Raw genomic sequence first — 56,002 nt, 5'->3', positions numbered from 1 at the left:
GCGGGCGGACCTGCGCGGCGCGAGCCTCCGCGGTGCGCTCCTCATCGGTGCCGACCTCACCGGCGCGGACCTGCGCCGGTGCGAGTGCATCGGTGCGGACCTCCGTGACACCGACCTCTCCGGAGCCGACCTCCGCGGAGCCGTGTACCTGACGCAGATGCAGGTGAACGCCGCCCGCGGCGACGCGCGCACCCGCCTGGACGACGGGTTCCAGCGACCGTCCCACTGGGCGGGCTGACCGCCCTGACCGACGCCCTGACGGACGGGAGGCCCGTGGCGGTGTCGCCACGGGCCTCCCGTCCGTCAACCGGTCACGTCAGGACCGGCCGGTCTCGTCAGTACCAGCCGGTCACGTCAGGACCGACCGGTCTCGTCAGCACCAGCCGGTCACGTCAGTAGTCGACGCGCCCGTGCCGGTTGTGGAACTCCCCCGTCGGCCCGTCCGGACCGAGGAGCGCGAGCATGACCGTGGCGTCGGTCCCCTCGGTCACCGTCTGGTGGCCGGAGTGCCCGTTGAAGTCCGTCGCGGTGTAGCCCGGGTCGCTGACGTTCACACGGAACCCGGGCAGGTTCTTCGCGTACTGCACCGTGAGGGTGATGACCGCGGCCTTCGACGCCGCGTACGGGATGCTCGGCACGTGGAACTCGTCGTGGCCCGGGGTGCTGAGGAACCGCGGCCAGCCGACCCCGGACGCGACGTTGACGATGACGGGGTTCTCCGAGGCGCGCAGCAGCGGCAGTGCCGCCTGCGTCACCCGGACGATGCCGGTGACGTTGGCGTCGAGGACGGACGCCATCGCCTCCGCCGTCAGGTCGTCCACGCCGAACGAGGTCCCCAGGACGCCGGCGTTGTTGACGAGCACGTCGAGCGCGGGGATCGAGGCGAGGGCCTCGTCGATGCTGGACTGGTCGGTGACGTCGAGGCGGACGACGGTGGCGCCGAGGGCACGCACGGCGTCGGCGTCCTCCGGGTTCCGGACGCCGGCGTAGACGGTGTGGCCGGCCTCGATGAGGCGGCGGGCGGTCTCGAGTCCGAGGCTGCGGTTCGCCCCGGTGATGAGTGTGGTGGTCATGGGGACCATCGTGCTCGCTCCGCCCGCACTCCCCCAGGCCCCGCTCGACGTGCTGTCCCCCGGACCCTGGGACTGGCAGTACCACGGTCCGCTGGCCGAAACGCGCGAGGATGTGTGCATGAGCGAGTTCGCCGACGTCCTCCGGTCCTGGCGCGACCGGGTCACCCCAGCCGAGGTCGGCCTGCCCGCCGGCGCCGGACGACGCACCGCGGGCCTCCGACGTGAGGAACTGGCCGCCCTCGCCGGGGTCAGCGTCGACTACGTCGTGCGACTCGAACAGGGCCGTGCGACGAACCCGTCACCGCAGCTGCTCGCCGCTCTGGCCACCGCACTCCGCCTGACCGAGCAGGAGCGCGACCACCTGTTCCGCGTCGCCGGTGCCGCTCCCCCGACACATGGGCTCGTCCCCCGGCACATCACACCTGGCGTGCAGCGGATCGTCGACCGGTTGACGGACGTGCCGCTCGCCGTCTTCACGGCCAGCCACGACCTGCTGCACCGCAACGAGCTGTGGGCTGCCGCGACGGGGGACGTCGACCGGTGGCAGGGTCGTTCCGCGAACCTCGTCTGGCAGTTCTTCACCGACGGGCACGCCGGCGTGGAGTTCGACGACGAGCACGCCGAGGCGTTCGCGTCCGACCTCGCCGCCGACCTCCGCACCGCCCTCGGCCGCTACCCGGACGACCGGCGCCTCGCCGAGCTGGTGCGGGACCTGCGGGCGACGAGCCCGGAGTTCGAACGGCGCTGGGGCGAGGCGCGGATCGCCGAGCACCGGACCAGCCGGAAGACCCTGCAGACCCCGGTCGGTCCGATCGAGGTCGACTGCGACACCCTCTCGGTGCCGGGCAGCGACCTGCGGATCGTCGTCTACACGGTGGTGCCCGGCAGTGACGACGCTTCGCGACTGGACCTGTTGCGGGTCACGGGCCTCCAGCGCGTCTGACCGCCCGCGGAACGCAACGTCGGCGTCGCCGCGCAACGGAGTGATGCTGCGAGGAACCGCCCACGTTGCGGTCCGCGGGAGGGACTACTCGCCGAAGCCGGATCGGACCAGGTCCGCCAGCGCATCGACCGCGGCCCGGGCGTCCGGGCCGGACGCCACGATCGTCACCGTCGCACCCTTCGGCAGCGCGAGCGCCATGATCGCCAGGAGGCTCTTCGCGTCGACCCCGTTCACCCGGACCGAGGCGTCGTGCTTCGCCGCCGTCTTCACGAACTCCGCAGCGGGACGGGCGTGCAGGCCCGACGCGTTGACGAGCTCGACGGTGGCGGTCGCGTTGGTCCCGTCGGCCGCACCGGCGTCGGAGACCGTCGGCGTGCCTCCCGGGAGGCCCGTGGCCGCGTCGTCCGCGCCGGCGCCGGTCCCGGCCGTGGTCCCGGATGCGCTCGCAGCAGCCGCGAGGACCGCGTCGACGTCGCCCCCGGTCTGGGCGGCGACGGCCGCCGCGACGGTCCCCTCGACGACCGGGGCGTCCGAGACGTGCACGCGGGCACGCAGCTCGTCGTCCAGGAAGTCGAGCGCCGTGTCCGTCGTCAGGTAGGCCGATCCGAGGTCGCACAGCACGACCACGCCGTCGGTCCCGGCGAGTTGTTCGATGCCGGCGGTGATCGCCTCGAACGAGGTGCCGATGCCGCCTTCGTCGGTCCCACCGGCCGCGACGAGCTGCACGTCGCCGGCCATCTGTCGTGCGATGTCCACCGTGCCCTGCGCGACGGCGGCGCTGTGCGAGACGACCAGGATGCCGACGCTCATGCCGCGTCCACGGCGGCACGGAGGACGTAGGCGCTCGACTGGGCACCGGGGTCACGGTGCCCGACCGCGCGGTCGCCGAGGTAGCTCGCGCGTCCCTTCCGGGCGACCAGCTCGTCGGTCGATGCGGCACCGGTCGCTGCTGCGTCGGCCGCGGCCGCGAGCACCCGTTGCGGGGTCTCCCCCGCGGCGGCGGCTGCGGCTGCGGCGTCGACGGCCGGCGTCCACGCGTCGATCATCGTCTTGTCGCCGACCTCGGCCTTGCCGCGGGAGACGACGCCGTCGCGGGCTGCGGTCAGGACGGCGACCAGCGTGTCGGCGTCGAGTTCGGTGGCATCACCTGCCGCCTGGGCCGCCTTGAGGTACGCCGTGCCGAACAGCGGACCGGCCGCGCCGCCCACGGTGGAGATGAGCTTCGTCGCGACGAGCTTGAACACCGCACCCGGCGTCTCGGGATCCGCGTCGTCGAGCGCGACGACCACCGCGCGGAACCCCCGGTCGAGGTTCTCACCGTGGTCGCCGTCGCCGATCTCGCGGTCGAGCGTGATCAGCTCCGCCCGGTGCTCGTCGATGGTGGCGGCGGTGCGGCGGACCCAGTCGATGGCCCAGGCGGTGTCGAGCGACAAGGTGTGTCCCTTCGTGCGGCCGACCGGCTGGTCGGCGTCGTGAGCGGAGTCGTGGTGCGGTGTCAGCGTCCCCAGTGGAGCGACGGCGTCTCCACCGGCGCGTCCCAGAGTGCCGTGAGGTCCTCGTCGAGCACCGTGACGGTGAGCGAGAACCCCTGCATCTCGAGGGAGGTGACGTAGTTGCCGACCAGGCTACGCGCGACGGTGTAGCCACGATCCGAGAGGACCTCGGCGGCGCGTCGGTAGGCGATGTAGAGCTCGGACTGCGGGGTCCCGCCCATGCCGTTGACGAGCAGGAGCAGCTGCGCCCCGGCCGGTGCGTGCAGGTCGGTCAGGATCGGCTCGAGCACCCGGTCGACCAGTTCGTCCGCCGGCGCCATCGGGATCCGCTCCCGGCCGGGCTCGCCGTGGATGCCGATGCCGAGCTCGGCTTCGTCATCGGCCAGCGTGAAGGACGGCTCGCCGGCGTGCGGGACGGTCCCGGAGGCCAGCGCGAGCCCCATGGACCGCGTCACCTCGTTGACGCGGCGGGCCACGGCCGCGACGGCGTCCAGATCGTCGCCACGTTCGGCGGCGGCGCCCGCGCACTTCTCCACCACGACGGTGCCCGCGACCCCGCGGCGACCGGCGGTGAACAGCGAGTCCTGCACGGCGACGTCGTCGTCCACCACGACGCTCTCGACCCGGACGTCGTCCATCGCGGCGAGCTCGGCGGCGGTCTCGAAGTTCAGGACGTCCCCGGTGTAGTTCTTCACGATGTGCAGGACGCCCGCTCCCCCGTCGACGGCCTTGGTGGCGGCGACGATCGGGTCGGGCGTCGGGCTGGTGAACACGGGGCCCGGGACGGCGGCGTCGAGCATGCCGTACCCGACGAAGCCGGCGTGCAGGGGCTCGTGTCCGCTGCCGCCACCGCTGACGATGCCGACCTTGCCCGCCAACGGGGCATCACGGCGGTACAGGTGGACCGGGTCCTCGACGAGCACGACATGTTCGGCGTGGGCGAGGGCGAACCCCCGGACGGTCTCGATGACGACGTCCTGCGGGTCGTTGATGAGCTTCTTCATGCTGCGCCTCCGGGAGTGTGACGAGGGTGTGCCACGAGTACGACACGGATGTCCGGCACCGGTCCATCGCCTGCACACCGCCGACGTCGTCCGGAGTCGGGCTCACTGTACCGCCGTGAGGTGTCCTCGCCAGGGGCAGTCGCGGGCACGTGTGCCGCCGTTCTGCACGTTCGTGCACCGGCCCCACCCTCCGACCCGGTCGCCGCGTCTCCCGGCATCCATGACCCGTGCACGTCCGTTCACTTTGACGGGATTGCGGTTCGAGTCCATCGCCCTCCGGAAATTCCCAGCACTAAGCTCGGGCTCAATCACTCGACGGGGAGTGCCGGTGCTCAGCCGGGGTCCCCGACCACAGCAAATCGGAGGTACCGGTGGACGACATCGGCGTCAAATTCCTGTCTGAGCTCGTCGGCACGGCGATGCTCATCATCCTGGGTGGCGGCGTGGTCGCCGCGGTCTCGCTCACGAAGTCCAAGGGCTTCGGCGCAGGCTTCCTCATGGTCACGATCGGTTGGGGCTTCGCGGTCTTCGCCGGCGTCACCGTGTCGTACAAGTCCGGTGGACAGCTGAACCCGGCGGTCAGCCTCGCGCAGGCCATCATCGGCAACATCTCGGTCGGCGAGATGTTCCTCTTCTGGCTCGCGCAGCTCATCGGCGCGATCATCGGTGCCGTCATCGTCTGGCTCGCCTACAAGCAGCACTTCGACGAGGAGCCCGACGCCGCGGCGAAGCTCGGCGTCTTCTCCACCGGTCCCGCGATCCGCAACTACGCGTGGAACCTGGTGACCGAGATCATCGGCACCTTCGTCCTCGTGTTCGTGGTCCTCGCCTTCACGAACGGCAAGACCCCGTCCGAACTCGGCGCCATCCCGGTCGCGTTCCTCGTGATCGCGATCGGTGTCTCGCTCGGTGGCCCCACCGGCTACGCGATCAACCCGGCACGTGACCTCGGCCCGCGCATCGCGCACGCCCTCCTGCCGATCAAGGGCAAGGGCACCAGCGACTGGTCCTACGCCTGGGTCCCGGTCGTCGGCCCGCTCGTCGGTGGTGCACTCGCCGCGATCCTCTCCGGCGCGCTGCTCCCGATGGCGTAGTCACCGGGCCACCAGCACCACCAGCACCACCGACGCGGCCGCCACGCTGCACCTCCCTCGTGGCGGCCGCGTCCCGCCACCCGCGCGGCCGCCCCGCGCTGCACCACCCGAACACCCGCGGCCGGGTCGACCCGTCCCGTCCGCAGCACCGAACACCGTCGTAAGGAGCACCAATGGCCGACTACATCGTCGCCATCGACCAGGGAACCACCAGCACGCGAGCGATCGTCTTCGACCACTCCGGTTCGATCGTCTCCGTCGGTCAGAAGGAACACGAGCAGATCTTCCCGCGCGCCGGATGGGTCGAGCACGACCCGGCGGAGATCTGGGACAACACCCGTGAGGTCATCGGCCAGGCCCTCTCCCGTGCCGACATCACCCGTCACGACGTCGCAGCGGTCGGCATCACGAACCAGCGCGAGACCGCGGTCGTCTGGGACAAGACCACCGGCAAGGCCGTCTACAACGCCATCGTCTGGCAGGACACCCGCACGCAGTCGATCGTCGACAAGCTCGCCGACGGCGACACCGACCGCTACAAGGCCATCGTCGGCCTGCCCCTGGCGACCTACTTCTCCGGCACGAAGATCGCCTGGATCCTCGAGAACGTCGAGGGTGCACGCGAGAAGGCCGAGGCCGGCGACCTGCTCTTCGGCACCACCGACACCTGGGTCCTCTGGAACCTGACCGGTGGCACCGACGGCGGCGTCCACAAGACCGACGTCACGAACGCCTCGCGCACCCTGTTCATGGACCTCGAGACGCTGCAGTGGCGCGACGACATCCTCGCCGACTTCGGCGTCCCGAAGTCGATGCTCCCGGAGATCGTCAGCTCCTCCGAGGTCTACGGCCACGTCGAGTCCTCGAGCCTCCTCCGCGAGGTCCCGATCGCCGGCATCCTCGGCGACCAGCAGGCCGCCACCTTCGGGCAGGCCGCGTTCGACCAGGGCGAGTCGAAGAACACCTACGGCACCGGTAACTTCCTCATCTTCAACACCGGCACCGACATCGTCCGCTCCGAGAACGGGCTGCTCACCACCGTCGGCTACAAGCTCGGCGACCAGGAGACGCACTACGCCCTCGAGGGGTCGATCGCCGTCACGGGCTCGCTCATCCAGTGGCTCCGCGACAACCTGGGCATCATCGGCAGCGCGCCCGAGGTCGAGACCCTCGCCACGACGGTCGAGGACAACGGCGGCGTCTACTTCGTCCCGGCCTTCTCGGGTCTCTTCGCGCCGTACTGGCGTCCGGACGCCCGCGGCGCGCTCGTCGGCCTCACCCGGTACGTCAACAAGGGGCACATCGCCCGGGCGGCCCTCGAGGCGACGGCACTCCAGACCCGCGAGGTCCTGGACGCCGTCAACGCCGACTCCGGCGTCGAGCTCACGGAGCTCAAGGTCGACGGCGGCATGACCGCCAACGACGCGCTCATGCAGTTCCAGGCCGACATCCTCGACGTCCCCGTGGTCCGCCCGGTGGTCGCCGAGACCACGGCGCTCGGTGCCGCCTACGCCGCCGGCCTGGCCGTCGGGTTCTGGGCGAACCTCGACGAGCTCCGTGCCAACTGGCAGGAGGACAAGCGCTGGGAGCCCCAGCTCGACGCCGCCGAGCGCGAGCGCACCCTCCGCCTCTGGAAGAAGGCCGTCACGAAGACCTTCGACTGGGTCGACGAGGACGTCCGCTGACGCGGGTCGCCTGACCGCTCCAGACGGGAGGCCCGTACCGGTTCCGCAGAACCGGTACGGGCCTCCCGTCTGTTGCGTGTGCCTGCCTGTGTGCCTTCCGCCGAGACGCCTCGGTGTCCGTGAGACGCCGCCGCAACCGGCGGTGTCCGGGTACTCGGCGGCGTCCCGCGTCGCCGCCGACGTCTCAGGCCGGGTCGGAGGCGGGGGCCACGCCGACCCACTCGTCCAGTTTGCGCATGGCGGCGCCGGAGTCGATCGATCCCGACGCGACGACCAGCTGCTCGCGGAAGCGCTGCAGGATCGGACGGTCGGCCTCGGTCGGGTCCTGCGCGAGACGGAAGGACACCAGTCCGGCCGCCGCGTTCAGCAGGACGATGTCGCGCACCGGTCCGGTCTCGCCGGCCAGCACCGTCCGGACGATCGCCGCGTTCTCCGCCGGCTCGCCGCCGAGCAGGTCCTCGATCCGGGCGCGGGCGATGCCCAGGTCGCGCGGGTCCAGGTCGTGCTCCGTGATGCGCCCGCCGGACACCTCCCAAATGTGGCTGTGGCCGGTGGTGGTGAGTTCGTCGAGGCCGTCGTCGCCGCGGAACACGAGCGCGGTCGCACCCCGGGTCTGGAACACGCCGGTGATGATCGGCACGAGTTCGAGCTGCGCCACGCCCACGGCGTTCGCCTCGCAGCGCGCCGGGTTGACCAGCGGGCCGAGGAAGTTGAACACCGTCGGCACGCCGATCTCGCGGCGGGCCGGGCCTGCGTGGGCGAATCCGGGGTGGAACGCGCTGGCGAACGCGAAGGTCAGACCGACACGCCGGAAGGTCTCCGCGACACGCGCGGCGTCCATCGTGAGGTCGAGGCCGAGGGCGGCGAGCACGTCACTCGACCCGGACTTGGACGAGCTCGCCCGGTTGCCGTGCTTCACGACGGGCACACCCGCCGCGGCGATGACGATCGCGGCCATGGTCGAGATGTTGACGGTGCCGACGACGTCCCCGCCCGTGCCGACGATGTCGAGGGCCATCGGGTCGACGTCGAGCGGCACGGCGGCGTCGAGGATCGCGTCGCGGAAACCGACGACCTCGTCGACCGTTTCGCCCTTCGCGCGGAGGGCCACGGCGAAGGCGGCGATCTGGGCGGAGGTCGCCTCGCCCTGCACGATCTGCTCCATGGCCCATGTGGACTGCCTGATCGAGAGGTCCTCGCGCGCCATGAGCGCGCTGATCACCGAGGGCCAGGAGAGTGCGTCAGACATGGCTCGATCGTACTGATTCTGGAGGACCCGCCAGTTGCCTGCGAAAACACTGTCGGGGGTTTCCGCCATAATGGAAGACGTGACAAGCACCCCTCTCTCCAGATCCGTCAGCGGTCCGGTCCTGAACAGGCCGAACCCCGTTGCCGTGGGGACGATCGTGTGGCTGGGCAGCGAGGTCATGTTCTTCGCCGGCCTGTTCGCGATCTACTTCACGCTGCGAAGCACCTCCCCCGAGCTCTGGGCAACCGAGAGCGCCAAGCTCGAGGTGCCGTTCGCATCGGTGAACACCATCGTCCTGGTGCTGTCGAGCTTCGCCTGCCAGTTCGCGGTCTTCGCCGCCGAGCGGTTCCAGGTGCACCGCACCAGCTGGAACCCCAAGGACTGGGGCATGACGGAGTGGTTCTTCGTCACCTACTGCATGGGCGCGATCTTCGTCTGTGGGCAGATCTTCGAGTACGCCAACCTCTGGCATGAGGGCATGACGCTCTCCTCGAGCGCCTACGGCTCCGCCTTCTACATGACCACCGGCTTCCACGGTCTGCACGTGACCGGCGGTCTCATCGCCTTCCTCCTCACGCTCGGGCGTGGGTTCGCCGCGAAGAACTTCGGGCACAAGGAAGCCACCACCGCGATCGTGGTGTCGTACTACTGGCACTTCGTCGACGTCGTGTGGATCGGTCTCTTCGCCGTCATCTACCTCCTCAAGTGAGAATCAGGCAGCCCCACAGCATGTTCAACACATCGAAGAAGAACAAGAAGGGCCGTCGCTCCCCCCTGGCGACCGTGTCCCTGCTCGCCGTCGCCCTCATGACGACCGGTGGTGCGTACGCACTGTTCAGCACGTCGGCCAACGCCGACGACAGCACCAGCACCACGCTGGCCGCATCCAGCCAGTCCCAGGTCAACGAGGGTCAGAAGCTCTTCGCGTCGAACTGCGCCACGTGCCACGGGCTGTCGGCACAGGGCACCAGCGAAGGCCCGTCCCTCATCGGTGTCGGCTCGGCAGCGGTCGACTTCCAGGTCGGGACCGGCCGCATGCCGCTCGCCGCCCAGGGCCCGCAGGGTGAAGAGAAGCCCGAGCAGTTCACGGACCAGCAGGTCGACGCCATGGCGGCCTACGTCGCCTCCCTCGGCCCCGGCCCGTCGGTCCCGTCGTCGAAGCTCACCGACGGCGCAGAGGGTGACGCTGCCGAAGGTGCCGAGCTCTTCCGCATCAACTGCGCGATGTGCCACAACGTCGCCGGCGCCGGTGGCGCGCTGACCGAGGGCAAGTACGCACCGAACCTGCGCGACGTGTCCGGCAAGCACATCTACGAGGCGATGCTCACCGGCCCGCAGAACATGCCGGTGTTCAACGACCTGAACCTGACCCCGGACCAGAAGGCCGACGTCATCACGTACCTGAAGTACGTGCAGGACAACAGGTCGCCCGGTGGCTTCGGCCTGGGTGACCTCGGCCCGGTCGCCGAGGGTCTGTTCATCTGGATCTTCGGTCTCGGAGCGGTCGTCGCGATGACCGTCTGGCTGACCGCGAAGACCAACTGATCGTCCGTGTCGCACGACACTGAAGGGAACACCATGGCAGAGCACGACGACGAGGCACTGAACTCGTCCTCGGCTGTCGAGAGGCACGACGCGAACCAGCCGGTCGGGACCGCGGTCCTGCCCCACGATCCGTTCGAGAACCCGGGCGAGCCGCCGCACCGCGCGCGCCGCACGGACGTCGACTCGAAGAAGCAGCGTCTGGCCGAGCGCCAGGTCGCCACGTTCTTCTACGTGTCGATCGTCGCGAGCGTGCTCTCGATCGCCGCGTACATCGCCTTCCCGATCGACCCGGACGAGTTCGGAACGGTCCGTACCGCGAACCTGTTCCTCGGTCTCTCCATCACGCTCGCCCTGCTCGCCCTGGGCATCGGTGCCGTCTACTGGTCGAAGACGCTCGTCTCCGACCGCGAGATCACCGAGATGCGCCACACCACGCGTGGCACGGACGCGACCCGCGCCAAGGCCGTCGAAGCCTTCCAGCTCGCCGACAAGGAGTCCGGCTTCAGCCGTCGCAAGCTGATCCGCAACTCGCTCATCGGTGCCCTGGTCGCCTTCCCGCTGCCCGGCATCGTCCTGGTGCGCGACCTCGCGCCGAAGGAAGACCCGAACGAGCTGCTCCGTCACACCTTCTGGAAGTCGGGCCTCCGCCTGACCAAGGACCCGACGGGTCTGCCGATCAAGGCGTCCGACGTCACCATCGGATCGGTGTTCCACGTCATCCCCGAGGGCATGCTCGACTCCGAGCACATGCTCGAGGAGAAGGCCAAGGCCGCCGTCCTCCTGATGCGCCTGGACCCGAAGGACCTCAACCCCGCCAAGGGCCACGAGAACTGGGGCTACGACGGCATCGTCGCCTACTCCAAGATCTGCACCCACGTCGGATGCCCGGTCGCGCTCTACGAGCAGCAGACGCACCACCTGCTGTGCCCGTGCCACCAGTCCACCTTCGATGTCTCGAACAACTGCGAGGTCATCTTCGGACCGGCGGCCCGCCCCCTTCCCCAACTTCCGATCTCGGTCGATGACGACGGCTACCTGGTCGCACAGAGCGACTTCCACGAGCCGGTCGGCCCGTCCTTCTGGGAGCGTGCCCGCTCATGAGCAGCACAACGACCACCACCCCCACCACCGAGTCGGCGAACAAGCCGGCTCCTGACCGTGGCTCGCGTCTGATCAACTACACCGCGAACTACATCGACGAGCGCACGAGCATCTCCGGCCTGGTGAAGGAGGTCGGTCGCAAGATCTTCCCCGACCACTGGAGCTTCATGCTCGGTGAGGTCGCGCTCTACAGCTTCGTCGTCGTCCTGCTCTCGGGGACCTTCCTGACGTTCTTCTACCAGGCGTCCATGGCCGAGGTCGTCTACAACGGCACCTACGTCCCGCTCAAGGGCGTCGAGATGTCGGTGGCGCTGCAGTCGACGCTCAACATCTCCTTCGAGATCCGCGGCGGTCTGTTCGTCCGGCAGATCCACCACTGGGCGGCCCTGCTGTTCGTGGCCTCGGTCATGCTGCACATGGCCCGCGTCTTCTTCACCGGCGCGTTCCGCAAGCCGCGTGAGCTCAACTGGGTCTTCGGCTTCGTGCTCTGGGTCCTCGCCATGGCCGAGGGCTTCACCGGGTACTCGCTCCCCGACGACCTGCTGTCCGGCAACGGTCTGCGCATCATCGTCGGCATGATCGAGGGTGTGCCGGTCATCGGTGTCTGGATCGCCTACCTGCTCTTCGGCGGCGAGTTCCCCGGGACCGACATCGTCGGCCGTCTCTACACGCTGCACATCCTGCTGCTGCCGGCGATCCTCGTCGCAGTGCTCGGTGTCCACCTCGTGCTCGTCGTGATCAACAAGCACACCCAGTACGCGGGTCCGGGCAAGACCAACGACAACGTCGTGGGCGTCCCGATCCTGCCGGCGTTCGCCGCGAAGGCCGGTGGCTTCTTCTTCATCGTCGCCGGCATCCTCGCCGCCATCGCGTCGTTCTTCACGATCAACCCGATCTGGAACTACGGCCCGTACGACCCCTCCCCCGTGTCCGCCGGTACCCAGCCTGACTGGTACATCGGCTTCGCGGACGGTGCGCTCCGTCTGGTGCCGCCGCACTGGGAGGTCAACTGGTTCAGCTACACGATCTCGTTCAACATCCTCGTTCCGATCGCGGTCCTCATGGGTCTGATCATCGCGATCTTCGTGTACCCGTTCATCGAGGCCTGGGTCACGGGAGACGAGCGGGAGCACCACATCGCCGACCGCCCGCGCAATGCCCCGACCCGGACCGCTCTCGGCGTCGCCGGCATCACGCTCTACGGTGCGCTGTTCACCGCGGCGTCGTCCGACCTCATCGCGACCCACTTCATGGTGTCGATCAACCACGTGATCCACGTGCTCCAGGCAACGACGGTCCTCGGTCCGTTCGTGGCCTTCTGGATCACCAAGCGTGTCTGCCTCGCACTGCAGAAGAAGGACCGCGAGATCGTCCTGCACGGGTACGAGTCGGGCCGCATCGTCCGACTGCCGCACGGTGAGTACATCGAGGTGCACGAGCAGCTCGACGAGTACGAGCGCTGGCGTCTGCTGGAGTTCAACGACTACAAGCCGCTGATGATCCGCCCGGACTCCCGTGGTCGCATCACCTCGCTGCAGAAGGCTCGTGCACGCGCCTCCCGCTTCTTCTTCGAAGACCGCATCGAGCCGGTGTCGAAGAACGAGCTCGAAGCCGCGCACGCCGCGCACCACGGTCCCGACCTGGAGGGGACCCACCAGGCCCCACAGGTCGGTGCCGGGACGCACTAGTCTCCTCGGTAACACTCCTCGGCAAGAACGCGAACACCCCTCGTCCACTTCGTGGTCGGGGGGTGTTCGCGTTCGCCTCACCCCGCGGACATCGGACACGCCGCCCCAGTTCACGGGGCGTTCAGACGTGGGTGCTGGAATCGTCGAGGACGGTGTGGCACTGTGTTGCACCACGCACCCGCTGCCAACGGAAGAAGAGACCGATGGACGCCCGGACGGCCGAACACCCCAGGCCGAACCACTTCCTGCTCCACCTCAGCGACACCCACCTCATCGCCGGCGACGGCGCGCTCTACGGGGCCGTCGACTCCGCCGCACGACTCGGCCAGATCATCGCCGAGATCGAAGCCTCCGGATCACGCCCGGAAGCGATCATCATCACGGGCGACGTCGCCGACAAGGGTGAACCGGGTGCCTACGTCAAGGTCCGCGACATCATCGAACCCGCCGCCGAACGTCTCGGCGCGCAGGTCATCTGGGCCATGGGCAACCACGACGAACGCGGCGCCTTCCGACAGGGGCTCTTCGGCCTGCAGCCCACCGACCGCCCCGTCGACTTCGTGTACGACGTGAACGGCCTCCGTGTCATCACACTCGACACGAGCGTGCCCGGACACCACCACGGTGAGGTCTCCCCGGAACAGCTCGACTGGCTCGCCGAGGTCCTCTCCGAAGCGGCACCGCACGGCACGATCCTCGCGATGCACCACCCGCCCGTCCCGAGCGTCCAGGACCTCACCGTCCTCGTGGAGCTCCGCGACCAGCCGGCCCTCGCCGAAGTGGTCGAGGGCAGCGACATCCTCACCATCATCGCCGGCCACCTGCACTACTCGACGAGTGCCGTGTTCGCGGGCATCCCCGTCTCCGTCGCCAGCGCCACCTGCTACACGCAGGACCTCAACGAGTTCCAGGGCGGCACCCGCGGACGGGACGGTGCCCAGTCGTTCAACCTCATGCACGTCTACGGACACCAGGTCGTGCACTCGGTCGTCCCGATCGGCACCTACGCGACCGTCGGCGAACCCGTGTCCTCCATGGAGACCGAAGCGCGGCTCGCTGCTGCCGGGGTCGTCATCCCGACGGCCGTCGAGCCCGCGCCCGTCACGGCCTCGATGCCGGTGTTCACCCTCGACTCGGTGCCGGTGTCCCCGATCCACCGCTGACGGCGTGTACGGGGGCTGGCGGCCGTGCACGTGCCGCCCTGGAGCGGCCTGGGCTCCAAGGCCGTGCTCGCGGGCTCGTCCGGAGCGACCTCGGGAAGTGGCTGGGCTCCGGCGCCGTGCTCGCCCGGAGCGACCTCGGGAGATGGCTGGGCTTCGGCGCCGGGCTCGCAGGCTCGCCCGGAGCGCCCCGGCAGGGCGCTCCGCGCCCTAGGCGCCGGGGCGCTCCCACGGCGCCGGGAAGGGGAAGTAGCGCTCGAGGAAGTCGGTGACCCGCTCCGTACGCTCCTCGTCACTGACCTCTGGGAAGCTGCCGTCGTTCAGGCAGAACATGTCGACGTTCCGCTTCTTCAGCAGCTCGTCGAGCTCCCGGAGCCCCGCTTCCATCGTCGTGTCGATGTACCCGACGGTCGCGTTCTCCTGGATGATCGCCCGACCCGTGAGCAGCGCGTAGTAGTGGTAGAGCGAGTTCGTCACGGAGATGTTGTCCGCCGCACGGAACCGGGAGCCGGCGGTCGCAGCGAACTCCGCCGCGAACTCGTGCTCCATCTCGGTCATGATGCTCTTCCGCAGCGGCGTGGCAGCGTGCTCCAGGTGCCGCGTGGTGACCGCGCCGAACCGCTGCTGCAGGAGCTTCCGGTTCACCCGTGCCGAGTTCTCGAAGCCGCTGCGTGCCGGGTTGTTCGTCCCGAGCCCGATGCGGGTGGTCGCGAGGATGAACTTCGTCACCGAACCCGGGCTGAAGAACACCGACGGGTCGACCTGGCGCCCGAAGAACATGTCGTCGTTCGAGTAGATGAAGTGCTCGCTGAGCCCCGGGATGTGGTGCAGCTGCGCCTCGACGGCCTGGGAGTTGTGGGTCGGCAGGACCGAGGGGTCGGCGAAGAACTCCTCGCTGCGGACGATGCGCACCTTCGGGTGGTCCGCCAGCCACTCGGGCGCCGGTGAGTCGGTCGCGATGTAGATGCGGCGGATCCAGGGCGCGAAGATGTGGACCGACCGGAGCGCGTACTTCAGCTCGTTGATCTGCCGGAAGCGGGCGGGGGCGTCGTCGCCCTCCCCCAGGACGGCGTTCGCCTGCGCGGCCTGACGGGCCCGCTGGTACTCGATCGCGTTGCCGTCCACCCACGAGAAGACGATGTCGATCGGGAACCGGATGTCGGAGACGTGGTCGTCGAACATGTGCTCGACGGTCGACCAGCCGCGACCGTAGCGCTCGATGTCGACGAGGACGAACTCCTCGATCGGCAGGCTGCGTCGCATCAGGGCGTTCTCGACGGGCGCCAGGACCTCGGTCTCGGTCACACGCCAGAACTCGAGCTGCACACTCGTCTCGGCGCCGTACCGCAGACGGCCCATCGGCTCGAGGCGCGGACGGAACAGGCGCAGGACGGGCTCGTCGGCCGAACCGAAGCCGTCGTCGACGACGAGCAGGGCGGCCTTGCCCGGCGGCTTCGCGTAGAACGGCTCCCCGGCGGCGGCGTCCATCACGGCGCTCTCGGCCCGCTGGCGGTCACGCTCGTCGACGGCGATGACCGGACGCTGGTCGTTGCCGCGGATGAGCAGGTGGTCGACGTCGCCGGCGGTGAGGGCGTCGTCGAGGAACAGCAGGTCCTCGATCATCGACTGCTGGGGCGTGAGGTGCCCGTTGATGAGGGTGAGCCGTCCCTTGCGGAGGACGACGTCAGGACGGTCGAGACCGCCGGAGGACGGTCGAGGGGTCAGCAGAGGACTCTCGGTCACCGGCTCGGTCTCGTTGCTCATCCATGCCTTCCAGGTCACGCCGCCGTACTCGATGCACAGCACCTGCGATCTTACCGGGAGGCGCGGCGTCAGTCCGCCGCGCGCGGCACCTTGACCGCGATCCCGACGACGATGAAGAGCGCCGCCGCCACGAGCTGCAGCGCCGCCCACAGCTGCCCCGGGATCGGCAGCACCACGACCGGGTTCCAGCAAACGGCGACGGCCGCGGTGAGGACCGCCGCCCACCAGGCGCGTCCACGGATCGCGAAGACCAGGACGATGAGCGCCAACACCGTGACGCCCCAGCGCGCGAACACGAACGCCGAGGAGTCGAGGAACGCCACGCAGGCCAGGAGCACCACGGCTGCGAGGAGCGACGGGGCCAGGGCCGGACGGGTGAAGTCCGGCAGGGTCCGTCCGTCGCGGCCCGACCCGCTCCCGTGGGTGGCGCTGCGCGAGCCCTGCCGCGACGAGTCCTGCCGCGACGAGCCCTGCCGCGATGAGCTCTGCGGAGACGAGGCCGCCTGCTGCGAAGACCCGATCGCCGGCCGTCCCTTCCGTGCCGTCATCGGTCCTGGGCGTCGCGCAGGTCCGCCAGCGAGATCGGCCGTGACATCGGCGGCAGCTCACGGACACGCTCGAGCGCCGGCACGAGTTCGGCGACGTAGGCGCGGTACCCGTCCTCGTCGAGGTGCAACCCGTCGTCGGTGAACCGCTCGTCGAGGTGGTCCCCGTCGGCCAGGGCCGGCCAGAGGTCGAGGTACTGCGCGTGGCAGGTGGCGACGAACTGACGGAGGTGCCGGTTTGCCTGCTCGATCTTCTGCGTGTACTCGGCCTGCCGCGGCAGGATCGACACCAGCAGCAGTCGGACGCCCGGCAGCGCGCGACGGAGGCTCACCAGGGCCGACTCGACGTTCCGCACGACGTGCTCGGCGCTGGCACGGTGGTGGCCGAAGTCGTTCGTCCCGATCAGGAGGACGATGACCTCGGGTGCGGCCTGCACGACCTCGTCCAGGCGTGCCAGGACTCCGTCGGTGGTGTCGCCGTCGACGCCGAGGGTGATCGTCCGCTCGTCGGGCAGCCACTGTCCCCAGTCGCCGCCCGCGGTGATGCTGTCACCGAGGAACAGGACACCGCCTCCGGCCGGGCGTTCGCCGCCCGTGCTGCCGCCGTCCGTACCGTCGTCGCTCATGCCGCCTCCTCGTGCGCTGGCTGCGCGTCGTCATTCTGGTACGTGGAGTTGCGCTGCGTCGAGTCGGTACGGTGCGCCTCCCGTTCGGCCCGGGCGGTGATCCGCTCGACCATGCCGGGGAAGATCACTCCGTGGAACGGCAGGATGCCGTACCAGTAGAGCCGTCCGGCCAGGCCCTGCGGGAAGTAGATCGCCCGCTGGTGGTAGTCGCTGCCGCCGTCGTCCGACGGGGTGACGGTCATCTCGAGCCAGGCGCGCCCCGGCGACTTGAACTCGGCCCGGAGGCGCAGGTACCGACCGCGCACCAACCGTTCGACGCGCCACCAGTCCAGCGCGTCGCCCTGCTCGAGACGCTTCGGGTCGCGACGGCCGCGGTTCAGGCCGACACCGCCGGCGATCTTGTCGAGCCAACCGCGAGCGACCCAGGCGAGCGGGAACGAGTACCACCCGTTCTCGCCCCCGATCGACTCGACGACGCTCCACACGGCCTCCGGTGGCGCGGACGAGTGCCGCTTGCGGTCGTCGACGTAGACGGTGTGGCCGGCCCATTCCGGGTCGCTCGGCAGCGGATCGGCCGACCCGCTCGAGAGCGTCGCGTTCCGCCAGCTCGTCTCGACGTCGCCCTTGCGCATCTTCGCCAGTGCGAGCCGGACCGCTCGGCGGTACGAGGTGAGTCCGCCCTCCGGCTGCGGGATGACGTCGTCGATGTCGTGTTCACGCTGGACGCACTCGAACTGCAGCGACTCGATGATCGGGGTCGCGAGCTTCCGCGGGATCGGCGTGACGACGTTGAACCAGTGCGCCGCCAGTCGTGGGGTGAGGACCGGGAGGACCGTGATCGGTCGCTGCGGCAGCTTCGCCTCCACCGCGTAGCCGTTGAGCATCTGCCCGTACCGGAGCACGTCCGGCCCGCCGATGTCGAACGTGCGGTTGACGTCGGCGGGGATCGTGAGTGCTTCGACCAGGTAGTAGAGGACGTCGCGGACGGCGATGGGCTGGATGTGGTTCCGCACCCAGCGCGGCGCGGGCATCCACGGCAGGACGTCCGTCAGGTGCCGGATCATCTCGAACGACGTGCTGCCTGAGCCGATGACGACGCCCGCCTGCAGCGCGACGGTCGGCACCCCGGAGCCGAGGAGGATCTCCCCCACCTCTTTCCGGCTGCGCAGGTGCTTGCTGAGGTCGCCGTCCGGGTGCAGACCGCCGAGGTACACGAACCGTTGCACGCCGGCCTCGTGACCGACACGGGCCATGGTCTGGGCGGCGTCGCGTTCGGCCTGCTCGAAGTCGCCGTCCGCTCCCATGGCGTGGGCGAGGTAGTAGACCGCCTCGATCCCGTCGACCGCGGCGGCGACGGCGTCGGCGTCCTGCAGGTCACCCTCGGCGACGGTCACCCGGTCCGCCCAGGGGACGTCCTGGAGCTTCCGGGGGTTGCGGACGAGGAGCCGGACGTCGTGCCCGGCATCGAGGAGTCTGGGGACCAGTCGACCACCGATGTAGCCGGTGGCCCCGGTGACGAGGACGCGCATGCTCCGCACGGTACGCCTCACGCCTGCTTGTAGGCTTGTCGGGTGGACAACGCAGCGCTCCCCGACAACACCGAAGCCGTCACTGCTGATGCCGTGCGTCGACTCATCGACCACGCCGTCCTCAAGCCCGAGCTGAGCCGCTCCGAGGTCGATGCGCAGCTCGACGAGGCCGCCGCGCACCGCGTGTTCAGCGTCTGCGTCCGTCCGGGCGACGTCCTGCACGCCGTCGAGCGCCTGCAGGGCACCGGGGTGGGCGTCGGCACCGTGATCGGCTTCCCGCACGGCACCACCTCGACCGCGGCCAAGGTCGCCGAGTCGCTGCAGGCCCTCGCCGACGGGGCCTTCGAGCTCGACATGGTGCAGGACATCGGCGCCGCGAAGTCCGGTGACTGGCAGCGTGTCGAGCGTGACGTCCGCGCCGTCGTCGATGCCGCCGGGGACACCGTCGTCAAGGTCATCCTCGAGACCGCGTACCTCACCGACGACGAGATCGTCGCCGCCAGTCGTGCCGCCGTCGCCGGTGGTGCCGCGTTCGTCAAGACCTCGACCGGCTTCGCCGGCGGTGGCGCGACCGCCGAGCACATCCGTCTGATGCGTGAGACCGTCGGCCCCGACACCGGTGTGAAGGCCTCCGGCGGCGTCCGCGGCCTGGACACCCTGCTCGAGATGGTCCGGGCCGGCGCGAGCCGCATCGGCACCAGCGCCTCCGCCCGCATCCTCGACGAGGTCGCGCACCGCGTCGCCACCGGTGCGGCCTCGGACCGCGGCGACGACACCTCGTCCTACTGAGCCCCTCTCCCCCGACCGACCTCACCTGGCCGGCCGCGTCCGGACGTGACGACACGTCCCGGACCGCTGCCGGGCCTCCCGACCGCCACACCGGAGTGCGCATGTCCAGCACCACGACCTCGTCCGAGTCCTCGAACCTGGCCCTCGCCGTCGACCTCGGCGGCACGAAGGTCGAGGCCGCGCTGGTCACCGACCAGGGCGTCGTCCTGCCCGCCACCCGGCACCGCAGCCCGACCGGCCCCGGCCGCACGTCCGAGGAGTTGCAGGCCGCGGTCGACGAGGTGGTCGTCGCGACCCTCGCCAGCCTGCCGGAGGACGCGACGCTGGTCGGCGTCGGGATCGGTTCGGCGGGTCCCGTGGACGAGGAGAACGGCCTGGTGTCCCCGCTGAACATGCCGGTCTGGCGCGGCTACCCGCTCCGTGACCGTGTCGCCGCCCACGTGCCTGCCGGGGTCCCGGTGACGCTGCGCATGGACGGGCTCGCGATCACGCTCGCCGAGCACTGGGTCGGTGCCGCGCAGGGCTCTGACCACGTGATGGGCATGATCGTCTCGACCGGCGTCGGTGGCGGGCTGATCCTGCACGGTCGGACCGTGAGCGGGCCGACCGGCAACGCCGGCCACATCGGACACGTCGAGTGCGGTGGGTACGACGACCCCTGCGCTTGCGGTGGCACCGGCTGCCTGGAGGCTGTGGCCAGCGGCCCGAAGACCGTCGCCTGGGCGCGTCGTCAGGGGTTCACCGGCAGCACCGGCGAAGAGCTCGCGGCCGCCTACGCGGCCGGGGACGAGGTCGCCGTGGCCGCGGTCAAGCGGAGCGGTCGCGCGCTCGGTCAGGCCATCGCGGCCGCGACGAGCCTGGTCGACCTGGAGGTCGTGGCGATCGGTGGCGGGTTCTCGCACGTCTCCCCTGACCTGTTCGAGTACGCCCGACAGGCCGTGGCGGAGCGGGTCGAGTTCCCGTTCGTGACGAAGGTGCGGATCGTGCCGACCGGGCTGTCGCAGGACGGCCCGCTCATCGGCGCCGCGGCGCTCGTGCACCGGGCCGACGTCCTCCGCTGACGCCGGTCCACCGCTTGTCCACACCCGCGCCCCCGGTGACGCCGGCTACGCCATCATGTGCTCGTGCCCTCCTCCCGCCTCGTCACCACGGACGACTGGCCGGCGGCGGAACTGCACGCCGCCGTCCTCGCCGGTGACCTCGTCGCGGTCGGTGCCTGCTGGGCGTCGGTCGCCGAACCGCAGGACGCCGCCCTCCGGGCCGCATCGTACGGATGGAGCGTCGGCGATCCGCGGGTCGTCGCCGGTGGCCTGAGCGCCGTGTGGATCTGGGGCGGGTGCTCACGCCCGCCCGTCCCCCACGACGGCTGCGTCCCCGCCGACGAACGGTTCCGCCGACGTGGCGCGTGGACGACCGTGCGCGAGATCGCCCTCGACGACGACGACGTCACCATGTGCGCCGGGGTGCGGGTGCTCACGCCCGAGGCGACCGCCCTCGACCTGCTCCGCGTCCGACGCCGGTTCGGCATGCGGGAAGCCGAGGCCCTCCGCGGACTGGTGGTCGCCGCGGACCTCGACCCGTCGTCCCTCGGACGCTGCCTCGAGCAGGCGGAACGGGCGCCGATGGGACGGCAGGCGCAGCGGCGGTTCCGCGACACCGGGTTCGACCGGACCGATCGGAGCCCGGCCTGACCGGCACTGCGCGGCCTGCCCGGCACTGCCCGGCCTGACCGGCACTGCCCGGGTCAGCCCGCGCTGACCCGGTACACGTCGTACACCGCGTCGATGCGGCGGACGGCGTTCAGCACGCGGTCGAGGTGCGTGGTGTCGCCCATCTCGAACACGAACCGTGACAATGCCAGGCGGTCGGACGACGTCGAGACGGTGGCCGACAGGATGTTCACGTGGTGGTCGGTGAGCACCCGGGTGACGTCGCTGAGCAGGCCGGACCGGTCGAGCGCCTCGATCTGGATCTGCACGAGGAACACCGACTTCGACGACGGGGCCCACTCGACCTCGATCATCCGGTCCGGCTCGTTCATCAGTGACTTGACGTTCGTGCACGACGCCTGGTGCACCGAGACGCCCTGGCCGCGGGTGATGAAGCCCACGATCTGGTCGCCCGGCACCGGAGTGCAGCACTTCGCGAGCTTCACGAGGATGTCCGGCGCACCGCGGACGAGCACGCCGCTGTCGCTGTTGCGCAGCTGTCGGCTCGTGACGTGACGCGGGAACGAGAGTTCCGGCTCGTCGGTCTCGGTCTCCGTCTGGATGCTGCCGAGTGCCTTCTCGATGACCGACTGGCTGGAGACGTGGCCCTCGCCGACTGCCGCGTAGAGCGCAGCGACGTCGTCGTACCGCATGGCCGACGCCACCTCGGAGATGGTGTCCTGGCTCATGATGCGCTGGAGCGGCAGGTTCTGCTTCCGCATCGCCCGCGCGATCGCGTCACGGCCCTGCTCGATCGCCTCTTCGCGACGTTCCTTCGTGAACCACTGCTTGATCTTGTTCCGCGCTCGCGGGCTGCGGACGAACGTCAGCCAGTCCTGGCTCGGCCCGGAGTCGGGGTTCTTCGACGTGAAGATCTCGACGACGTCACCGCTCGACAGCGCGCTCTCGAGGGGCACCAACCGCCCGTTGACCTTGGCGCCCATCGTGCGGTGCCCGATCTCGGTGTGCACGGCGTAGGCGAAGTCGACCGGCGTGGCACCGGCGGGCAGGCCGATGACCTTGCCCTGCGGGGTGAAGACGTAGGTCTCCTTCGCACCGATCTCGTACCGCAGCGAGTCGAGGAACTCGGCCGGGTCGCTGGTCTCCGCCTGCCAGTCGGTGATGTGCGCGAGCCACGCCATGTCCTGGTCGGACTGGCTCGAGCTCTCGGCGTCACGCCCGGTGACGCGCTGCTTGTACTTCCAGTGCGCGGCGACACCGAACTCGGCACGCTGGTGCATCTCGTGCGTGCGGATCTGGATCTCGACCGCGCGCCCCTGCGGCCCGAGGACCGTCGTGTGCAGCGACTGGTACAGGTTGAACTTCGGCGTCGCGATGTAGTCCTTGAAGCGACCGGGCAGTGGCGTCCACCGCGCGTGCACCGCACCGAGCATCGCGTAGCAGTCGCGGACCGTGGGGACGAGGACGCGGATGCCGACCAGGTCGTAGATCTCGTCGAACTCGCGCCCGCGCACGATCATCTTCTGGTAGATCGAGTAGTACTGCTTCGGGCGGCCCATGACGTCGCCCCGGATCTTGGCGGCCTTCAGGTCCTTCTTCAGGGTCCCGGTGACGCTCTGCACGAACTGCTCGCGCTTGGGCTGCCGCTCCTTGACCAGGCTGTCGATCTCGACGTAGAGCTTCGGGTGGAGCACCGCGAAGGACAGGTCCTCGAGCTCCAGCTTGATCATCTGGATGCCGAGGCGGTGCGCGAGCGGCGCGTAGATCTCGAGCGTCTCCTTCGCCTTGCGCGATGCGGAGGCGGACTCCACGAAACCCCAGGTGCGGGCGTTGTGCAGGCGGTCGGCGAGCTTGATGACGAGTACCCGGATGTCCTTCGACATCGCGATCACCATCTTGCGGACGGTCTCGGCCTGGGCGCTGTCGCCGTACTTGACCTTGTCGAGCTTCGTGACGCCGTCGACGAGCATCGCGATCTCGTCGCCGAAGTCCTCGCGCAACTGGTCGAGCTGGTAGTCGGTGTCCTCCACCGTGTCGTGCAGCAGCGCGGCCGCGATCGTGATCGTGCCGATGCCGAGGTCGGCGAGGATCTGCGCCACGGCCACGGGGTGGGTGATGTACGGCTCGCCCGACTTCCGCTTCTGCCCGTCGTGCGCACGCTCGGCGACGGAGTACGCGCGCTCGATCAGCGTCGTGTCCGCCTTGGGGTGGTGCGACCGGACCGTGCGGATCAGGGTGTCGACGGCGCCCGCGGGCTGCGCGCGAGAGAACAGCCGCGGCAACAGGGAGCGGAGCGAACCGAGGTTCCCCGTCGTGTTCGCACCGAGCGGCGGACTGGACGGCCGCGGTGCCGAACCGGGCCGCGAGCCGTCGCCGGGACGGGACGCACCGCCGGACCCAGGAGCACCGCCGGACCGGGAGGCTGCGCCGGCATCCGGCTGCGAGGACTCACGCGTGTCGGTCATGCTGCGCCTCCCGGGACTCGATCCGACAACACTACGCGTGTCGTGTCAGTGCTCGTGACCACGTTCGCCGTCAGCGGCGGCGTCCGAACCGGGCCGGACGACAGGGGTGCCGGACTGCTCCCAGGCGACCATGCCGCCGGAGAGGCTGACGGCGGGGACGCCGGCGCGCTCGAGCGCCGCGACCACCTGCGCCGAGCGGTACCCGCTGTGGCACACGACCACGGCGGGGTGCTCGTCGTCGACGGGGACCTCGGCCCAGCGGGCCTGCAGCTCCGACATCGGCAACAGCGTCGCCTGCGGTGCGTGCACCTCGTCCCACTCGGACTGCTCGCGCACGTCGATCAGCGGTGCGCCGGCCTCCAGGCGCGCGAGCGCCTCGGTGAGGTCGACCTCGGCGGCGGCCATCAGACCTCCGCCCCGGCCTCGACCGGACGCTTCTTCGCGGCCGCCTGCTGCTTCTTCGCGTCGGCCGCGACGATCTTCGGCTCCTTCTCACGGAGGTGCGCGTACATCGGCGAGGCCAGGAAGATCGTGGAGTACGTCCCGACGATGATGCCGATGAACAGCGCGAGCGAGATGTCCCGGAGCGTTCCGGCACCGAGCACGTACGACCCGATGAACAGGATCGCCGCCACGGGCAGGAGCGCGACGATCGAGGTGTTGATCGACCGGACCAGCGTCTGGTTCACGGCAAGGTTGACCGACTGCTTGAACGTGCGGATCGACTCGATGCTCGTGTTCTCGCGCACCTTGTCGAACACCACCACGGTGTCGTACAGCGAGTACCCGAGGATGGTGAGGAAGCCGATCACCGCAGCCGGCGTGACCTCGAGTCCGACGATGCCGTAGACCCCCGCTGTGATGAGGAGGTCGTGGATCAGTGCGGTCATCGCCGCGAGCGACATCTTCCAGGTGCGGAAGTACAGCGCCATGAACACGGCTGCCAGGGCCAGGAAGATCACGAGACCGCGGATCGCCTGCGCCAGGACGTCGGCACCCCACGTCGCACCGATGAAGGTCGCCGCGACCTTGTCGTCCGGCACCTTGTACGCCGAAGCGAGTTCGGAGGCGATCTCGTCGGTCTGGGCGGTCGTCAGCTGACCGGTCTGCACGCGGATGCCGTGCTGGCCGAGCTGCGAGACGCGCGGGATGACGTCCGGGACGACGCGTTCGACCGTCTCGGTCGCGAGGCCCTGGTCCGTCGACTTCGCGTCGGAGATGGTGAACTCGGAGCCGCCGGTGAACTCGATGCCGAGCTGGTACCCGCCGCGCAGCCACGGGATCGCGAGCGAGAGCACGATGCACACGACCGCGATGACGTACCAGGTCTTCCGGCGCCCGACGATGTCGTAGGACCGCTTGCCCGTGTAGAGGTCGCTGCCGAACTGGCTGAAGCTCGCCATCAGCTGTCCTTCCCGTTGCCCGTGCCGGTGCCGTTGCCCGTGCCGTTGTCGGTGCCGGCGGCCTTGCGCTCGGCGATGGTCTGGCGGCGGGCGGCTTCACGCGCACTGCGCTGCCGCTTGCCGTCCACGATCGGGGCCCGGAACTGCGCTCGGCCGCGGTACACCGCACCGAGTGCTGCCGGGTCGAGCCCGCTGAAGCGGTGCCCTTCGCCGAAGAAGCGCGTCCGGGCGATGAGCTGCATCATCGGGTGCGTGAAGAGCGCGACCACGACGACGTCGATCAGGGTGGTGAGGAGCAGCGTGAACGCGAAGCCCTTCACGTCGCTGACCGCGAGCACGTAGAGGGTCACGGCGGCGAGGAAGTTCACCGAGTCGGAGGCCAGGATCGTGCGGAGTGCACGCTTCCAGCCGGACTCGACCGCGCTCTCGAGGGCGCGGCCGTCACGGAGTTCGTCTCGGATGCGTTCGAAGTAGACGATGAACGAGTCGGCCGTGATGCCGATCGCCACGATCAGACCCGCGACTCCCGCCAAGGACAGTCGGTAGTCGACGCGCCACGACATGATCGCGATCACCAGGTAGGTGAGCGCTGCGGCGACACCGAGCGACAGGACCGTGACGAACGCCAGGGACCGGTACTGGATGACCGAGTAGATGACGACGAGGATCAGACCGATGAGACCGGCGACGAGGCCGCCGACCAGCTGCGCGGTACCGAGCGTCGAGGAGATGACCTCGTTCGACTGCACCTGGAAGTTGATCGGCAGCGCGCCGTACTTCAGCTGGTCAGCGAGGGTCTTCGACGAGTCGGCGGTGAAGTTGCCGGTGATCTGCGCCTTGCCGTTGGTGATCGCGGAGTTCGTCGTCGGTGCCGTGATCACGGTGCCGTCGAGGACGATCGCGAACTGGTTCTGCGGCTGGGCGAGCTTGACCAGGCGGTTCGTGACCGAGCCGAAGTCCTTCGTGCCGGCCCCGTTGAAGGACAGGTTGACGGCCCATTCACCGGTCGTCGTGCCCTGCGAGTTCGACGCGAGGCCCGAGGTGGCGTTGCTGATGTCGGCACCCGACACCTCGACCGGGCCGAGGATGTACTTCGCCGCACCGTCGTTGTCACACGTGACCAGGGGCTCGTCGTCCGGAGCCGACGTGACGTCGTCCGGAGCCGTGCACTTGTAGTTCGTGTAGAGGTCCTGCAGCTTGGGCGTCACCCAGGCCAGGTCGCTGCCGTTCGTCGGCTTCGCGCTCGGCGTCGCCTGCAGCGATGCGGGCGGCGAGTACGGCGTCGGCGAGGCGGACGACCCCGAGCCGGAGTCCCCCACGGCGCTGTCTGACGCTGCCTCGGTGTAGAGCACCGGCCGGAAGGTCAGTTTCGCCGCGGCCTCGATGCGCTGGATCGTCTGCTGGTCCGGCTTGCCCGGGATCGAGACGACGATGTTGTTCGCGCCCTGGGTGTTGATCTCGGACTCCGAGACACCGGTGGCGTCGATGCGCTGGCGGATGATGTTCACCGCCTGCTGCAGCTGCTGCGAGGTGACTGCCGAGCCCTCGGTGCTCTGCGCTGCGAGGGTGATCTGCGTACCACCTTGCAGGTCGAGTGCCAGCTCGGGGAGCCAGCTCGCGCCGGCGTACCACTTGTCGGAGGCGTTCTTGGTGGTGCTCGCGAGGACCGATGCGGCGGTGTTCAACCCCGCGAGGACCGCGATGAGGATCACCAACCAGGTGAGCGAGCGGAGCGCCTTCTTGACGGGTGTCGATCGTGCCACCGGTCGTCTCGTCTTTCTGTCGTGAGCCCCGCACGTCGCAACGCACGGGGCTCATGGTGTCGCACCGCCGGTCAGCCGGCGGCGTCGGAGGTCAGTCTTCGGTCTTGCGCTTCGTGGTGTCGACGTCCTCGACACGCTCGCCGTAGATCGGCTCGCCGTTGAGTTCGGTGACGTGGGAGTCCGACTCGGTCTCGGTCGTGACGGTCGTGTCCACGGCCTCCGGGGTCTCTTCCGGGACGACGCGGGACAGCGTCTGGCGGTGCACCGTGATGACGGTGCCGGGCGCGATCTCGACGTCCGCGGTGACCTTCTCGTCATCGACCGACACGAGCGTGCCGTACAGGCCGAAGGACAGCATGACGCGTGCGCCCGGGACCATCTGGCTGGCGGTCTCGGTCTGCTGCTTCTTGCGCTTGCGGCTGCTGTAGAACATGAAGGCCGCGAACGCCACGACGATGATGATGAGGAAGTACTGGTCCATGGGAGCCTTCGGTCGGTCGAGCGGTTTCGGGCGCGAGCAGTCTAGAGCACGTACATGTGCAGTACTTCACGCATCGTCGGCGTCGAAGAGACCGGGCTGGGCGGCCGCGTGGCCGGGTGTCAGACCGAAGTGTCGCCAGGCCTGCGGCGTCGCGATCCGCCCGCGCGGGGTCCGGGTGACCAGACCGATCCGCACGAGGAACGGCTCCACGACCGACTCGATGGTCTCGGACTCCTCGCCCACGGACACCGCGAGCGTGTTCAGGCCGACGGGTCCGCCGTCGAAGCGGGTGAGCATCGTCTCGAGCACCGCGCGGTCCAGCCGGTCGAGGCCGTACTCGTCGACGTCGTAGAGCTCCAGGGCCCCCTGGACGGCAGCCATGCCGTCGCGGGTGCCGTGCACGAGCGCGTAGTCCCGGACGCGACGGAGCAGGCGGTTCGCGATGCGCGGGGTACCCCGGGAACGCCCGGCGATCTCCCGCAGGGCGTACCGGTCGAAGTCGAGCTCGAGCAGGTGCGCGGCACGGATCAGGACCTGTTCGAGTTCGTCACGCTCGTAGAACTCGAGGTGTGCGGTGAAGCCGAAGCGGTCGCGGAGCGGGTTCGGCAGGAGACCTGCCCGGGTGGTCGCCCCGACGAGGGTGAACGGCGCGAGGTCGAGCGGGATGCTCGTCGCCCCGGCGCCCTTGCCCACCATCACGTCGATGCGGAAGTCCTCCATCGCCAGGTAGAGCATCTCCTCGGCCGAGCGCGCCATCCGGTGGATCTCGTCGATGAACAGGACGTCGCCGGGCATCAGGGACGACAGGACCGCGGCGAGGTCGCCGGCGTGCTGGATCGCCGGTCCGCTCGACATCCGCAAGGGCCGCGCCGACTCGTGCGCGACGATCATCGCGAGCGTGGTCTTGCCGAGTCCGGGAGGCCCGGCCATCAGGATGTGGTCCGGCGTCCGGTCCTGCATCGCCGCGGCCTTGAGCAGCAGGTCGAGCTGCCCGCGGACCTTGCGCTGTCCGACGAACTCGTCGAGCGACTTCGGTCGCAACGCCCCCTCGAACGCCAGCTCCTCCGGCGACTGCGCGTCGGCGGCGGTGATCCCGCCGCTCACCGTCCGGCACCGGTGGGTCGGAGGGTCCCGAGTGCGGCGCGGAGCAGCGCCTGGGTGCCCATCTGCTCGACCCCGGGTTCGTTCGCGACGGCGTCGTCGACGGCACTGCGGGCAGCGTCCTCGCGCCAACCGAGACCGACGAGCGCGGTGACGACGTCCTCGGACGCGGGGTGGGCGACGGCTGCGGCAGCCGCTGCCGTGGTCGTGGGCGCCTCGAAGGCGGCGAGCTTGCCGGCGAGGGCGACGATGATCAGCTTGGCCGTCTTCGGGCCGATGCCGGAGACCTTGCGGAACGCTCCGTCGTCGTCGTTCGCGACGGCGTTCGCGACCTGGGCCGCGGTCATCTGCCCGAGGACGCCGAGTGCCGACTTCGGGCCGACGCCGGAGACACTCCGGAGCAGGTCGAAGACGCGCAGGGCATCGGTCGACTCGAAGCCGAACAACTCGAAGGCGTCGTCGCGCACGATCAGGGCCGTCCGGACGAAGACCTCGGATCCGTGACGCATCGTCAGGGCGTGCGCGGGCGTGACCGTGACGGCGTACCCGACTCCCCCGACCTCCACCACGGCGGTCGATCCGGCGACGTCGATGCAGGTGCCCCGGAGACTCGCGATCATGCCCCGAGCCTAGGGCGGGCCGGGGACGTCCTCGCGCCGCCGCTCCGCACGAGGGGCGACGCGGCACTGCGTCCGGCCGCGCCGGCCTGCGCGTCCCGCCAGGCCCGCTGTGCCGGGGTGAGCGTCGACGGACCGGAGCTGACGGCATCGGGCGAGCCGAGCCTCCAGGCATGACAGACGGCCAGGGCGAGCGCGTCCGCGGCGTCGGCGGGCTTCGGCGCCTCGGCGAGCCCGAGGACCCGGGCGACCATCGCCTGGACCTGCCGCTTGTCCGCGTTGCCGTAGCCGGTGATGGCGGCCTTCACCTCGGACGGGGTGTGCAGACCGACCGGCAGCCCGCGCGCGGCGGCCGCGTGCAGGGCCAGGCCCGACGCCTGCGCCGTCCCCATCACGGTGCGGACGTTCGCCTGCGCGAAGACACGCTCGACCGCCACCGCGTCGGGACGGTGTGCGTCGATCTGTTCGGCGATGCCCTCGGCGATCGCGAGCAGTCGCAGTTCCAGCGCCATGTCGGCGGGGGTCCGCACGACCGTCACGTGCACCAACCGCGCCCGGCGATCCGGCGTGACCTCGACCACGCCGACGCCGCAGCGGGTGAGCCCGGGGTCGACCCCGAGGACCCGGAGCGCCGCGCCGGACCTGGCCGTGATCAGTCCTCGTCTTCGTCGAGTTCGGCCTGGACGTCCGCCGGCACGTCGAAGTTGGCGTAGACGTTCTGGACGTCGTCGCTGTCCTCGAGCGCGTCGATGAGCTTGAACACCTTGCGGGCGGTGTCGGCGTCGACCTCGACCTTGAGGTTCGGTACGAACTCGGCGTCCGCGGCGTCGTAGTCGATGCCGGCAGCCTGCAGGGCGGTCCGCGCCTCGACGAGGTCACTCGCCTCGGTGATGACCTCGAAGCCGCCGCCCTGGTCGATGACGTCCTCGACGCCGGCGTCGAGCACGGCCGTCATCACGTCGTCCTCGGTCAGGTCGTCGGTCTTGGTGACCGAGATGACACCCTTGCGGTTGAAGTTGTACGCGACGCTGCCCGGGTCGGCCATGGTGCCGCCGTTGCGGCTCATCGCCGTCCGGACCTCGGCCGCGGCACGGTTCTTGTTGTCGGTGAGGCACTCCACCAGGAGCGCGACGCCGTTCGGCCCGTAGCCCTCGTACATGATGGTCGTGTACTCGATCGACTCACCGGTCAAGCCGGCGCCGCGCTTGATGGCGCGGTCGATGTTGTCGTTCGGGACCGAGGTCTTCTTGGCCTTCTGGACCGCGTCCACGAGGGTCGGGTTGCCCGACATGTCGGCCCCGCCCATCTTCGCGGCGACTTCGATGTTCTTGATGAGCTTGGCGAACGACTTCGCACGGCGACCGTCGATGACGGCCTTCTTGTGCTTCGTCGTCGCCCACTTGGAATGCCCGGACACGGTTCTCCTTGCGTCGTGCGGAAAGTCTCCGACAGTTTACCGGCTGGGCCCACACGGCCGGTACCGGCGCGCCACGGACCCCCGCGTCAGGCGCGGCGGACGATGTCGAGGAAGCGACGGTGGAACCGGTCCTCGCCCGCGACCTCGGGGTGGAACGCACTCGCGAGCACGTTGCCCTGCTGCACGGCCACCACCTGGCCGTCGGGCAGCGCACCGATGACGTCCACGCCGGACCCGTGCTGCTCGACGACCGGCGCGCGGATGAACACCGCGTGCACCGGGTCGGCACCGAGGTCGGGCATCGGGATGTCGATCTCGAACGAGTCGTTCTGGTTGCCGAAAGCGTTGCGCCGCACCGTGGTGTCGAGGACGTCGAGCGTGTGCTGCCCCGCGATGCCGTCGGTGATCCGCGAACTGAGCATGATCATGCCCGCGCACGTACCGTAGGTCGGGAGTCCGGCACGGATGGCGTCACGCAGGGGCTCGGCGACGCCGAACGCGCGGGAGAGCTTGTCCATCACGCTCGACTCGCCGCCGGGGATCACGACACCGTCGAGGGCGTCGATCTCCTCCGGGCGGCGGAGCGGGACGACGTCCGCACCGAGCTCGGCGAGCGAGGCGATGTGTTCGCGGAAGTCGCCCTGCAGTGCCAGGACGCCGATCCGGGGGGCGGCCTTACCAGCCACGCTCGGCGAGGCGGTGCGGTGCTGGGACGTCGGCGACGTTGATGCCGACCATCGCTTCACCCAGACCACGGGAGACCTCGGCGATGACCTTCGGGTCGTCGTGGAAGGTGACGGCCTTGACGATCGCGGCGGCACGCTTCGCCGGGTCGCCCGACTTGAAGATGCCGGAACCGACGAACACGCCGTCGGCACCGAGCTGCATCATCATCGCGGCGTCCGCGGGGGTGGCGACACCACCGGCGGTGAAGAGCACGACGGGCAGTGCGCCGGTCTGGGCGACTTCCTTCACCACGTCGTACGGCGCCTGCAGTTCCTTGGCAGCGACGTAGAGCTCGTCCTCCTTGAGGTTCCGCAGCGCCGCGATCTCCTTCGAGATGGTGCGGATGTGGCGCGTGGCCTCGGACACGTCACCGGTGCCCGCTTCGCCCTTGGAGCGGATCATCGCCGCACCCTCGGTGATGCGACGGAGGGCTTCGCCGAGGTTGGTGGCGCCGCAGACGAAGGGGGTCGTGAAGCCCCACTTGTCGATGTGGTTCACGTAGTCGGCCGGGGAGAGGACCTCGGACTCGTCGATGTAGTCGACACCGAGCTCCTGCAGCACCTGGGCCTCGACGAAGTGCCCGATGCGGGCCTTCGCCATGACCGGGATCGACACGGCGGCGATGATCTCCTCGATCATCGACGGGTCGGACATGCGGGCGACACCACCCTGGGCGCGGATGTCGGCGGGGACGCGCTCGAGGGCCATGACGGCGGTGGCGCCGGCTTCCTCGGCGATGCGTGCCTGGTCGGCGTCGATCACGTCCATGATGACGCCGCCCTTGAGCATCTCCGCGAGACCGCGCTTGACGCGCGAGGACCCGGTGGTCGAAGTGGCGTTGACGGTGCTGGGGGTGCTGTCGCTCATGATCCCTCCATCTTAGTGCGGAGCAGGCGTCAGCGCTGTTCGCCCCAAGCGTCCGCGATGAGCACCCGGGTGTCGCCGAGCATCTGCGACATCGACTTGGTGCGGGCGATGATCGGGAAGAAGTTCGAGTCCGACTCCCACCGCGGGACCACGTGCTGGTGCAGGTGCGCGGCGACCCCGGCTCCGGCGACCTCGCCCTGGTTCATGCCGATGTTGAAGCCGTCGCAGTGCGAGACCCGCCGGAGGACCCGCATCGCCGTCTGGGTCAGCTCGCCGATCTCCTGCAGTTCCTCCGGCGTCGTCTCGTCGTAGAGCGGGACGTGTCGGTACGGGCAGACCAGCAGGTGCCCGTTGTTGTACGGGTACAGGTTCAGCAGCACGTACGCGTGCTCGCCCCGCGCGACGATGAGGGCTTCCTCGTCGGACTTCCGCGGCGCCTCGCAGAACGGGCAGTCGTCACGGTGTCCGCGGCCCTCGCCCGCGCGACCGGCGTCGATGTAGGCCATCCGGTGCGGGTTCCACAGGCGCTGGAAGGCGTCCGGGACCGCCGCCTGGGTGGCGGCGTCCCGGATCACCAGCGGGTCGCCCTCGTCGTCGAGCGGGCCGGTCATCAGACCTGCACGCGGTCGCGGATGGCGGTCGTGATGCGCTCCACCGCTTCGTCGACGGGCACGCCGTTGTCCTGACGGCCGTCCCGGAAGCGGAAGCTCACGGCCCCGGCGTCGCGGTCGTCCCCGCCCGCGATGAGCTGGAACGGCACCTTCGCCTTGGTGTGCGTGCGGATCTTCTTCTGCATGCGGTCGTCGGAGTGGTCGACCTCGGCGCGGACGCCCTTCGCGCGGAGCTTCGCGACGACTTCGTCGAGGTAGTCGCCGTACTCCTCGGCCACCGGGATCGCGACGACCTGCACCGGCGAGAGCCATGCGGGGAACGCTCCGGCGTAGTGCTCGGTGAGGACGCCGAAGAACCGCTCGATGGACCCGAACAGGGCGCGGTGGATCATCACCGGGCGCTGCCGGGTGCCGTCGGCGGCGGCGTACTCGATGCCGAAGCGCTCCGGCAGGTTGAAGTCGAGCTGCACGGTGGACATCTGCCAGGTGCGGCCGATGGCGTCGCGCGCCTGCACGGAGATCTTCGGGCCGTAGAAGGCCGCACCGGCGGGGTCGGCGACGAGTTCGAGCCCGGACTCCTCGGCGACCTCGCGCAGGGTGTTCGTCGCGACCTCCCAGACCTCGTCGTCGCCGACGTACTTCTCGGGGTCCTTGGTGGAGAGCTCGAGGTAGAAGTCGTCGAGGCCGTAGTCGCGGAGCAGGGACAGCACGAACTGGAGGGTCGTCGTGAGCTCCTCCTTCATCTTCTCCTGCGTGGTGAAGATGTGCGCGTCGTCCTGGGTCAGCCCGCGGACCCGGGTGAGGCCGTGGATGACGCCGGACTTCTCGTTGCGGTAGACCGTGCCGAACTCGAACATCCGCAGCGGCAGGTCACGGTACGACCGGGCCTGCGACCGGTACGCCAGGATGTGCATCGGGCAGTTCATCGGCTTGAGGTAGTAGTCCGCGCCCTGACGGGTGACGTTGCCGTCCTCGTCGCGGGCCTCGTCCATGTGCATGGGCGGGAACATGCCGTCCTTGTACCACCCGAGGTGCCCGGACTGCTCGAACAGGTCGCCCTTGGTGATGTGCGGCGTGTAGACGAACGAGTAGCCCTCCTGCTCGTGCCGCCGACGCGAGTAGTCCTCCATCTCGCGGCGGATGATGCCGCCCTTCGGGTGGAAGATCGCCAGGCCCGAACCGATCTCGTCGGGGAACGAGAACAGGTCGAGTTCGGCGCCGAGCTTGCGGTGGTCGCGCTTCGCTGCCTCTTCGAGACGCACGAGGTACGCCTTGAGCTGGTCCTTGTCCGGCCACGCGGTGCCGTAGACGCGCTGCAGCTGGGGGTTCTTCTCCGACCCGCGCCAGTACGCGGCGGCGACGCGCATGAGCTTGGCGGCGTTGCCGATCCAGCGGGTGTGTGGGACGTGCGGGCCACGGCAGAGGTCCTGCCAGACGACGTCGCCGGACTTCGGGTCGACGTTCTCGTAGACGGTGAGTTCACCGGCACCGACTTCGACGCTCTCGCCGGAGTCGCCTTCCGACGCGGCACCCTTCAGGCCGATCAGCTCCTGCTTGTAGGGCTCCCCCGCCATGAGCTCACGGGCTTCATCGTCGGTGACGACCCGGCGCCGGAAGCGCTGGGCTTGCTTGACGATGCGGTCCATGCCCTTCTCGATCGCCTTGAGGTCCTCCGGTGTGAAGGGCTCGGCGACGTCGAAGTCGTAGTAGAAACCGTCGGTGACGGGCGGCCCGATGCCGAGCTTGGCGTCCGGGTTGATCTGCTGCACCGCCTGCGCGAGCACGTGCGCGGCCGAGTGGCGCAGGATGTCGAGGCCGTCCTGCTCGTCGAGCGTCACCGGCTCGGCGGTCTCCCCCGCCTGGACGTCGGCGGCGAGGTCCTTGAGTGCTCCGTCGACACGGATGGCGACGACACCGCGGACGCCGTCGAAGAGCTCGGTCCCCGTCGTGGTGGTCGTCGCGGTGCGGGGCTCGGGTGCCTGGGGCACGTCGGCGGGCTCGGCGGATGCTGCGGCGACTGACTCGGTCACGATGGTGGGGCTCCCTCGGTCTGGTGGTACGTCGATGGTAGTGGCGGGCCGGGTCAGGCGGGCACGCGGCCGAGCGTGGTCACGGGCAGGCGCGGCTCGAGGCGCTCCCGGCCGGACAGCCCGTCGAGTTCGAGCAGCGCGGCGAACCCGATCGCCTGGTACCCGGCACGCTCGAGCAGGGTCACGGTCGCGGCCGCGGTGCCGCCGGTGGCCAGGACGTCGTCGACGACGAGCACGCGGGTGCCGGGCTCGAGCTGGCCCGGGCGGAGTTCGAGTTCGGCCTCGCCGTACTCGAGCGCGTACTGCTCACTGAGGACCTCGCCAGGCAGCTTGCCGGCCTTGCGCACGGTGAGCACGCCGACCTGGTGCTGGGCGGCGATGCCGCCGGCCAGGGCGAACCCGCGGGCCTCGATCCCGGCGACGGCTTCGAAACCGGCGCCCACCGCGAACGGCGCAGCGAGGGCCTCGCAGACGCGGCCGAAGGCGATCGGGTCGGCGAACACCGGCGTCACGTCGCGGAAGAGCACGCCCGGCTTCGGGAAGTCGGGGACGATCGTGGTGAGGCGCTCGACGAGAGCAGCCGCGGAGTCGGTCATGCACTCAACCGTACGGGGCTGGCAGCGTCCCGCCGTCCGGCGCGCTTGCACGGGTGGCGCCGGACGGGAGGCTCGCCACCGGCTGGTGCGGTGCCTCCCGTCCGGCGCTGGTCGCGACGGCTGCCCACGTCCGTCACCTCCACATGTGCATGGCGGCGCCGAGCATCACCCACTCGGCTTCTCGGCGCAGGCGGGCCTGTTCTTCGCGGTGCCGGCGGAGCTCGTCGGCCGGGTCGACCTCGTGCGGCTGCCGCCGGGTGCGACGGCTCCACACGATGAGGGCGAGTCCGATCCGGAGGGCGATCCGGTCCGGCAACGACACCCGGTGGGGTCGTCCCGTCGGCGGCCGCACGGGTCGGAGGAGGGTCTTCGATGACATGGTGGATTCCTGTTCGGAGAATGGATTCGAGTGCTCGAGAAAGGGTCGACGAATCGACCGGAGAAGACCGTGGCGATGTCCCGGAAGGCGCGACAGCGCGACCTCGGAGAATGTCGTGAGGGCATTCCGGACGCATTGTCGGAAGGAGTGCGGCCCGGCCGGGACGGCCGTGCACGAGTGCCGGAACTGCTGCCGGGCCGGAGGCGCGCCACGGCCGGACCAGCACCGCTGGCGGTCCAACGCACCAGCCGGGCTCCAGCGCGCAGCGCTCAGGCCCGGTCAGCGTTCCGGCCCGGAACTCGTCAGGACCGGCACTCGTCAGGACCGGGGCGTGCCAGGACCAGGGCTCGCCGGGACGCGGATCTGCCAGGACTCGCGCCCGCTAGGACCCGGGCCTGCCAGGACTCGCGCCCGCTAGGACCCGGGCCTGCCAGGACTCGCGCCTGCTAGGACCCGGGCCTGCCAGGAGCCGGCGTGCCAGGACTCAGCGCGGTACGAGGACCAGCACGGGGCTGGACTCAGTGCATCCCGCAGGTGCGAGGAAGACCGATCAGCAGGAACCGAGGACGGGACCGGTGGTTCCACGGACTGCACGGTACGGCGTCTGCATGGTGATCATTGTCGGCCCCCTTTCGGCGAGGTCTCTGCGGCACTGCTCTGGATCGGTACTGCTTTGAATCGGTACTGATTCGATTCGGTACTGCTCTGCATTCATCGGAACATCCGTTCGGGTGTTCGCGATGAGGGAACACTATCCGTGTCCGCAAGCGACGCGCAACCCTTTCCGGTGATCTCGTGCGGAATTGCATGGCGGAACACCTGAGCCCACTCCGACCGGCCCGCACCACCGGATGAACACGGCGGTCGCACCCCGGTCAACCCCTCGTTCTGGAGATCGACCGCCACGCGGAGCACGGGTTCCGATGGTCCACGGTCGGCGGTAGGACGTGCAGGGCGTCCCCCGGCCTCGGAGGGGAACCGATGCACACCAGGATCCGAGCACGCGTCGCAGCAGTGCTCATCGCGACGGCCACGATCACCGGAACGGGCGCACTGCACGCCTCGGACGGGGCAGTCGCCGCCGTGCCACCGCTCACGAGCGCCACCATCAGGACCGCGGCCGCGACCGAGGTCTTCGCGGGCGGTCTCGCCGTGCAGCCGGACAGCCAGCCCGCCCTGGCGGCAGCGAAGCTCACCGCCGAGGGGCGGACCACCGAGGCGGCCGCCGCCCGCACGATCGCCACCCGACCGATCGCGACCTGGCTCGGGGAGTGGTACACCGGCGGCCTGCTCGACCGGGTCGTCGCCCGCAACCTGGCCGTCGCCGAGAAGGCCGGGACCACCCCCGTGTTCGTGACCTACGCGATACCCAACCGGGACTGCGGCGGCTACTCCGCCGGCGGGCTCGGTGCCGCCGAGTACACGGCGTGGAACCAGCAGATCGCCGCCGACCTCCGCGGGCACCGGGCGGTCGTGCTCGTCGAGCCGGACTCGCTCTCGCACCTCGCGACGTGCACGAGCGAGCGTGACACACGACCCGGCCTGATCGCGTCCGCCGTCCGTGCGTTCACGGCCGCCGGCGTGCCGACGTACCTCGACGGCGGCAACGAGAACTGGAACACGCCGGCGCTGCAGGCCTCGTACCTGCAGCAGGCCGGGGTCACGGACGCACGCGGCTTCTTCACGAACGTGTCGAACTTCTACGGGGTGGACGGGGAGCGGGCCTACTCCGACCGCGTGAGTGCCCTGACGGGTGGGTCGCACTACGTCATCGACACCTCGCGCAACGGCCGCGGGTGGTCCGGGTCGTGGTGCAACCCGCCGGGTGCCGGTCTCGGCCGGGTACCGCACGCGACCGGCGGCACGACGGGACTCGACGCACTGCTCTGGGTCAAGACGCCCGGGGCGAGCGACGGGACGTGCAACGGCGGGCCCGCCGCGGGTTCGTGGTTCGCGGCGTACGCGGTCGACCTGGTCGCCAACGCACGGCAGTAGTCGGCGCCGGCCGGGAGGCGCACCCCGCCGGGCGACGAGCGGTCGGGACGACGAACGGTCGGGACGACGAACGGCCCGGCCCCCGCGTGGGGACCGGGCCGTCAGGACCGGGGTGGGATCAGACCGTGGCGGGCGTGCCGACCAGGGCGACGAGCGCCCCGTCGACGACGTCGACCCGGACGGTGTCACCCTCGTCGACCGACCCGTCGACCACGAGCTCCGCGATCCGGTCGTCGACCTCGCGTTGGATCAGCCGGCGGAGCGGCCGGGCGCCGTACTCGGGCTCGTACCCGTGCTCGGCGAGCCAGTCCGTGGCGGCGCCGGAGACCGACAGGACCATGCCCTGCGCGGCCAGACGGAACGCGGTGTCCTGCAGGAGCAGCGACACGATCGACCGCAGCTGTCCGCGCTCGAGCTTGCGGAAGAGCACGATCTCGTCGATGCGGTTGATGAACTCCGGTCGCATCGATTCGCGGAGCTTGCCCATCACGCGGTTGCGCAGGTCCTCCTCCGCGTACCCGCCGTCGGCCGCGACGGAGAACCCGAGCGCACCCGAGCGGGACGCCAGGAACTCGGAGCCGATGTTCGAGGTCATGATGACGACCGCGTTCCGGAAGTCGACCGTCCGGCCCTGACCGTCGGTGAGCCGTCCGTCGTCGAGCACCTGCAGCAGCAGGTTGAACACGTCCGGGTGCGCCTTCTCGACCTCGTCGAGCAGGATCACCGAGTACGGGTTCCGACGGACACGCTCGGTCAGCTGTCCGGCTTCGTCGTAGCCGACGTACCCCGGAGGGGCACCGACCAGCCGCGAGACCGTGTGGCGCTCGCCGAACTCGCTCATGTCGAAGCGGAGCATCGCCGACTCGTCACCGAACAGCGACGAGGCCAGCGCCTTGGCGAGTTCGGTCTTGCCGACGCCGGTCGGACCGAGGAACAGGAAGCTGCCGACCGGACGACGAGGGTCGCCCATGCCGGTCCGACTGCGCCGGACCGCCTTCGCGATCGCGCGCACGGCGTCGTCCTGACCGACCACACGGTCGTGCAGCTCCGATTCCAGGGCGGCGAGTCGGGTCTTGTCGGCGGAGCCGAGTCGGCTCACCGGGATGCCGGTGGCACGCGACACCACGGCGGCGATGTCCGCCTCGGTGATCACGTCGTCGACCGGCTGCTGACGAGTGGCGGCGGTGACGTCACCGGTGGCGGCGGCGGTGATGCGGGCCTCCAGTCCGGCGATCTCGTCGCGGAGGTTGGACGCCTCCTCGTACTGTTCCTCGGCGACCGCGCGGTCCTTCCGGGCCGTGAGGTCGGCGACCTGGGCACGGAGCGTGTCGACGTCGACGTCGCCCGAGCGGGCGAGACGGCGGCGGGCACCGGCCTGGTCGATGAGGTCGATCGCCTTGTCTGGCAGGTGCCGGTCGGTGACGTAGCGGTGGGAGAGCTCGACGGCGGCGCGGATGGCGTCGTCGGCGTAGGTCACGCCGTGGTGCTCGGCGTAGCGGGGGCTGAGACCGGTGAGGATCGCGACGGCGTCCTCCACGCTGGGCTCCCCCACCGTGACCGGCTGGAAGCGGCGCTCGAGCGCTGCGTCCTTCTCGATCCGGCGGTACTCGTTCAGCGTCGTCGCGCCGACCAGGTGCAGGTCGCCCCGGGCCAGACGCGGCTTGAGGATGTTCCCGGCGTCCATCGAGCCGCCCTCGCCACCACCACCGGCGCCGACGACGGTGTGGAGTTCGTCGACGAACACGATGAGCTCGTCCGAGTGCGCGGCGATCTCGTCCATGGCCTTCGTCAGACGCTCCTCGAAGTCACCGCGGTAGCGGGTGCCGGCGAGCATGCCCGGCAGGTCGAGTGCGACGACGCGCTTGCCCTGCAGCAGGGCCGGGACGTCGCCCTCGACGATGCGCTGGGCGAGACCCTCGACGATGGCGGTCTTGCCGACGCCGGGCTCACCGATGAGGACGGGGTTGTTCTTGGTGCGGCGGAGCAGGATCTCGACCGCCTGCTCGATCTCGTCGGCTCGGCCGATCACCGGGTCGATGCGACCCTCGCGGGCGCGGGCGGTGAGGTCGGTGCCGTACTGGTCCAGCGTCGGGGTCTCCGACTGCTGGTCCTGCTGGGCGGTGGTGCCGGGCATGGGACGCCCCTCTCGTGCGGCCTCGGCCGCCTCTTGTGCGTAGGACTGCATCACCTGCGGGGTGACACCGGCGCTCGCGAGCAACTGGCCCGCGACCGTGTCCTGGTCCGTGACGAGCGCGAAGAAGACGTGCTCGGGGTCCGTGTACGTGCTGCCGAACCCGCGGGCCGCCTGGGTGGCCTCGAGCAGGATCCGCTGCGCGGACGAGGTCAGTGCGGGACGGCCCTCGACCGCCTCGCCCGAGGGCATCGGCAGGCGCTGCTCGACCTCGGCGGCGAAGCGCTCCGGGTCGGCGCCCGCGGAGCGCAGGACGGCCGCGAAGGGCTCGGTGCCGACGAGCACGTGCAGGACGTGCAGGGCGTCGATCTCGTGCTGACCCTGCTCGACCGCGTAGGTCGCCGTCTGCTGGAGCAGCTCGTGGGTACGACGGCTGAGGAGCCGCGTGATGTCGACCGGTCGTCCGAACGGCATGGACCGCTGGGACTGGCCGGGGTTCTGTGAGGCCGCGAGCAGTCGTGCGAGGAACTCGTCGAACGAGTCGTTGCCGCCGGTCGGGCCGAACGTCTGTGGCAAAGGGACCTCCTGAGGAACTTGAGTGCCTTCGGCTCAATGCAACGCAGGGGGACCGTGCTCATTCCCGGTCAGAGGAAGAACTTGCGGCGGATCGACTCAACTCCGGGCGATGGGCGCCGTGCTCGCATCCGTGACCCGCACCAGGTCCGCCGGCGACAACTCGATGTCGAAGCCGCGGCGACCCCCGGACACGAAGATCGTCGGGTGCTCGGACGCCGAGGCATCGAGCACCGTGCGCAGGCGCGTCTTCTGCCCGACGGGACTGATGCCACCGACGACGTACCCGGTCCGCCGCTCTGCCAGGGACGGGTCAGCGAGCGAGGCCTTCTTGCCGCCGACCGCCGCCGCGATCGCCTTGAGGTCCAGACGGTCGGCCACCGGAACGATCGCCACGGCCAGCTCGCCGTCGACCGACACCACGAGCGTCTTGAACACCTGCTCCTCGCGGAGCCCGAGCGCCGCGGCAGCCTCTTCCCCGAAGTTCGTCGCGCTCTCGTGGTGTTCGTAGACGTGCGGCGTGAACGGCACGCCCGCCCGCTCCAGCGCGAGCGTCGCCGGGGTGCTCGGGGAAGCTGCGCTCATGCCCCGATCCTGCCCCGGTCGACCGTGACGGCCTCGGAGCCACGCGGGCGCTACGCTGAGCCGCACCATGACCGTCATCGAGGTGCTGCTCCGCGGGGTCTCCGCCGTGCACGGCCTCGACCCCGCGGCACTCGGCTCGCTGCCGGCGCTGACCGCCGCCGCACTCGGGCTCGGCGCGGTCGGCATCACCGTGACCGCGGTCGCCGCGCTCGCCGCGGCACTGCTCGTCCTCCGACTGGTCGCGGTCCTGACGGGAGTCGGCGCTCCGGGCGCACCACGGGCCTCCCGGACGACGCCGGACCTCGTGACCCGGATCGCCTGGAGCGACCCCGACGCCGACGGGCACCCGCGACCGCGGGCACCGGGAGCCGTCCCGGCGGTCTCACACCGATCGGTGTCGGGGCCGCAGACGCTCCCGACCCTCCGATCGAAGGACCTCCGTCATGGACATCACCACCCTGCCCGGCCTCAGCACACTGCTGCGCGCCGGATCCGCACTCGTCACCAGCCTCACCGACCTGCTCACCCCCGTCGCCGGGACGGCCGCCGCGACGCTCGCCGTGGTCCTGCTGACCGTGGCCGTCCGGGTGCTCCTCGTCCCCCTCGCCGTCCTGCAGGTGCGCGCCGAACGGGATCGGCGTCGCCTGGCACCCCGGATCGCGGAGCTCCGCCGACGGGCGGGGCAGGACACCGCCCGGTTCCAGCGATCCCTGCAGGAGCTGTACACGAGCGAACGGGTGTCGCCACTCGCCGGGTGCCTGCCGGTGCTCGCACAGGCGCCGGTCGTGTCGCTGCTGTACACGCTGTTCACCCACGCGAGCATCGACGGCACGGTGAACACCCTGCTACGGACCACCCTGGCCGGCATTCCCTTGGCGCAGTCCGCGGTGGCGGTCGTCACGTCGCCGCTGTGGGTCCACGCCTGGGTGGTGCTCCTGCTGCTCCTCGCCCTGGCGGTCGTCGTCGAGCTGACCCGGCGGGCGCAACTCCACTGGAACCCGGTCCCCCCGGCCGGCCCGGTCCGTCCGGGTCTGCCCGGCACGGCAGCGATGACCGGGATCGCCCGGTGGGTGCCGTTCGTCTCGGTCGGGTTCGCCGCGATCGCGCCCCTGGCCGCCGCCCTGTACGTCCTGACGAGTGCGGTGTGGACGCTCGGCGAGCGGGCGATGCTGCGGCGGGTGCTCCGGTAGCGGGAGTGGGCGCGGTCACACCGGCCGCCCTGCCGCGGCCGCCCCGGCGGCCCGGTCGGCTCTAGCCGCCCTGGCCCTCCTGCTGCGGCCCCTGGTCGACCGGGTCGTACTCGGTGTCGCGGCCCTGCTCCTCCTCCGGCAGCGGGACGTGCCGCTCGGTGCCGCTGCCGCCCGGGCTCGTCGCGACGTAGTCGGCCTCGCCGGACTGCGTGTCGTGGCTCAGCGGTTCGAGCGTCTCCTCGTCGACGTCCTGCGGTGTCGAACCGGTGGCGTCGGCGGGGACGGCGGGGTCTGTCTGGTCGGCGGCCTGGTCGTTCTGCGCATCGGTCATCCCTCGGGCGTACTCCCCCCGGTCTGGGTGCGCGCCGTCGGCGTACCGGTGGCAGCATGACAGCAGGCGTGACGACGAGGAGCGCGCATGAGCCGGACCGACGACGACGCGGCAGCACGAGCGCGTCTCGAACACATCGCCTGGGGCGCAGGGTCGACCCCGGCGGACGCGGCGCGCGCCCGCATCGCGCTTGCGGACCTCGACCGGGAGGCACGCAGACGGCCCGTCACGATGGTCGCCCCCGCCGCGGGGCCGCATCGGGGTCGTGGTCCTCGTACGCAGGTCGTCGCGGCTGCTGCGCCGGGCGTTCCGAGCGCGGCACCGGTCGTTCCCGAGGCTGCCCCCGCCCCGGACGCCCCGACCACCCCGGACGTCGCGCCGACGATCCGGACCGCCGGGCCCGACGTCCACCCGACCGGGAGGACGGAGCCCGGAGACGACACCCGCGACGCCGGAGACACCCCGTCGTCGGTGACCGACGGTGTCGAGCGCGACCAGCCGTCCGGGGCGACCGCCGACGGACGTCGTGGGGCGAGCCTCCCGGTCGGCGGCCTCGCCCACCGTGCCCGGGAGGTGTTCGGGCGGGTCCGGCGGACCGACCGGACCGTGCTGTGGGCGCTCGGGGGCGCCGCCGTCGTGATCGGCCTGGTCGCGGGGACGGGCGTCGGCCTGTCGATCGGGACCCGCAGCACCGCCGAGCCGGCGACCACGGTGACGACGCCAGCAGCGGGGACGGTGACGCTCGAGCAGATGCTCGACCTGCCGCAGACCTACGCCGACCAGCTGCCCGGCGGCATGGACTCGCCGGTGTCGCTGCACACCACCCGACTCGTGTTCACGAACCGGTCGCTGGCCGGCGACGACGCGGCGACGCCCTGGAACGTCTGGGCCGGCGTCGGACGGGACAGCTCGACGATCTGCCTCGTGGCGACGGCCGACCGTCGGCAGGGCACGAGCGCCTGCTACCCCCGGGACGACGCCCTGCACGGGGCGGTCTCGCTCTCCGACACCTCGTCGAGCGGCACGCTCTGGCTGCGGGTCGTGGGTGGCGCGGTCCGTGGCACCGTGACGAGCTCGCCCGCGCCGCTGTACTGATCCGCGGGCACGCTCCGCTCCCCTCCCGAGAGTCCGGGCGTTGGAGCGCTCCTGAGAGCATCGCGAGAACGGTCCGGAGGTCCTCGCGTGATCGGCACGGGCCGTGCAACACTGGGTGGAGCGCACTCGCCGTGGAGTGGCCAGAACCACATCTCCACATCCCGCCCACCACCCGCGAGCGCGCCCCGACCGGTCGAACACCCCGTCGTTCCCGCGCGCTCCTCGCACGTCCTCGAGGAGGTCAGCCGCCGTGTCCACCACCAGCAACCGAACCGTCCAGCCGCACACGACGCCGATCACCGTCACGACGTCGTCGGTGATCGGGATCGCCGTCCTCGGCCTCGCCACGTTCTTCGCCATCACCACCGAACTGATGCCGGTCGGCCTGCTCGGCACCATGAGCGAGGACCTCGGCGTCACCGAGTCCACCATGGGCATCGTCATCACGGTGTACGCGGCGGCCGTCGCCCTGCTCGCACTCCCCCTGACCTCGCTCACCGCGAAGCTCCCCCGGAAGACGGTCCTCGTCGCGACCCTCGTCGGCTACACGGTGTCGAACGCGCTCGTCGCCCTCGCCCCGTCCTTCGCCGTGGTCTGCGCCGGACGCGTGGTCGGCGGCATCGCGCACGCCCTGTTCTTCTCGGTCGCCTCGGCCTACGCCACGCGGATCGTCCCGCCCCGGCTCGCCGGCCGCGCCATCGCGTTCGTCTACTCCGGCAGCTCACTCGGCTTCGTGATCGGCGTCCCCCTCGCCACCGGCGTCGGGCAGTCCGTCGGGTGGCGCCCTGCCGTCGGCGGAGTCGCGGCGTGCGCCGCACTGCTCGCCGTCGTGGCCGCGGTGTGCCTGCCCGCCGTCCGCGGAGCCGCGTCGCCGCACGTCAGCTCGCCGAAGGCCTGGGCGCGCACCGGACTGCTGTCGGTCGTCGTCGCCGACCTGCTGCTCTTCGCCGGGCACTACGTCGTGTACACGTACATCGGCCCGTACGTCGTCGACGCCGGACTCGACGTCGGCATGGTCTCGGGCGCCCTGCTCGTCCTCGGCGGCACCGGCGTGATCGGCCTCTGGCTGGCCGGGGTGTTCGTCGACCGGGCTCCCCGCCGGACGCTGATCGCCGCGATCGCCGCGATGGCCGCCGCGTTCGTCGTGATGCCGTTCGCGCACGGATCCCTGGTCGGCACGATGGCCGTCGCCGGCGTCTGGATGGCGGCGAACGGCACGACCGGAACGCTGTTCATGGCCGCCGCCATCCGCACCGGCGGGGTCAGTCCGGAGATCGCAGGTGCCCTGGTCAACGGGGCCTCGAACATCGGCATCGCCGGCGGTGCCGCGATCGGCGGCCAGGTGCTCGGTCTGTCGGGACTGCAGACGCTGCCGTTCGCGGGGGCGCTCGTCCTGGTCGCGGGGCTCTCCGTCGTGGCCTTCGCCAAGCGCGGCTTCCCGGTGCACGCCACGACGCAGCCGCACCTCAGCACGTCGTCGATCCACGTGCTGACGTCGTCGCTCGCCGTCGTCACGAGCTCGATCCCGACCGTCAGCCGGGCGATCCAGACCGTCACCGGGTCCGTCGCCACGGTGCACCGTGCCGCGACCGCGTCGATCCAGACCGCCACGGGGTCGGTCCGGACCGCCGGCGAGCGGTAGCCGGCAGCGCTCAGCCGCGGTGCGCCAGGGCGTCGAGCGCAGCCACCTGACCGGCGACGACGAGTTCCCGCGCCTCGGCGAGCGGCACCCAGCGGGCATCGTCGACCTCGGGAACCTCGACGGAACGGCCCGACCCGCGGGGCAGTTCCAGCGACACGGTGTTGCTCCGGACGACCTCGACCACGAAGTCCGGTGCGTCCAGGGTCCAGACCGTCACGACCTTGCCGGACGCCTGCCGGAAGTCGCCGAGCAGTTCCGGTGTGCCGCCGGGAGCGGGGACGCCGATCTCCTCGCCGAACTCGCGGAGGGCCGTCGCCAGCGTGTCCTCCCCCGCCTCGATCTCCCCCTTCGGGATCGACCACGCGCGCGGACGTCGACGCCAGAACGGGCCGCCCATGTGGGCGACGAAGACCTCCAGCGAGGGGCCGGTGCCGCGGTGCAGCAGCAGTCCGGCAGAGCGAGGGGGCACGGTCGGAGACTACCCTCGCGCGCATGCAGACCATCGAGCTCGGTGACGGCCGTTCCGTCCTGGTCGACGACACCGCTGCCGACCACGGCGCCGACGGCGGCTGGCCGACGCTCGTCTGGCATCACGAGTCTCCCCACACCGGTGTGCTCTTCGAACCGCTGCGGAGCGCCGCCACCGACCGCGGCCTGCGCCTGGTCGCCGTCACCCGCCCCGGGTACGGCGGGGCCGACCCGCTGCCGGGTCGGCGGGTCGCCGACGGCGCACACGACCTCGAGCAGGTGCTCGACGCCCTCGGCATCGACCGCGTCGCCGCGCTCGGTGGCTCCGGCGGCGGACCGCACGCCCTCGCCGCTGCGGCCCTCCTGCCGGACCGGGTCGCCGCGGTCGCGACCCTCGCCTCGCCCGCTCCCTTCGACGACTCGCCCACCTGGTGGGACGGCATGGCGGACGACGCCGGCCTCCGCGCCGCCACCGCCGGACGCCGGGCCCGCATCACCTGGGCAGCCTCCGCCGCCTTCGACCCGTCCCAGTTCGTCGACACCGACTGGGCCGCCCTCGACGGTGACTGGGCCGCACTGGGGCAGGATGCGACGGCGGCAGGCGGGTCGGGCCTCCAGGGTGGGGCCGACGACGACGTGGCGTTCGTGACGGACTGGGGGTTCGCCCTGTCGGCGGTCACGGTGCCGACGTTCCTGGTGCACGGCAGGCGGGACCGGGTCGTCCCGGTGGCGCACGGCCGAGCGCTGGCCGAGGCGATGCCCGGGGCGGCGTACGAGGAGCGTCCGGACGCCGGCCACATCGCGGTCCTGTCGACGGTGCCGACGCTGATGGACCGCCTCGCCGAGGTCCTGCGCGCCTGAGATGCCCGACGGCGCCGCGACCCGTCCTGCAGCAGCAGGACGTCAGCCGAGGAGCTCGCGGAGTTCCGCGTCGAGCCGGCCGGTCAGGTACCGGACTCCGGCGGTGTTCGGGTGCAGCGCTCCGGGCTCGAGGTCGATGCTGCTGAACCCGCCGAACGAGTCGAGCGAGACCCCTGACACGTACGCGCCGGACCGGGCGCAGGCCGAGTGGGCCTGGGTCGTGTCGAAGACGTCGACGAAGCGGACCCCGGCGGCGCGGGCGGCGGACTGCCCGACCTCGTCGAGCTGCTCCTGGATCCCGTGCAGCCACCGGACGTCGGTGTCGGTGAACGGGTACGTGTCCGAGGGGAACCGACCGGCGAGGGTGCCGAGGTCGACGGCAGGCCGGAAGCACCCGCGTTCCGGGGTGTGATCGGCGTCCGGGAAGATCGCCGGGTACCCGAGCAGGAGGACCGTGGCGTTCGGGGCCGCCCGACGGATGTCCGCCAGCGTCTCCGCGATGCCCAGGGCGACGCGGCTCTCGATCTTCGCCCCGAGGGTGTCGACCCCGTCGACGTCGAGCGTGCTCCGGCACGACGGCGCGTTCTTGCCGGAGAAGACCGGCCCGGATGCCGACAGCGCCATGCACGATGCAGCGGTGCCGAACAGGTCGGCGTCGTTGCCACCGATGGTCAGGGTGACGAGCCGGGTGGAGTCGGACAGGGCCTCGATCTGCGGCGGTGCGCCACGCCACTGCGTGCGCTCCCGGACGTCCTCGCTGGTCGCACCGGCGCACGTGACGTCCGTCAGGGCGAGCCCGAACCGCGCTGCGATGCGGTGCGGGTAGTCCCGGCCGGACTGCGCGCAGGCACCGACCGGCAGACCCGTCGGGTTCGCCAGGCCGTACCCGGCCGAGTACGAGTCGCCGAGTGCGACGTACTCGCTGCCCGGCGGCAGGTCCGTCAGTGTCTCGGGTGGGTCGTCGGTCACCGGGAAGGGCTGCGGGACCGGCCACTGCGGTGCGGCGACCGCGGCCTGCGGGACGAGCGCAGACCCCGGCCCACCCACCAGGGCCACACCCGTGAGCACGACGGACACCACGAGCGCGCGCACCACACGGGTGGCGCGCTCGCGAGCACGGGACGGACGGCGCAGGGTGGGCTCCGGGAGGTTCGGGTCAGGGTCGAGCGGACCAGGCCAGCCGGTCACGCTCGACCCGCCCTGGCACGACGCCGGTCCGGTGGGCAGGACTCAGCGCCGCCCGAGACGACGCTCGCCGCCGACGCCGGCCTGGTAGTCGAGGCCGTAGTGCTGGAAGAGCTCAGGCTCGGTCGCCGCGTCGAGCTCGCCGTCGGTGGCGATCGAGGGCGCGTCCTTCACGGTCTTCTTGTCGAACGTCACGAGCAGGTGCTTCGGCGCGACGGTGGCGCCGACGAGCGGCACGAACACGAGCTTCTTGCCCACGACACCCGTGGTCACGGACCCGAAGGCCGGCTGCTGTGTCGCGGTGTCGTAGTAGATGCTCTCGAGGTTGCCGATCTTGTCCTCCTGGGCGTCGACGACCGGCAGGCCGATCCAGTCCCGGATGTTGGCTGCTTCGAACACGGCGGCTCCCTTCGACGGCCGGACCGTCCGTGCCGTCGGATCGACGCTACCGATCGGCGCTGTGTGCGGTGACGGCGGGCGTCACGCGCAGTCCGTCGACCGCAGCGAGGACGTCGTCCGCGCTGACGGCGAGGATGGCAGGGTCCGGGTCCTCGGCGAAGACGTCGCCGCGGCGGACGGACGCGTCGGTGAGCACCACGTGCGGGCCCGACGAGGGCGGCCCCCAGGCCTCGGGTGGCGCCGGGCCGAAGAGCACGACCGAGGGGATCCCGTAGGCGGAGGCCAGGTGCGCCGCTCCCGTGTCGACGGTGACCAGGAGGCTCGCGGCGGCCACGACGGCGGCGAACGGCTGCAGGTCCAGACGTCCGGCGAGGACCGCCGAGTCGTCGAGCCCGGCCAGCTCGGCGACGGCCAGCGCGCGCTCGACGTCGTCCGCACCTCCCGTCAGGACCACGTGGTGCCCGCGGGCGACGAGTCCGCGGACCACGTCGGCGAACCGGTCGACCGGCCAGTGTCGGGCGCCGTGGAAGGCCCCGACGTGCACGACCGCGGCACCGCTCACGACGGCGGGGACGGCCGGGACCGCGATCGACACGTCGTCCGGGTCGGCGGGCATGCCGTGGGCGGTCATGAGACCCGCCCACCGGACGCGCTCGTGGACGTCGTGCCGCCACTCCGGACCGTCGGGGGTCCCGTGGCCGATCACGCGACGCGCCTGCAGCGCGTCGATGAGGTCGCCCGACTCAGGTCCGGCACCGTGCAGGTTCACGGCGACGTCGACGACGCCGGTCGGCACGTGGATCGGGTGGTCCAGGCCGTGCTGGGCGAGGTGGACGTCGACGTCGGTGACGAGCTCGACGACCGGGGCGAGCCAGGCGGTCGTGGCGAGGGTGATGCGGTGCCCCGGGAAGGCCCGGCGGAGGGCGTGCAGCGCGGGCACGGCGACGAGCAGGTCGCCGAGCTTGATCGCCCGGAGCACGACGAGCTCGGGGCGGCCGTCGGACGGGGGCAGGGTGGGTACGGCGGTCACGTGGACCGACGCTACCGGGACGAAACCGTCCCGTCCGCGGGAGGCAGCACCCTGTCCACCGCGCGCCACGGCTCGCCACGGTTCCGGCACCGGTTGGGCACGAGCGCCGCCGTGCCGGTAGAGAAGGGGTGTGGCTCTCTCCGACCGTCCGCTCCGCGGCGTGCTCTTCGACCGCGACGACACCCTGGTGGTGGACGTTCCCTACAACGCCGATCCGGAACGGGTCGTGCCCGTGGCGGGTGCGGCCGACGCGGTCGCCGCGGCCCGCGCCGCCGGCCTCGCCGTCGGTGTCGTCACCAACCAGTCCGCGATCGCGAAGGGCCTGGCGACCCGGGACCAGGTCGACGCGACGAACGCCCGCGTCGACGAACTCGTCGGGCCCTTCGACGTGTGGGAGGTCTGCCCGCACGACCGCGGCGACGACTGCGCCTGCCGGAAGCCGCGACCGGGCATGGTGCTCGCCGCGGCGGACCAGCTCGGGCTCGACGCCGCCGACCTGGTCGTGATCGGGGACATCGGCGCCGACGTCAGTGCGGCCGTGGCTGCGGGAGCCCAGGGGATCCTCGTGCCGACCGACCGCACGATGCCCGCCGAGGTCGAAGCCGCCACCACCGTCGCCGGCTCGATCGAGGAGGCCGTGGCCCTGGTGCTCGCGCGGGCCGCGGGAGGGGCCTCGTGAGCGGGCAGACCGGTCGCCGGGTGCTCGTCGCGCGTCTCGACTCGTTCGGGGACGTCCTGGTCGCCGGGCCAGCCGTCCGGGCCGTCGCCGCCGGGGCGGACCACGTCACGCTGCTGTGCGGTCCGCAGGGCTCCCCCGCCGGCGCACTGCTGCCCGGCGTCGACTCGCTCCGGGTCTGGGCGGCACCATGGGTCACCGAGACCGTCCGGCCGCTCGACGACACCGTCCTCGCCGAGTTCCGCGCGCTCGTCGCCGAGGAGCGACCCGACGAGGCGGTCGTCCTGACGTCCTTCCACCAGTCGCCGCTGCCGCTCGCGATGCTCCTGCGTCTCGCCGGGGTCCGCCGGGTGTCCGGCGCCTCGGTCGACCACCCCGGCTCGCTGCTCGACGTCCGACTGCGGCCCGGTGAGGACCTGCCCGAGGACGTCCCCGAACCCGAACGGGCGCTGCGCATCGTGGCGGCCGCGGGCTTCGTGCTCCCCGACGGCGACGACGGTCGGCTCCGGGTGCGGCACGACGACGACGCGGTGCTGCCCGACGAGGTGGCGGCACTCCACCGGTACGTCGTCGTGCACCCCGGGGCCAGTGTGGAGGCCCGCTCCTGGCCGCCCTCCGCCCACCGCGACCTCGTGGCCGCGTACGACCGACTCGGTGTCCCCGTCGTGGTGACCGGTTCGCCCGGCGAGAAGGACCTCACCGCGGAGGTGGCCGGCAGCACCGGCATCGACCTCGGCGGTCGCACCAGCCCCGCGGTGCTCGCCGCGGTCCTGGCCGGAGCCGAGGTCGTCGTCGTCGGCAACACGGGCCCGGCGCACCTCGCCGCGGCCGTCGGTGCCCGGATCGTCTCGCTGTTCTCCCCCGTCGTGCCGGCCGTGAAGTGGGCGCCGTACGCCGAACACGTGGAACTGCTCGGCGACCAGGACGCGCCCTGCCGGCTGTCGCGGGCCCGGGACTGCCCCGTCCCGGGACATCCGTGCCTGGCCCGAGTCACCGTCGACGACGTGCTCGCGGCCCACGAACGGCTCGTCGGATGCGCTCTGCGGACGAACGACGTCTCCCTGCGAGCAGCACCAGAGACCCGTGCGTAGCGTGCGGCACTGCTTCTCCTTCTCCTCCTCCTCCTCCTGATCGACAGCGACCGAAAGGCAGTGCATGCGGATCCTCGTGTGGCACGTGCACGGCGGCTGGATGGACGCCTTCGTCCGCGGCCCGCACGACTACCTCATCCCCACGACCCCCGCCCGTGACGGCTGGGGCCTCGGTCGCGGTGGCCGGAGCTGGGGCACGAACGCCATCGAGATCGCACCCGAGGACGTCGCCGCCGCCGAGGTCGACCTGGTCGTCCTGCAGCGACCGGAGGAGCTCGAGGTCGCCGGCGACCTGCTCGGCGGGCGTGACGTGCCCGTCGTCTTCGTGGAGCACAACGCCCCGCGTGTCGACGTACCGGACAGCCTGCACCCGTTCCGGGACCGCGACGACGTGACCATCGCGCACGTCACCCACTGGAACGCCCTGATGTGGGACTGCGGCTCGACCCGCACCACCGTCGTCGAGCACGGCGTCGTCGACCCCGGCCCGCTGTACACCGGCGAGCTCGAGCGGTTCGGCGCCGTCATCAACGAACCCGTCCGACGCAACCGCGTCGTGGGCACCGACCTGCTCCCCCGCTTCGGCGCGGTGGCACCGGTCGACGTGTTCGGGATGGGCACCGAGAAGCTCGACGACCTCGGCCACGGTGATCTGCTCGTCGGCATGGGCGACGTCAAGCCCGACCCGATGCACGCGGCCCTCGCCCGTCGTCGCGCCTACGTCCACGCCAACCGGTGGACCTCGCTCGGCCTCTCGCTCATCGAGTCGATGCACATGGCGATGCCGGTGCTGGTCCTCGCCACCACGGATGCCGCACGGACCGTGCCCGCCGAGGCCGGCGCGATCGGGACGGACGTCGAGGAACTGGTGCGGGCCTCCCGGACGCTGGTCGACGACCCGGACGAGGCTCGCCGACGCGGCCTGGTCGCCCGGGAGGCCGTGCTCGCGCGGCACGCGCTGCCCCGGTTCCTCGCGGACTGGGACGAGCTGCTGGACGACGTGCGGTCACGACACCGGTCCCGGACCGGAGCGACGACCGTCGGTGCGGGTGCTGCGGCACCGCAGGGAAGGAGCATCTGATGAAGATCGCCATGGTCTCGGAACACGCGAGTCCGCTCGCGACCCTCGGCGGGGTGGACGCCGGTGGACAGAACGTCCACGTCGCCGCGCTCTCCGCCGCACTGGCCGACCGCGGCCACACCGTCACCGTCTACACGCGGCGCGATGACGCATCGCTGCCGGTGCGCGTGCCGCTCCGACCCGGCGTCGACGTCGTCCACGTCGACGCAGGGCCCGCCCGGCACGTCCCGAAGGACGACCTGCTCCCCTACATGGGCACGTTCGCGCAGGTCCTGGCGTCGGAGTGGTTCGTCGACCGGCCCGACGTCGTCCACGGCCACTTCTGGATGTCCGGCCACGCGACCATCGACGCCGTGGGCCAGGTGCAGGTGCGCACCGGCGGTACCCGGATCCCCGTCGTGCAGACCTTCCACGCCCTCGGCGTCGTCAAGCGTCGACACCAGGGGGCCGCGGACACCAGCCCCGTCGAACGCGAGTGGCTCGAGCCCGCCGTCGGCCGGAGCGCCGACCAGGTCGTCGCCACGTGCTCCGACGAGGCGTTCGAGCTGAAGAGCCTCGGCGTGCCGCTGCGGTCCATCTCCGTCGTCCCGTGTGGCGTGGACGTCGAGCTGTTCCGGCCGGACGGCCCCGTCGAGGAACGCGGGCGCACCTTCCGGGTGCTCACGGCCTCCCGCCTCGTGCAGCGGAAGGGCGTCGGCACGACGATCGCCGCCGTCGCCCAGCTCGTCGCAGCCGGCCGTGACGTCGAACTCGTCATCGTCGGCGGTGCCGGCACGGCCGGTGCCGACCTGCCGGACGACCCCGAGTACCAGCGCCTCGACGCGCTGGCCCGCGACCTCGGCATCCGCGACCACGTCTCGTTCCGCGGGCAGCTCGCCCAGGAGGCGATGGGCTCGGTGTACCGCAGCGCCGACGTCGTCGTCTGCGCGCCCTGGTACGAGCCGTTCGGCATCGTCCCGCTCGAGGCGATGGCCTGCGGCGTGCCGGTGGTCGCCTCCCGCGTCGGTGGGCTCATCGACACGGTCGTCGAGGACGCCACCGGGCTGCACGTCGAACCCCGTGACGAGGACGGTCTCGCCGAAGCCCTCGGCGGACTGCTCGACGACCCGGAGCGACGTGCCGCCTACGGCCGCGCCGGTCGCCGCCGCGCCGAGTCCCGGTACACGTGGCAGAAGGTCGCCACCGACACCGAGCGCGTCTACGAACGGCTCGTCGCCGGTGGCCGGGTCCGCCCCGTCCGTCCGGCCGGCGGCATCGGCACCGCCCCGACCACCCGCATCCCGGACGCCGTCCGACCCGCCGAGGACGCGCTGGCCGAGGCCGCGCTCCCCATCACCGAGAGGAACGCCCGATGACCATCGAGCAGACCGGGATCGGCACGACCGAGACCCCGACCGTCGACGCCTCGACCAGTGACGCCTCGACCAGCACCCGCACGGTGCTCGAGCACATCGCGGCATCCGTGCCCGTCATCGCGTCCCTCGTCGACCACGGCGACCACATCGCCGCCTGGGCGGACGACATCGCCGCCCGCCTGGTGGCCGGGCGTCGCCTGCTCGCCGCGGGCAACGGCGGTTCGGCGGCCGAGGCGCAGCACCTGACCTCAGAGCTCACCGGCCGCTTCGACGGTGACCGACCCGCGTACTCGGCGATCTCGCTGCACGCCGAGACCTCCGCCGTCACCGCGATCGGGAACGACTACGGCTTCGAGCAGGTCTTCGCCCGTCAGGTCCGCGCACACGCCCGAGCCGGCGACGTCGTCGTCCTCCTCAGCACCAGCGGCAAGAGCCCGAACCTGCTCGCCGCTGCGGCAGCCGCCCGGGACGCCGGAGCGCGGTCGATCGCGATGACCGGAGCGCTGCCGAACCCGCTCGCCGGCGCGGTCGACGACGCCATCGCCATCGACGGCCCGTCCGCCAACGTGCAGGAGGCGCAGCTCGTCCTCGTGCACGCCCTCTGTCGGGCCATGGAGCCCGCGCTCCGCCGAGGAGGCACCCGATGACCGACCGGCGACTCCGCATCGTCGTCGTCGGCGACACGCTGCTCGACGTCGACGTCAGCGGTACCAGCGACCGGCTCAGCCCGGACGCGCCGGTCCCCGTCGTCGACGTCCGCTCGGACCAGCGCCGCGCCGGTGGTGCCGGCCTCGTCGCGACCATGCTCGCGAAGGACGGTCACGACGTCTCGCTGGTCACCGTGCTCGGGGACGACGCCCACGCGGACCAGCTCCGGTCGCTGCTCCCCGGCGTCCGCATCGTCGACGGCCCCTCCGGCGCGCCGACCCCGGTGAAGACCCGGGTCCGCGTCGGCGAGCACGCCCTGGTGCGGATCGACGAGGGCTGCGACACCCCGCCCGTCCCCGCCGTGACGCCCGCGATGCGCGACGCCCTCGACGGCGCCGACGCGGTCATCGTCGCCGACTACGGACGCCGGCTCACCGAGGCGGCCGAGATGCGTGCCGCGCTCGGTGCGGTCGTCGCGCACACCCCCGTGGTCTGGGACCCGCACCCGAAGGGCGCCACCCCCGTCGCCGGCACCACCGTCGTCACGCCGAACGCCAGCGAGGCGCACCGGTTCACCGGCATCGCCGGCAGCGGGGTCGCCTTCGCCACCGACGCCGCCGCCGACCTCGTCGCCCGTTGGGACGTCCGCGCCGTCGCCGTCACGATGGGCGACCGCGGGGCCCTGGTCGGCAGCCGCACGCCCCGCGGCGCCGACTCCCGGTTCGTCCCCGCTCCGTCCGTCACGGCCGGCGACCCCTGCGGTGCCGGCGACCGGCTCGCCGCCGGGGTCGCCGTCGCCCTCGCCGACGGAGCGGAGATCGCCGACGCCGTCACGGCCGGGGTCGAGGCCGCGTCCGCGTACCTCGCCGCCGGTGGTGTCGCCTCGCTCGTCGAGGGCGCGCCACCGGCACCGATCGCCGTGCCCGGCGCGGACCGGGACGCACTGCGTGTCGTCCACGAGGTCCGTGCCTCCGGCGGCGTCGTCGTCGCGACCGGCGGCTGCTTCGACCTGCTGCACGCCGGACACGCGCGCACCCTGTCGGCAGCGCGGGCACTCGGCGACTGCCTGGTCGTCTGCCTGAACTCGGACGACTCGGTCCGGGGGCTCAAGGGCCCCGACCGGCCGATCATGGGCCAGGACGACCGCGTCGAGCTCCTCCTCGCGCTGGACTGCGTCGACGCCGTCGTCGTGTTCGACGAGTCCACCCCCGACGAGGCGCTCCGCCGCTTCCGCCCGGACGTCTGGGCGAAGGGCGGCGACTACACCGCGGACGAACTGCCCGAGTCCGTGACCCTCGCCGAGTGGGGTGGGCGGGTCGTCACCGTGCCGTTCCACCCGGGCCGCTCCACCACCCGGCTCGCCGCCGCGATCGAACGCGTCGGCTGAGCCCCACCGCTCTCCACCTGCCCCACCACAGCAAAGGACATCCATGCCCGTCCCCACCACCCCCATCGGCCGCGTCCTCGTCACGGGCGGCGCCTCCGGACTCGGCGCCGCCGTCGTGGCCGCCGTCACCGAGGCCGGCGGCACCCCGATCGTCCTCGACCTGCGCATCGACGCCGTTCCCGAGGGCGTCGACGCCGTCGCCGTGGACGTCTCGGACACCGACGCCGTCGAACGTGCCGTCACCGAAGCGGTCGAGCGCCACGGAGGCCTGGACGCCGTCGTGACCGCGGCGGGGATCGACACACCGGCTCCGATCGACGCCATCTCGTCGGGCAACTGGGAGAAGATCGTCGGCGTCAACCTCATCGGCACCGCGTCGACCGTGCGCGCCGCACTCCCCGCGCTCGAGGCGACGCACGGCCGGGTCGTCACGATCTCGTCGTCGCTCGCCCTGCGCGGCGTCGGCCACGGCACCGCCTACTCGGCGTCGAAGTTCGGCGTCCGCGGGTTCTCGCAGGCCCTCGCCGCCGAGACCGCCGGCCGCGTCGGCGTCACCAACGTGATCCCCGCCGGCATGCGCACCAACTTCTTCGCCGACCGGACCGAGCAGTACAAGCCGGGTCCGGACGCGCAGCTCATCGAGCCGGAGTACGTCGCGAACTCGATCATCTTCGCCCTCTCGCAGCCGGCCGGGTGCGAGATCCGCGAGCTGTCGATCATGCCGGCGACGGAGCCCAGCTGGCCCTGACCCGTGCACGCGACCGGCGCACGCGCCGGCGCACGCGCCTGACGGACGGGAGGCCCGGTACCAGCTGGTACCGGGCCTCCCGTCCGTCTCCGGTCGCGCCGTGCCGCCGCCCACCCG

At 71.2% G+C, this 56,002-nt stretch carries 55 protein-coding genes (1 of these 55 cut by a window edge); 24 read left to right on the top strand and 31 right to left on the bottom strand.

Annotated features, from left to right (window positions below; all coding sequences use genetic code 11):
• A protein-coding gene (locus DEJ24_RS02400) for a pentapeptide repeat-containing protein (RefSeq protein ID WP_111077147.1) crosses the window boundary here: on the top strand, positions 1-238 show its final stretch. The gene continues 671 nt to the left of window position 1, outside the view; only the last 238 of its 909 coding nucleotides appear in the window; its start codon lies beyond the left edge, outside the window; its stop codon occupies positions 236-238.
• A gap of 154 nt (positions 239-392) precedes the next feature.
• On the opposite strand, the gene DEJ24_RS02395 is transcribed toward DEJ24_RS02400, so the two are convergent.
• Positions 393-1,073, bottom strand: coding sequence for an SDR family NAD(P)-dependent oxidoreductase (locus DEJ24_RS02395; RefSeq protein ID WP_111077146.1), 681 nt, complete (start codon positions 1,071-1,073; stop codon positions 393-395).
• Between the two features lie 118 nt (positions 1,074-1,191).
• Between DEJ24_RS02395 and DEJ24_RS02390 the strand changes: the two genes are divergently transcribed.
• The gene (locus DEJ24_RS02390) at positions 1,192-2,016 is read left to right on the top strand and encodes a helix-turn-helix domain-containing protein (RefSeq protein ID WP_111077341.1); all 825 of its coding nucleotides are present in this window, start codon (positions 1,192-1,194) and stop codon (positions 2,014-2,016) included.
• Positions 2,017-2,100: 84 nt separating this feature from the next.
• On the opposite strand, the gene dhaM is transcribed toward DEJ24_RS02390, so the two are convergent.
• From dhaM to dhaK, 3 genes are all read right to left on the bottom strand, one after another.
• The gene (gene dhaM, locus DEJ24_RS02385) at positions 2,101-2,826 is read right to left on the bottom strand and encodes a dihydroxyacetone kinase phosphoryl donor subunit DhaM (protein ID WP_111077145.1); all 726 of its coding nucleotides are present in this window, start codon (positions 2,824-2,826) and stop codon (positions 2,101-2,103) included.
• On the bottom strand, positions 2,823-3,449 hold the full coding sequence (gene dhaL, locus DEJ24_RS02380; RefSeq protein WP_111077144.1) for a dihydroxyacetone kinase subunit DhaL: 627 nt from the start codon (positions 3,447-3,449) through the stop codon (positions 2,823-2,825). The genes dhaM and dhaL overlap by 4 nt, the downstream gene beginning before the upstream one ends.
• A 62-nt stretch (positions 3,450-3,511) precedes the next feature.
• Positions 3,512-4,513: a dihydroxyacetone kinase subunit DhaK gene (gene dhaK, locus DEJ24_RS02375; protein WP_111077143.1), complete on the bottom strand. Its 1,002-nt coding sequence runs from the start codon at positions 4,511-4,513 to the stop codon at positions 3,512-3,514.
• Between the two features lie 371 nt (positions 4,514-4,884).
• On the opposite strand from dhaK, the gene DEJ24_RS02370 reads away from it, so the two are divergent.
• Positions 4,885-5,607 carry an MIP/aquaporin family protein gene (locus tag DEJ24_RS02370; protein WP_111077142.1) on the top strand — a complete coding sequence of 241 codons (723 nt, stop codon included), beginning with the start codon at positions 4,885-4,887 and terminating at the stop codon, positions 5,605-5,607.
• A gap of 173 nt (positions 5,608-5,780) precedes the next feature.
• Positions 5,781-7,292 carry a glycerol kinase GlpK gene (gene glpK / locus DEJ24_RS02365; protein WP_111077141.1) on the top strand — a complete coding sequence of 504 codons (1,512 nt, stop codon included), beginning with the start codon at positions 5,781-5,783 and terminating at the stop codon, positions 7,290-7,292.
• 184 nt (positions 7,293-7,476) lie between these two features.
• Here glpK and trpD read toward each other — a convergent pair whose 3' ends face one another.
• Entirely contained in the window at positions 7,477-8,541 is a 1,065-nt protein-coding gene (gene trpD / locus DEJ24_RS02360) for an anthranilate phosphoribosyltransferase (protein WP_111077140.1), read from the bottom strand.
• A gap of 70 nt (positions 8,542-8,611) precedes the next feature.
• Between trpD and DEJ24_RS02355 the strand changes: the two genes are divergently transcribed.
• The 5 genes from DEJ24_RS02355 to DEJ24_RS02335 all read left to right on the top strand — a co-directional run bounded on the left by DEJ24_RS02355 (position 8,612) and on the right by DEJ24_RS02335 (position 14,038).
• Positions 8,612-9,250: a heme-copper oxidase subunit III gene (locus DEJ24_RS02355; protein WP_110902297.1), complete on the top strand. Its 639-nt coding sequence runs from the start codon at positions 8,612-8,614 to the stop codon at positions 9,248-9,250.
• Positions 9,251-9,270: 20 nt separating this feature from the next.
• On the top strand, positions 9,271-10,086 hold the full coding sequence (locus DEJ24_RS02350; RefSeq protein ID WP_111077139.1) for a cytochrome c: 816 nt from the start codon (positions 9,271-9,273) through the stop codon (positions 10,084-10,086).
• Positions 10,087-10,119: 33 nt separating this feature from the next.
• Entirely contained in the window at positions 10,120-11,187 is a 1,068-nt protein-coding gene (locus tag DEJ24_RS02345) for a ubiquinol-cytochrome c reductase iron-sulfur subunit (protein ID WP_111077138.1), read from the top strand.
• Positions 11,184-12,875, top strand: a complete 1,692-nt coding sequence (locus DEJ24_RS02340) for a cytochrome bc complex cytochrome b subunit (RefSeq protein WP_111077137.1) — start codon at positions 11,184-11,186, stop codon at positions 12,873-12,875. The genes DEJ24_RS02345 and DEJ24_RS02340 overlap by 4 nt, the downstream gene beginning before the upstream one ends.
• Positions 12,876-13,078: 203 nt before the next feature.
• A complete protein-coding gene (locus DEJ24_RS02335) occupies positions 13,079-14,038 on the top strand; it encodes a phosphodiesterase (protein ID WP_111077136.1) in 960 nt (319 codons plus the stop codon).
• A 207-nt stretch (positions 14,039-14,245) separates the two neighbouring features.
• Here the strand turns inward: DEJ24_RS02335 and DEJ24_RS02330 are convergent, their stop codons facing one another.
• The 4 genes from DEJ24_RS02330 to DEJ24_RS02315 all read right to left on the bottom strand — a co-directional run bounded on the left by DEJ24_RS02330 (position 14,246) and on the right by DEJ24_RS02315 (position 18,499).
• On the bottom strand, positions 14,246-15,799 hold the full coding sequence (locus tag DEJ24_RS02330; protein WP_111077340.1) for a stealth conserved region 3 domain-containing protein: 1,554 nt from the start codon (positions 15,797-15,799) through the stop codon (positions 14,246-14,248).
• A gap of 68 nt (positions 15,800-15,867) precedes the next feature.
• Entirely contained in the window at positions 15,868-16,347 is a 480-nt protein-coding gene (locus DEJ24_RS02325) for a DUF6804 family protein (protein ID WP_181436506.1), read from the bottom strand.
• Positions 16,344-16,970, bottom strand: a complete 627-nt coding sequence (locus DEJ24_RS02320; protein WP_111077135.1) for a GDSL-type esterase/lipase family protein — start codon at positions 16,968-16,970, stop codon at positions 16,344-16,346. The genes DEJ24_RS02325 and DEJ24_RS02320 overlap by 4 nt, the downstream gene beginning before the upstream one ends.
• The gene (locus tag DEJ24_RS02315) at positions 16,967-18,499 is read right to left on the bottom strand and encodes an SDR family oxidoreductase (RefSeq protein WP_111077134.1); all 1,533 of its coding nucleotides are present in this window, start codon (positions 18,497-18,499) and stop codon (positions 16,967-16,969) included. The genes DEJ24_RS02320 and DEJ24_RS02315 overlap by 4 nt, the downstream gene beginning before the upstream one ends.
• A 42-nt stretch (positions 18,500-18,541) precedes the next feature.
• Here DEJ24_RS02315 and deoC point away from each other — a divergent pair, with 42 nt between their 5' ends.
• The 3 genes from deoC to DEJ24_RS02300 all read left to right on the top strand — a co-directional run bounded on the left by deoC (position 18,542) and on the right by DEJ24_RS02300 (position 20,979).
• Positions 18,542-19,288: a deoxyribose-phosphate aldolase gene (deoC, locus tag DEJ24_RS02310; RefSeq protein WP_111077133.1), complete on the top strand. Its 747-nt coding sequence runs from the start codon at positions 18,542-18,544 to the stop codon at positions 19,286-19,288.
• A 101-nt stretch (positions 19,289-19,389) separates the two neighbouring features.
• Entirely contained in the window at positions 19,390-20,349 is a 960-nt protein-coding gene (locus DEJ24_RS02305) for an ROK family protein (RefSeq protein WP_111077132.1), read from the top strand.
• Between the two features lie 63 nt (positions 20,350-20,412).
• Positions 20,413-20,979: a type IV toxin-antitoxin system AbiEi family antitoxin gene (locus DEJ24_RS02300; RefSeq protein WP_181436505.1), complete on the top strand. Its 567-nt coding sequence runs from the start codon at positions 20,413-20,415 to the stop codon at positions 20,977-20,979.
• 53 nt (positions 20,980-21,032) lie between these two features.
• On the opposite strand, the gene DEJ24_RS02295 is transcribed toward DEJ24_RS02300, so the two are convergent.
• The 15 genes from DEJ24_RS02295 to DEJ24_RS02220 all read right to left on the bottom strand — a co-directional run bounded on the left by DEJ24_RS02295 (position 21,033) and on the right by DEJ24_RS02220 (position 35,414).
• Positions 21,033-23,423 carry a bifunctional (p)ppGpp synthetase/guanosine-3',5'-bis(diphosphate) 3'-pyrophosphohydrolase gene (locus DEJ24_RS02295; protein WP_258374680.1) on the bottom strand — a complete coding sequence of 797 codons (2,391 nt, stop codon included), beginning with the start codon at positions 23,421-23,423 and terminating at the stop codon, positions 21,033-21,035.
• A 45-nt stretch (positions 23,424-23,468) separates the two neighbouring features.
• Positions 23,469-23,828, bottom strand: a complete 360-nt coding sequence (locus DEJ24_RS02285; protein WP_111077129.1) for a rhodanese-like domain-containing protein — start codon at positions 23,826-23,828, stop codon at positions 23,469-23,471.
• On the bottom strand, positions 23,828-24,826 hold the full coding sequence (secF, locus tag DEJ24_RS02280; protein WP_111077128.1) for a protein translocase subunit SecF: 999 nt from the start codon (positions 24,824-24,826) through the stop codon (positions 23,828-23,830). The genes DEJ24_RS02285 and secF overlap by 1 nt, the downstream gene beginning before the upstream one ends.
• Complete coding sequence (gene secD / locus DEJ24_RS02275; protein ID WP_111077127.1) at positions 24,826-26,589, bottom strand: protein translocase subunit SecD; 1,764 nt, start codon at positions 26,587-26,589, stop codon at positions 24,826-24,828. Before secD ends, secF begins: the two co-directional genes overlap by 1 nt.
• A 91-nt stretch (positions 26,590-26,680) precedes the next feature.
• On the bottom strand, positions 26,681-27,070 hold the full coding sequence (yajC, locus tag DEJ24_RS02270; protein WP_111077126.1) for a preprotein translocase subunit YajC: 390 nt from the start codon (positions 27,068-27,070) through the stop codon (positions 26,681-26,683).
• A gap of 66 nt (positions 27,071-27,136) precedes the next feature.
• Entirely contained in the window at positions 27,137-28,174 is a 1,038-nt protein-coding gene (gene ruvB, locus DEJ24_RS02265; RefSeq protein WP_111077125.1) for a Holliday junction branch migration DNA helicase RuvB, read from the bottom strand.
• Complete coding sequence (gene ruvA, locus DEJ24_RS02260) at positions 28,171-28,791, bottom strand: Holliday junction branch migration protein RuvA (RefSeq protein WP_110902311.1); 621 nt, start codon at positions 28,789-28,791, stop codon at positions 28,171-28,173. The genes ruvB and ruvA overlap by 4 nt, the downstream gene beginning before the upstream one ends.
• Positions 28,788-29,444 carry a crossover junction endodeoxyribonuclease RuvC gene (gene ruvC, locus DEJ24_RS02255; RefSeq protein WP_375334690.1) on the bottom strand — a complete coding sequence of 219 codons (657 nt, stop codon included), beginning with the start codon at positions 29,442-29,444 and terminating at the stop codon, positions 28,788-28,790. Before ruvC ends, ruvA begins: the two co-directional genes overlap by 4 nt.
• The gene (locus tag DEJ24_RS02250; RefSeq protein ID WP_110902313.1) at positions 29,441-30,205 is read right to left on the bottom strand and encodes a YebC/PmpR family DNA-binding transcriptional regulator; all 765 of its coding nucleotides are present in this window, start codon (positions 30,203-30,205) and stop codon (positions 29,441-29,443) included. The genes ruvC and DEJ24_RS02250 overlap by 4 nt, the downstream gene beginning before the upstream one ends.
• An 86-nt stretch (positions 30,206-30,291) precedes the next feature.
• Positions 30,292-30,891: a pyridoxal 5'-phosphate synthase glutaminase subunit PdxT gene (gene pdxT, locus DEJ24_RS02245; RefSeq protein ID WP_111077124.1), complete on the bottom strand. Its 600-nt coding sequence runs from the start codon at positions 30,889-30,891 to the stop codon at positions 30,292-30,294.
• Entirely contained in the window at positions 30,881-31,798 is a 918-nt protein-coding gene (pdxS, locus tag DEJ24_RS02240; RefSeq protein WP_110902315.1) for a pyridoxal 5'-phosphate synthase lyase subunit PdxS, read from the bottom strand. The genes pdxT and pdxS overlap by 11 nt, the downstream gene beginning before the upstream one ends.
• A 29-nt stretch (positions 31,799-31,827) precedes the next feature.
• On the bottom strand, positions 31,828-32,409 hold the full coding sequence (locus DEJ24_RS02235; RefSeq protein WP_111077123.1) for an HIT domain-containing protein: 582 nt from the start codon (positions 32,407-32,409) through the stop codon (positions 31,828-31,830).
• Positions 32,409-34,397, bottom strand: coding sequence for a threonine--tRNA ligase (thrS, locus tag DEJ24_RS02230; RefSeq protein ID WP_111077338.1), 1,989 nt, complete (start codon positions 34,395-34,397; stop codon positions 32,409-32,411). The genes DEJ24_RS02235 and thrS overlap by 1 nt, the downstream gene beginning before the upstream one ends.
• Positions 34,398-34,492: 95 nt before the next feature.
• Positions 34,493-35,035 (bottom strand): adenine phosphoribosyltransferase, encoded by a 543-nt coding sequence (locus DEJ24_RS02225; protein WP_110902317.1) that lies wholly within the window; start codon positions 35,033-35,035, stop codon positions 34,493-34,495.
• Positions 35,036-35,168: 133 nt separating this feature from the next.
• Entirely contained in the window at positions 35,169-35,414 is a 246-nt protein-coding gene (locus tag DEJ24_RS02220) for a hypothetical protein (protein WP_110902318.1), read from the bottom strand.
• Between the two features lie 981 nt (positions 35,415-36,395).
• On the opposite strand from DEJ24_RS02220, the gene DEJ24_RS02215 reads away from it, so the two are divergent.
• Complete coding sequence (locus DEJ24_RS02215) at positions 36,396-37,409, top strand: glycoside hydrolase family 6 protein (RefSeq protein ID WP_111077122.1); 1,014 nt, start codon at positions 36,396-36,398, stop codon at positions 37,407-37,409.
• A 118-nt stretch (positions 37,410-37,527) separates the two neighbouring features.
• Here DEJ24_RS02215 and DEJ24_RS02210 read toward each other — a convergent pair whose 3' ends face one another.
• A complete protein-coding gene (locus tag DEJ24_RS02210) occupies positions 37,528-40,116 on the bottom strand; it encodes an ATP-dependent Clp protease ATP-binding subunit (RefSeq protein WP_111077121.1) in 2,589 nt (862 codons plus the stop codon).
• 96 nt (positions 40,117-40,212) lie between these two features.
• Entirely contained in the window at positions 40,213-40,698 is a 486-nt protein-coding gene (gene ybaK, locus DEJ24_RS02205; protein ID WP_111077120.1) for a Cys-tRNA(Pro) deacylase, read from the bottom strand.
• A 443-nt stretch (positions 40,699-41,141) separates the two neighbouring features.
• On the opposite strand from ybaK, the gene DEJ24_RS02200 reads away from it, so the two are divergent.
• Positions 41,142-41,888, top strand: coding sequence for a membrane protein insertase YidC (locus DEJ24_RS02200; protein WP_111077119.1), 747 nt, complete (start codon positions 41,142-41,144; stop codon positions 41,886-41,888).
• Between the two features lie 61 nt (positions 41,889-41,949).
• Here the strand turns inward: DEJ24_RS02200 and DEJ24_RS02195 are convergent, their stop codons facing one another.
• Entirely contained in the window at positions 41,950-42,219 is a 270-nt protein-coding gene (locus tag DEJ24_RS02195; RefSeq protein WP_110902324.1) for a hypothetical protein, read from the bottom strand.
• A gap of 87 nt (positions 42,220-42,306) precedes the next feature.
• Between DEJ24_RS02195 and DEJ24_RS16720 the strand changes: the two genes are divergently transcribed.
• Positions 42,307-43,314, top strand: a complete 1,008-nt coding sequence (locus tag DEJ24_RS16720) for a hypothetical protein (protein ID WP_181432799.1) — start codon at positions 42,307-42,309, stop codon at positions 43,312-43,314.
• 250 nt (positions 43,315-43,564) lie between these two features.
• Positions 43,565-44,956, top strand: coding sequence for an MFS transporter (locus tag DEJ24_RS02180; protein ID WP_111077116.1), 1,392 nt, complete (start codon positions 43,565-43,567; stop codon positions 44,954-44,956).
• Between the two features lie 10 nt (positions 44,957-44,966).
• Here DEJ24_RS02180 and DEJ24_RS02175 read toward each other — a convergent pair whose 3' ends face one another.
• Positions 44,967-45,425, bottom strand: coding sequence for an NUDIX domain-containing protein (locus DEJ24_RS02175; protein WP_111077115.1), 459 nt, complete (start codon positions 45,423-45,425; stop codon positions 44,967-44,969).
• A gap of 23 nt (positions 45,426-45,448) precedes the next feature.
• Here DEJ24_RS02175 and DEJ24_RS02170 point away from each other — a divergent pair, with 23 nt between their 5' ends.
• Positions 45,449-46,285, top strand: a complete 837-nt coding sequence (locus tag DEJ24_RS02170) for an alpha/beta fold hydrolase (protein WP_111077114.1) — start codon at positions 45,449-45,451, stop codon at positions 46,283-46,285.
• Positions 46,286-46,327: 42 nt separating this feature from the next.
• Here DEJ24_RS02170 and DEJ24_RS02165 read toward each other — a convergent pair whose 3' ends face one another.
• The 3 genes from DEJ24_RS02165 to DEJ24_RS02155 are packed head-to-tail and all read right to left on the bottom strand — an operon-like array spanning position 46,328 to position 48,899.
• Positions 46,328-47,473 carry an SGNH/GDSL hydrolase family protein gene (locus tag DEJ24_RS02165; protein ID WP_181436504.1) on the bottom strand — a complete coding sequence of 382 codons (1,146 nt, stop codon included), beginning with the start codon at positions 47,471-47,473 and terminating at the stop codon, positions 46,328-46,330.
• Between the two features lie 42 nt (positions 47,474-47,515).
• Positions 47,516-47,869: a PRC-barrel domain-containing protein gene (locus DEJ24_RS02160; RefSeq protein WP_111077112.1), complete on the bottom strand. Its 354-nt coding sequence runs from the start codon at positions 47,867-47,869 to the stop codon at positions 47,516-47,518.
• Between the two features lie 46 nt (positions 47,870-47,915).
• Positions 47,916-48,899, bottom strand: a complete 984-nt coding sequence (locus DEJ24_RS02155) for a glycosyltransferase family 9 protein (protein WP_111077111.1) — start codon at positions 48,897-48,899, stop codon at positions 47,916-47,918.
• Between the two features lie 130 nt (positions 48,900-49,029).
• Between DEJ24_RS02155 and DEJ24_RS02150 the strand changes: the two genes are divergently transcribed.
• The 7 genes from DEJ24_RS02150 to DEJ24_RS02120 all read left to right on the top strand — a co-directional run bounded on the left by DEJ24_RS02150 (position 49,030) and on the right by DEJ24_RS02120 (position 55,885).
• Positions 49,030-49,578: an HAD-IIIA family hydrolase gene (locus DEJ24_RS02150; protein ID WP_111077110.1), complete on the top strand. Its 549-nt coding sequence runs from the start codon at positions 49,030-49,032 to the stop codon at positions 49,576-49,578.
• The gene (locus DEJ24_RS02145) at positions 49,575-50,666 is read left to right on the top strand and encodes a glycosyltransferase family 9 protein (RefSeq protein ID WP_111077109.1); all 1,092 of its coding nucleotides are present in this window, start codon (positions 49,575-49,577) and stop codon (positions 50,664-50,666) included. The genes DEJ24_RS02150 and DEJ24_RS02145 overlap by 4 nt, the downstream gene beginning before the upstream one ends.
• 64 nt (positions 50,667-50,730) lie before the next feature.
• Positions 50,731-51,747, top strand: a complete 1,017-nt coding sequence (locus tag DEJ24_RS02140; RefSeq protein ID WP_258374525.1) for a glycosyltransferase family 1 protein — start codon at positions 50,731-50,733, stop codon at positions 51,745-51,747.
• Positions 51,747-53,102, top strand: coding sequence for a glycosyltransferase (locus DEJ24_RS02135; protein ID WP_111077108.1), 1,356 nt, complete (start codon positions 51,747-51,749; stop codon positions 53,100-53,102). Before DEJ24_RS02140 ends, DEJ24_RS02135 begins: the two co-directional genes overlap by 1 nt.
• Complete coding sequence (locus tag DEJ24_RS02130; protein ID WP_111077107.1) at positions 53,099-53,749, top strand: SIS domain-containing protein; 651 nt, start codon at positions 53,099-53,101, stop codon at positions 53,747-53,749. Before DEJ24_RS02135 ends, DEJ24_RS02130 begins: the two co-directional genes overlap by 4 nt.
• Positions 53,746-55,137 carry a PfkB family carbohydrate kinase gene (locus DEJ24_RS02125; RefSeq protein WP_111077106.1) on the top strand — a complete coding sequence of 464 codons (1,392 nt, stop codon included), beginning with the start codon at positions 53,746-53,748 and terminating at the stop codon, positions 55,135-55,137. Before DEJ24_RS02130 ends, DEJ24_RS02125 begins: the two co-directional genes overlap by 4 nt.
• A gap of 43 nt (positions 55,138-55,180) precedes the next feature.
• Positions 55,181-55,885 carry an SDR family oxidoreductase gene (locus DEJ24_RS02120; RefSeq protein WP_110902336.1) on the top strand — a complete coding sequence of 235 codons (705 nt, stop codon included), beginning with the start codon at positions 55,181-55,183 and terminating at the stop codon, positions 55,883-55,885.
• Positions 55,886-56,002: the final 117 nt, after the last annotated feature.

The sequence above is a fragment of the Curtobacterium sp. MCPF17_001 genome (genome assembly GCF_003234615.1).
In the GTDB taxonomy this organism is placed as follows: Bacteria; Actinomycetota; Actinomycetes; order Actinomycetales; family Microbacteriaceae; genus Curtobacterium.
Note: the sequence above shows the minus strand (reverse complement) of the source record. Positions and strands in the feature narration are given on the sequence as shown.

Bases quoted from the DNA above. Each gene is read 5' to 3' on its own strand.
- DEJ24_RS02220 (WP_110902318.1), bottom strand. From the start codon at position 35,414: ATGTCATCGAAGACCCTCCTCCGACCCGTGCGGCCGCCGACGGGACGA.
- yajC (WP_111077126.1), bottom strand. From the start codon at position 27,070: ATGGACCAGTACTTCCTCATCATCATCGTCGTGGCGTTCGCGGCCTTC.
- DEJ24_RS02395 (WP_111077146.1), bottom strand. From the start codon at position 1,073: ATGACCACCACACTCATCACCGGGGCGAACCGCAGCCTCGGACTCGAG.
- DEJ24_RS16720 (WP_181432799.1), top strand. From the start codon at position 42,307: ATGAGCCGGACCGACGACGACGCGGCAGCACGAGCGCGTCTCGAACAC.
- DEJ24_RS02390 (WP_111077341.1), top strand. From the start codon at position 1,192: ATGAGCGAGTTCGCCGACGTCCTCCGGTCCTGGCGCGACCGGGTCACC.
- trpD (WP_111077140.1), bottom strand. From the start codon at position 8,541: ATGTCTGACGCACTCTCCTGGCCCTCGGTGATCAGCGCGCTCATGGCG.
- DEJ24_RS02315 (WP_111077134.1), bottom strand. From the start codon at position 18,499: ATGCGCGTCCTCGTCACCGGGGCCACCGGCTACATCGGTGGTCGACTG.
- DEJ24_RS02225 (WP_110902317.1), bottom strand. From the start codon at position 35,035: ATGACCGACTCCGCGGCTGCTCTCGTCGAGCGCCTCACCACGATCGTC.
- DEJ24_RS02335 (WP_111077136.1), top strand. From the start codon at position 13,079: ATGGACGCCCGGACGGCCGAACACCCCAGGCCGAACCACTTCCTGCTC.
- DEJ24_RS02135 (WP_111077108.1), top strand. From the start codon at position 51,747: ATGAAGATCGCCATGGTCTCGGAACACGCGAGTCCGCTCGCGACCCTC.
- DEJ24_RS02340 (WP_111077137.1), top strand. From the start codon at position 11,184: ATGAGCAGCACAACGACCACCACCCCCACCACCGAGTCGGCGAACAAG.
- DEJ24_RS02295 (WP_258374680.1), bottom strand. From the start codon at position 23,423: ATGACCGACACGCGTGAGTCCTCGCAGCCGGATGCCGGCGCAGCCTCC.
- pdxS (WP_110902315.1), bottom strand. From the start codon at position 31,798: ATGAGCGACAGCACCCCCAGCACCGTCAACGCCACTTCGACCACCGGG.
- glpK (WP_111077141.1), top strand. From the start codon at position 5,781: ATGGCCGACTACATCGTCGCCATCGACCAGGGAACCACCAGCACGCGA.
- DEJ24_RS02350 (WP_111077139.1), top strand. From the start codon at position 9,271: ATGTTCAACACATCGAAGAAGAACAAGAAGGGCCGTCGCTCCCCCCTG.
- DEJ24_RS02330 (WP_111077340.1), bottom strand. From the start codon at position 15,799: ATGAGCAACGAGACCGAGCCGGTGACCGAGAGTCCTCTGCTGACCCCT.
- DEJ24_RS02325 (WP_181436506.1), bottom strand. From the start codon at position 16,347: ATGACGGCACGGAAGGGACGGCCGGCGATCGGGTCTTCGCAGCAGGCG.
- ruvA (WP_110902311.1), bottom strand. From the start codon at position 28,791: ATGATCGCGAGTCTCCGGGGCACCTGCATCGACGTCGCCGGATCGACC.
- DEJ24_RS02215 (WP_111077122.1), top strand. From the start codon at position 36,396: ATGCACACCAGGATCCGAGCACGCGTCGCAGCAGTGCTCATCGCGACG.
- DEJ24_RS02235 (WP_111077123.1), bottom strand. From the start codon at position 32,409: ATGACCGGCCCGCTCGACGACGAGGGCGACCCGCTGGTGATCCGGGAC.
- DEJ24_RS02200 (WP_111077119.1), top strand. From the start codon at position 41,142: ATGGACATCACCACCCTGCCCGGCCTCAGCACACTGCTGCGCGCCGGA.
- secF (WP_111077128.1), bottom strand. From the start codon at position 24,826: ATGGCGAGCTTCAGCCAGTTCGGCAGCGACCTCTACACGGGCAAGCGG.
- DEJ24_RS02120 (WP_110902336.1), top strand. From the start codon at position 55,181: ATGCCCGTCCCCACCACCCCCATCGGCCGCGTCCTCGTCACGGGCGGC.
- DEJ24_RS02320 (WP_111077135.1), bottom strand. From the start codon at position 16,970: ATGAGCGACGACGGTACGGACGGCGGCAGCACGGGCGGCGAACGCCCG.
- dhaM (WP_111077145.1), bottom strand. From the start codon at position 2,826: ATGAGCGTCGGCATCCTGGTCGTCTCGCACAGCGCCGCCGTCGCGCAG.
- DEJ24_RS02345 (WP_111077138.1), top strand. From the start codon at position 10,120: ATGGCAGAGCACGACGACGAGGCACTGAACTCGTCCTCGGCTGTCGAG.
- DEJ24_RS02285 (WP_111077129.1), bottom strand. From the start codon at position 23,828: ATGGCCGCCGCCGAGGTCGACCTCACCGAGGCGCTCGCGCGCCTGGAG.
- DEJ24_RS02195 (WP_110902324.1), bottom strand. From the start codon at position 42,219: ATGACCGATGCGCAGAACGACCAGGCCGCCGACCAGACAGACCCCGCC.
- DEJ24_RS02170 (WP_111077114.1), top strand. From the start codon at position 45,449: ATGCAGACCATCGAGCTCGGTGACGGCCGTTCCGTCCTGGTCGACGAC.
- DEJ24_RS02125 (WP_111077106.1), top strand. From the start codon at position 53,746: ATGACCGACCGGCGACTCCGCATCGTCGTCGTCGGCGACACGCTGCTC.
- DEJ24_RS02355 (WP_110902297.1), top strand. From the start codon at position 8,612: ATGGAAGACGTGACAAGCACCCCTCTCTCCAGATCCGTCAGCGGTCCG.
- dhaK (WP_111077143.1), bottom strand. From the start codon at position 4,513: ATGAAGAAGCTCATCAACGACCCGCAGGACGTCGTCATCGAGACCGTC.
- DEJ24_RS02130 (WP_111077107.1), top strand. From the start codon at position 53,099: ATGACCATCGAGCAGACCGGGATCGGCACGACCGAGACCCCGACCGTC.
- DEJ24_RS02140 (WP_258374525.1), top strand. From the start codon at position 50,731: ATGCGGATCCTCGTGTGGCACGTGCACGGCGGCTGGATGGACGCCTTC.
- DEJ24_RS02305 (WP_111077132.1), top strand. From the start codon at position 19,390: ATGTCCAGCACCACGACCTCGTCCGAGTCCTCGAACCTGGCCCTCGCC.
- ybaK (WP_111077120.1), bottom strand. From the start codon at position 40,698: ATGAGCGCAGCTTCCCCGAGCACCCCGGCGACGCTCGCGCTGGAGCGG.